Annotated in this window: 53 protein-coding genes, 2 tRNA genes and 1 pseudogene (1 of these 56 running past the window's edge); 23 read left to right on the forward strand and 33 right to left on the reverse strand. The window is 66.8% G+C overall.

The genetic code is table 11. From position 1 onward, the window contains the following. The first annotated feature begins 429 nt into the window (after positions 1-429). The gene (locus G0Q01_RS11130) at positions 430-939 is read left to right on the forward strand and encodes a hypothetical protein (RefSeq protein WP_164196990.1); all 510 of its coding nucleotides are present in this window, start codon (positions 430-432) and stop codon (positions 937-939) included. Between the two features lie 311 nt (positions 940-1,250). Here the strand turns inward: G0Q01_RS11130 and G0Q01_RS11135 are convergent. Further along, positions 1,251-1,340 (reverse strand) — tRNA-Ser (locus tag G0Q01_RS11135). A 185-nt stretch (positions 1,341-1,525) separates the two neighbouring features. Here G0Q01_RS11135 and G0Q01_RS11140 point away from each other — a divergent pair. The 9 genes and pseudogenes from G0Q01_RS11140 to G0Q01_RS11175 all read left to right on the forward strand — a co-directional run bounded on the left by G0Q01_RS11140 (position 1,526) and on the right by G0Q01_RS11175 (position 7,940). Next, complete coding sequence (locus G0Q01_RS11140; RefSeq protein ID WP_164196991.1) at positions 1,526-2,335, forward strand: DUF2059 domain-containing protein; 810 nt, start codon at positions 1,526-1,528, stop codon at positions 2,333-2,335. Between the two features lie 271 nt (positions 2,336-2,606). Then, on the forward strand, positions 2,607-3,170 hold the full coding sequence (gene rplU / locus G0Q01_RS11145; protein WP_095883877.1) for a 50S ribosomal protein L21: 564 nt from the start codon (positions 2,607-2,609) through the stop codon (positions 3,168-3,170). A 23-nt stretch (positions 3,171-3,193) separates the two neighbouring features. Then, the gene (rpmA, locus tag G0Q01_RS11150; RefSeq protein ID WP_108965665.1) at positions 3,194-3,463 is read left to right on the forward strand and encodes a 50S ribosomal protein L27; all 270 of its coding nucleotides are present in this window, start codon (positions 3,194-3,196) and stop codon (positions 3,461-3,463) included. 111 nt (positions 3,464-3,574) lie between these two features. After that, the gene (locus G0Q01_RS11155) at positions 3,575-4,126 is read left to right on the forward strand and encodes a GNAT family N-acetyltransferase (protein WP_164196992.1); all 552 of its coding nucleotides are present in this window, start codon (positions 3,575-3,577) and stop codon (positions 4,124-4,126) included. Between the two features lie 97 nt (positions 4,127-4,223). Then, positions 4,224-6,191: a heme lyase CcmF/NrfE family subunit gene (locus G0Q01_RS11160; protein ID WP_164196993.1), complete on the forward strand. Its 1,968-nt coding sequence runs from the start codon at positions 4,224-4,226 to the stop codon at positions 6,189-6,191. Beyond that, positions 6,188-6,685, forward strand: coding sequence for a cytochrome c-type biogenesis protein (locus G0Q01_RS11165; protein ID WP_164196994.1), 498 nt, complete (start codon positions 6,188-6,190; stop codon positions 6,683-6,685). The genes G0Q01_RS11160 and G0Q01_RS11165 overlap by 4 nt, the downstream gene beginning before the upstream one ends. 34 nt (positions 6,686-6,719) lie before the next feature. Then, a complete protein-coding gene (locus G0Q01_RS11170) occupies positions 6,720-6,914 on the forward strand; it encodes a hypothetical protein (RefSeq protein WP_164196995.1) in 195 nt (64 codons plus the stop codon). A gap of 36 nt (positions 6,915-6,950) precedes the next feature. After that, positions 6,951-7,079, forward strand: a pseudogene (locus G0Q01_RS27320) (hypothetical protein); the annotation flags it as partial. Positions 7,080-7,163: 84 nt separating this feature from the next. Next, the gene (locus G0Q01_RS11175) at positions 7,164-7,940 is read left to right on the forward strand and encodes an enoyl-CoA hydratase-related protein (RefSeq protein WP_164196996.1); all 777 of its coding nucleotides are present in this window, start codon (positions 7,164-7,166) and stop codon (positions 7,938-7,940) included. Between the two features lie 4 nt (positions 7,941-7,944). Here G0Q01_RS11175 and G0Q01_RS11180 read toward each other — a convergent pair whose 3' ends face one another. After that, complete coding sequence (locus G0Q01_RS11180) at positions 7,945-9,282, reverse strand: CoA transferase (protein ID WP_164196997.1); 1,338 nt, start codon at positions 9,280-9,282, stop codon at positions 7,945-7,947. An 85-nt stretch (positions 9,283-9,367) separates the two neighbouring features. On the opposite strand from G0Q01_RS11180, the gene G0Q01_RS11185 reads away from it, so the two are divergent. Then, complete coding sequence (locus tag G0Q01_RS11185; protein ID WP_164196998.1) at positions 9,368-10,495, forward strand: citrate synthase family protein; 1,128 nt, start codon at positions 9,368-9,370, stop codon at positions 10,493-10,495. Positions 10,496-10,557: 62 nt separating this feature from the next. On the opposite strand, the gene gltA is transcribed toward G0Q01_RS11185, so the two are convergent. Together gltA and gltX are read right to left on the reverse strand one after the other, a co-directional pair. Continuing rightward, on the reverse strand, positions 10,558-11,853 hold the full coding sequence (gltA, locus tag G0Q01_RS11190; RefSeq protein WP_164196999.1) for a citrate synthase: 1,296 nt from the start codon (positions 11,851-11,853) through the stop codon (positions 10,558-10,560). A gap of 107 nt (positions 11,854-11,960) precedes the next feature. Then, positions 11,961-13,391 (reverse strand): glutamate--tRNA ligase, encoded by a 1,431-nt coding sequence (gltX, locus tag G0Q01_RS11195; RefSeq protein ID WP_164197000.1) that lies wholly within the window; start codon positions 13,389-13,391, stop codon positions 11,961-11,963. 78 nt (positions 13,392-13,469) lie between these two features. On the opposite strand from gltX, the gene G0Q01_RS11200 reads away from it, so the two are divergent. Then, a complete protein-coding gene (locus G0Q01_RS11200; RefSeq protein ID WP_164213377.1) occupies positions 13,470-15,548 on the forward strand; it encodes a ComEC/Rec2 family competence protein in 2,079 nt (692 codons plus the stop codon). Here the strand turns inward: G0Q01_RS11200 and lexA are convergent. The 7 genes from lexA to G0Q01_RS11235 form a co-directional block, all read right to left on the reverse strand. Then, positions 15,545-16,243, reverse strand: coding sequence for a transcriptional repressor LexA (gene lexA / locus G0Q01_RS11205; protein ID WP_164197002.1), 699 nt, complete (start codon positions 16,241-16,243; stop codon positions 15,545-15,547). The genes G0Q01_RS11200 and lexA overlap by 4 nt on opposite strands. Before the next feature lie 174 nt (positions 16,244-16,417). After that, on the reverse strand, positions 16,418-17,584 hold the full coding sequence (gene glp / locus G0Q01_RS11210; RefSeq protein ID WP_164197003.1) for a gephyrin-like molybdotransferase Glp: 1,167 nt from the start codon (positions 17,582-17,584) through the stop codon (positions 16,418-16,420). Beyond that, positions 17,581-18,057: a cyclic pyranopterin monophosphate synthase MoaC gene (gene moaC, locus G0Q01_RS11215; protein WP_108965639.1), complete on the reverse strand. Its 477-nt coding sequence runs from the start codon at positions 18,055-18,057 to the stop codon at positions 17,581-17,583. The genes glp and moaC overlap by 4 nt, the downstream gene beginning before the upstream one ends. Further along, the gene (gene trpC, locus G0Q01_RS11220) at positions 18,054-18,857 is read right to left on the reverse strand and encodes an indole-3-glycerol phosphate synthase TrpC (RefSeq protein ID WP_164197004.1); all 804 of its coding nucleotides are present in this window, start codon (positions 18,855-18,857) and stop codon (positions 18,054-18,056) included. Before trpC ends, moaC begins: the two co-directional genes overlap by 4 nt. A 32-nt stretch (positions 18,858-18,889) precedes the next feature. Then, the gene (locus G0Q01_RS11225) at positions 18,890-19,543 is read right to left on the reverse strand and encodes a uracil-DNA glycosylase (RefSeq protein WP_164197005.1); all 654 of its coding nucleotides are present in this window, start codon (positions 19,541-19,543) and stop codon (positions 18,890-18,892) included. Further along, positions 19,540-20,562: an anthranilate phosphoribosyltransferase gene (gene trpD / locus G0Q01_RS11230; protein ID WP_164197006.1), complete on the reverse strand. Its 1,023-nt coding sequence runs from the start codon at positions 20,560-20,562 to the stop codon at positions 19,540-19,542. Before trpD ends, G0Q01_RS11225 begins: the two co-directional genes overlap by 4 nt. Then, complete coding sequence (locus G0Q01_RS11235; protein ID WP_164197007.1) at positions 20,559-21,140, reverse strand: aminodeoxychorismate/anthranilate synthase component II; 582 nt, start codon at positions 21,138-21,140, stop codon at positions 20,559-20,561. Before G0Q01_RS11235 ends, trpD begins: the two co-directional genes overlap by 4 nt. Before the next feature lie 174 nt (positions 21,141-21,314). Here G0Q01_RS11235 and G0Q01_RS11240 point away from each other — a divergent pair, with 174 nt between their 5' ends. After that, positions 21,315-23,054 carry a divergent polysaccharide deacetylase family protein gene (locus G0Q01_RS11240; RefSeq protein WP_164197008.1) on the forward strand — a complete coding sequence of 580 codons (1,740 nt, stop codon included), beginning with the start codon at positions 21,315-21,317 and terminating at the stop codon, positions 23,052-23,054. 70 nt (positions 23,055-23,124) lie between these two features. On the opposite strand, the gene G0Q01_RS11245 is transcribed toward G0Q01_RS11240, so the two are convergent. From G0Q01_RS11245 to G0Q01_RS11250, 3 genes are all read right to left on the reverse strand, one after another. Then, the gene (locus G0Q01_RS11245) at positions 23,125-23,832 is read right to left on the reverse strand and encodes a DUF1638 domain-containing protein (RefSeq protein WP_164197009.1); all 708 of its coding nucleotides are present in this window, start codon (positions 23,830-23,832) and stop codon (positions 23,125-23,127) included. Next, a complete protein-coding gene (locus G0Q01_RS26585) occupies positions 23,816-23,989 on the reverse strand; it encodes a hypothetical protein (RefSeq protein ID WP_193989020.1) in 174 nt (57 codons plus the stop codon). The genes G0Q01_RS11245 and G0Q01_RS26585 overlap by 17 nt, the downstream gene beginning before the upstream one ends. Before the next feature lie 144 nt (positions 23,990-24,133). Beyond that, positions 24,134-24,844 carry a B12-binding domain-containing protein gene (locus G0Q01_RS11250; RefSeq protein WP_164197010.1) on the reverse strand — a complete coding sequence of 237 codons (711 nt, stop codon included), beginning with the start codon at positions 24,842-24,844 and terminating at the stop codon, positions 24,134-24,136. 138 nt (positions 24,845-24,982) lie between these two features. On the opposite strand from G0Q01_RS11250, the gene G0Q01_RS11255 reads away from it, so the two are divergent. Continuing rightward, positions 24,983-26,068, forward strand: a complete 1,086-nt coding sequence (locus G0Q01_RS11255) for a PA0069 family radical SAM protein (protein WP_164197011.1) — start codon at positions 24,983-24,985, stop codon at positions 26,066-26,068. Positions 26,069-26,234: 166 nt separating this feature from the next. Here the strand turns inward: G0Q01_RS11255 and bmt are convergent, their stop codons facing one another. Both bmt and G0Q01_RS11265 read right to left on the reverse strand, forming a co-directional pair. After that, a complete protein-coding gene (gene bmt / locus G0Q01_RS11260) occupies positions 26,235-27,248 on the reverse strand; it encodes a betaine--homocysteine S-methyltransferase (protein WP_164213378.1) in 1,014 nt (337 codons plus the stop codon). 106 nt (positions 27,249-27,354) lie between these two features. Further along, the gene (locus tag G0Q01_RS11265; protein ID WP_164197013.1) at positions 27,355-28,428 is read right to left on the reverse strand and encodes a site-2 protease family protein; all 1,074 of its coding nucleotides are present in this window, start codon (positions 28,426-28,428) and stop codon (positions 27,355-27,357) included. Positions 28,429-28,645: 217 nt separating this feature from the next. Here G0Q01_RS11265 and G0Q01_RS11270 point away from each other — a divergent pair, with 217 nt between their 5' ends. Next, positions 28,646-29,146, forward strand: a complete 501-nt coding sequence (locus tag G0Q01_RS11270; RefSeq protein WP_164197014.1) for a superoxide dismutase family protein — start codon at positions 28,646-28,648, stop codon at positions 29,144-29,146. Between the two features lie 39 nt (positions 29,147-29,185). Here G0Q01_RS11270 and G0Q01_RS11275 read toward each other — a convergent pair whose 3' ends face one another. From G0Q01_RS11275 to G0Q01_RS11295, 5 genes are all read right to left on the reverse strand, one after another. Then, positions 29,186-29,668, reverse strand: coding sequence for a GNAT family N-acetyltransferase (locus G0Q01_RS11275; protein ID WP_164197015.1), 483 nt, complete (start codon positions 29,666-29,668; stop codon positions 29,186-29,188). Beyond that, the gene (gene trpE, locus G0Q01_RS11280; RefSeq protein ID WP_164197016.1) at positions 29,661-31,175 is read right to left on the reverse strand and encodes an anthranilate synthase component I; all 1,515 of its coding nucleotides are present in this window, start codon (positions 31,173-31,175) and stop codon (positions 29,661-29,663) included. Before trpE ends, G0Q01_RS11275 begins: the two co-directional genes overlap by 8 nt. 4 nt (positions 31,176-31,179) lie before the next feature. Next, on the reverse strand, positions 31,180-33,027 hold the full coding sequence (locus tag G0Q01_RS11285; RefSeq protein ID WP_164197017.1) for a SurA N-terminal domain-containing protein: 1,848 nt from the start codon (positions 33,025-33,027) through the stop codon (positions 31,180-31,182). Between the two features lie 37 nt (positions 33,028-33,064). Further along, positions 33,065-34,291, reverse strand: coding sequence for an aminotransferase (locus G0Q01_RS11290; protein WP_164197018.1), 1,227 nt, complete (start codon positions 34,289-34,291; stop codon positions 33,065-33,067). A 63-nt stretch (positions 34,292-34,354) separates the two neighbouring features. Beyond that, complete coding sequence (locus tag G0Q01_RS11295; protein WP_164197019.1) at positions 34,355-34,798, reverse strand: helix-turn-helix domain-containing protein; 444 nt, start codon at positions 34,796-34,798, stop codon at positions 34,355-34,357. A gap of 103 nt (positions 34,799-34,901) precedes the next feature. Here G0Q01_RS11295 and G0Q01_RS11300 point away from each other — a divergent pair, with 103 nt between their 5' ends. Next, positions 34,902-35,783, forward strand: coding sequence for an SDR family oxidoreductase (locus G0Q01_RS11300; RefSeq protein ID WP_164197020.1), 882 nt, complete (start codon positions 34,902-34,904; stop codon positions 35,781-35,783). A gap of 94 nt (positions 35,784-35,877) precedes the next feature. On the opposite strand, the gene gpt is transcribed toward G0Q01_RS11300, so the two are convergent. Further along, entirely contained in the window at positions 35,878-36,387 is a 510-nt protein-coding gene (gene gpt / locus G0Q01_RS11305) for a xanthine phosphoribosyltransferase (protein ID WP_108967619.1), read from the reverse strand. 72 nt (positions 36,388-36,459) lie between these two features. Beyond that, complete coding sequence (gene fabI / locus G0Q01_RS11310) at positions 36,460-37,266, reverse strand: enoyl-ACP reductase FabI (RefSeq protein ID WP_108965614.1); 807 nt, start codon at positions 37,264-37,266, stop codon at positions 36,460-36,462. 115 nt (positions 37,267-37,381) lie between these two features. On the opposite strand from fabI, the gene pdxH reads away from it, so the two are divergent. The 5 genes from pdxH to G0Q01_RS11335 all read left to right on the forward strand — a co-directional run bounded on the left by pdxH (position 37,382) and on the right by G0Q01_RS11335 (position 43,391). Next, positions 37,382-37,987 (forward strand): pyridoxamine 5'-phosphate oxidase, encoded by a 606-nt coding sequence (pdxH, locus tag G0Q01_RS11315; protein WP_108965612.1) that lies wholly within the window; start codon positions 37,382-37,384, stop codon positions 37,985-37,987. A gap of 106 nt (positions 37,988-38,093) precedes the next feature. Next, entirely contained in the window at positions 38,094-38,633 is a 540-nt protein-coding gene (locus tag G0Q01_RS11320) for a cold-shock protein (RefSeq protein ID WP_095880456.1), read from the forward strand. Next, positions 38,609-39,079, forward strand: coding sequence for a DUF192 domain-containing protein (locus tag G0Q01_RS11325; protein ID WP_164197021.1), 471 nt, complete (start codon positions 38,609-38,611; stop codon positions 39,077-39,079). The genes G0Q01_RS11320 and G0Q01_RS11325 overlap by 25 nt, the downstream gene beginning before the upstream one ends. Positions 39,080-39,127: 48 nt before the next feature. After that, positions 39,128-39,204: transfer RNA gene (locus G0Q01_RS11330), tRNA-Pro, on the forward strand. Between the two features lie 584 nt (positions 39,205-39,788). Next, positions 39,789-43,391 (forward strand): vitamin B12-dependent ribonucleotide reductase, encoded by a 3,603-nt coding sequence (locus G0Q01_RS11335; RefSeq protein WP_164197022.1) that lies wholly within the window; start codon positions 39,789-39,791, stop codon positions 43,389-43,391. 37 nt (positions 43,392-43,428) lie between these two features. Here G0Q01_RS11335 and G0Q01_RS11340 read toward each other — a convergent pair whose 3' ends face one another. After that, a complete protein-coding gene (locus tag G0Q01_RS11340; protein WP_164197023.1) occupies positions 43,429-44,940 on the reverse strand; it encodes a class I adenylate-forming enzyme family protein in 1,512 nt (503 codons plus the stop codon). 88 nt (positions 44,941-45,028) lie between these two features. Here G0Q01_RS11340 and G0Q01_RS11345 point away from each other — a divergent pair, with 88 nt between their 5' ends. After that, positions 45,029-45,649, forward strand: coding sequence for a helix-turn-helix domain-containing protein (locus G0Q01_RS11345; protein WP_164213379.1), 621 nt, complete (start codon positions 45,029-45,031; stop codon positions 45,647-45,649). Between the two features lie 52 nt (positions 45,650-45,701). Here the strand turns inward: G0Q01_RS11345 and G0Q01_RS11350 are convergent, their stop codons facing one another. The 8 genes from G0Q01_RS11350 to G0Q01_RS11385 all read right to left on the reverse strand — a co-directional run bounded on the left by G0Q01_RS11350 (position 45,702) and on the right by G0Q01_RS11385 (position 52,991). After that, positions 45,702-45,932 carry a hypothetical protein gene (locus tag G0Q01_RS11350; protein WP_108965602.1) on the reverse strand — a complete coding sequence of 77 codons (231 nt, stop codon included), beginning with the start codon at positions 45,930-45,932 and terminating at the stop codon, positions 45,702-45,704. Positions 45,933-46,158: 226 nt separating this feature from the next. Next, entirely contained in the window at positions 46,159-47,451 is a 1,293-nt protein-coding gene (locus G0Q01_RS11355; protein WP_164197024.1) for a branched-chain amino acid ABC transporter permease, read from the reverse strand. Next, positions 47,448-48,458, reverse strand: a complete 1,011-nt coding sequence (locus G0Q01_RS11360; protein ID WP_108965598.1) for a branched-chain amino acid ABC transporter permease — start codon at positions 48,456-48,458, stop codon at positions 47,448-47,450. The genes G0Q01_RS11355 and G0Q01_RS11360 overlap by 4 nt, the downstream gene beginning before the upstream one ends. Next, positions 48,458-48,880 carry a hypothetical protein gene (locus G0Q01_RS11365; protein ID WP_164197025.1) on the reverse strand — a complete coding sequence of 141 codons (423 nt, stop codon included), beginning with the start codon at positions 48,878-48,880 and terminating at the stop codon, positions 48,458-48,460. The genes G0Q01_RS11360 and G0Q01_RS11365 overlap by 1 nt, the downstream gene beginning before the upstream one ends. Beyond that, positions 48,873-49,697 carry an ABC transporter ATP-binding protein gene (locus G0Q01_RS11370; RefSeq protein WP_164197026.1) on the reverse strand — a complete coding sequence of 275 codons (825 nt, stop codon included), beginning with the start codon at positions 49,695-49,697 and terminating at the stop codon, positions 48,873-48,875. Before G0Q01_RS11370 ends, G0Q01_RS11365 begins: the two co-directional genes overlap by 8 nt. Further along, complete coding sequence (locus G0Q01_RS11375; RefSeq protein ID WP_108965591.1) at positions 49,694-50,476, reverse strand: ABC transporter ATP-binding protein; 783 nt, start codon at positions 50,474-50,476, stop codon at positions 49,694-49,696. Before G0Q01_RS11375 ends, G0Q01_RS11370 begins: the two co-directional genes overlap by 4 nt. Positions 50,477-50,603: 127 nt before the next feature. Then, a complete protein-coding gene (locus G0Q01_RS11380) occupies positions 50,604-51,788 on the reverse strand; it encodes an ABC transporter substrate-binding protein (protein WP_164197027.1) in 1,185 nt (394 codons plus the stop codon). A gap of 201 nt (positions 51,789-51,989) precedes the next feature. Beyond that, positions 51,990-52,991 (reverse strand): GlxA family transcriptional regulator, encoded by a 1,002-nt coding sequence (locus G0Q01_RS11385; protein WP_164197028.1) that lies wholly within the window; start codon positions 52,989-52,991, stop codon positions 51,990-51,992. Positions 52,992-53,251: 260 nt separating this feature from the next. On the opposite strand from G0Q01_RS11385, the gene G0Q01_RS11390 reads away from it, so the two are divergent. Next, a complete protein-coding gene (locus G0Q01_RS11390; RefSeq protein ID WP_164197029.1) occupies positions 53,252-54,622 on the forward strand; it encodes a class II 3-deoxy-7-phosphoheptulonate synthase in 1,371 nt (456 codons plus the stop codon). Positions 54,623-54,808: 186 nt separating this feature from the next. On the opposite strand, the gene ggpS is transcribed toward G0Q01_RS11390, so the two are convergent. Then, positions 54,809-55,052 carry the end of a glucosylglycerol-phosphate synthase gene (gene ggpS / locus G0Q01_RS11395; protein ID WP_164197030.1) on the reverse strand. The gene runs 1,274 nt beyond the window's last position, so the window shows 244 of its 1,518 coding nt (coding positions 1,275-1,518); its start codon lies off the right edge, out of view; its stop codon occupies positions 54,809-54,811.

The following is a 55,052-nucleotide window of genomic DNA, read 5'->3' on the forward strand; positions in this document are numbered from 1 at the left end:
TGATACCGTCACCGATGTCGCGACATAGAATCTCATCTTGATTGTCGCTGCCGTCTCTCCCTGATTGTCGCGCTATAGTTTCCATGCTTAAAGCAATACGTCTGCGCGGATGACGGTTCACACATCGCGATTCGTTCACTAAATGTCTGTGTGGATGAAATATCCTCAAGGATTTGATATCTCGGCGAGTTGACCAAATTCAAAATCCCCCGGCCGTGAGGTCATGTCGGTTCGAGTCCGACCTTGGGTACCACATCCCGCATCCCGTCGTGTCGAAGATCCGATGCGCAGCCGTAAGGGCCTGCGCGTAACGGAATGGTTCGGCGCCAGAACTTCCTCGTCACGCCGCGGAGACACCGCGCTGCTGCCGTATTTGTTCCTCATTTCGAAATCAGACCGTCCCGGCACTGACTAGAAAGGTCTATCTGAATGTTAGGTTTGATTTCGGGCTCCGGGTCTGGGAGCTACGCCGGTCTCTTCGGCGGGATCGCCAATGCGATCAACGCGGGGCGGCAGGCCGGCGCGGTCTCCAAGGAGGACGGGGCGCAGGCTGTAGAGGCGTCGCGCGAAGCGGAGACAGGGGAAACCGTCGTCGCGGCCGAGGCAAGCGCGGTCAAAGATGCCAGTTCCAAGCCGACGGCGACCGAGAGCGGACAGGCTGCGGCAGCCAATGCCAAAGCTCCCGAGGTCGCTGCACAGACCGACTCGCGCGCGGTGGATGACGAGCCAGAAACCATGGAGTCGCTCGAAAAGGCGCGCGCGCAGGCGCTCGCCACTCAGGAGAGTTTCATGAAGTCCCTGGTGATCGCCCAGATGGGCGCCGGCGCCGACGAGGACGGACTTGCCCAACGGCTGCGCCGCGGTGCCGAAGGCTACGCGACCACCCGCGCTTCGGAAGGCGGGGAGCGCGCGCCGCAACGCGCCAGCGTCGAGGCCTGAACCGGACCGCCCCAGGGCGGGCACCCAGACAAGCGGCGTGCGGAAGACCCCGTGCGCCGCGTTGTCATTCTGGTCGGCCTGTCCCGCGTCGTTCGTCTCGCGAGCGGGCGGGTTTCCGGGCGGAACGCAGCACCCGTTCGCCGATGCTGTAGGGGCAACGGAGGCAGCAGGTGCGCGGGCCACGGAGCGGCACTCTTGGGGATGTATCCGAAGGTGGATTCAGAGTGCCATGGTGACCAGCGGCGCTGTTGAAACGCGGCTGGACAACCATGGCACTATCCGAAGTAAGTGCCGACTTTCCCAAAGGAAAGTGGCGGAGAGACAGGGATTCGAACCCTGGGACCCCGTGAAGGGTCAACGGTTTTCGAGACCGCCCCGTTCGACCACTCCGGCACCTCTCCGCGGGGGTCGTGGGGGGCCGTTTAACGACAAGCTCGGGGGGGTGCAACAGGGAATTTTGAAGTTTTTTCATCCGGGCGGATTTCTTTTCCGGCGAAGCTCCGCCAGTGGGCTTTTTGCTCACCTTGGAAATGCCGCGGCCGGGCCCTAGGCTTGTCGTCAGCCATATCCGGAGTTGTCCTGTCCCATGTTCTCGCGTCTCGCCGCCTGCGGTTTTGCCGTCATCCTAGCCATGCCCGTTCGCGCGGAACCCGCAGGGGACCTGCTGGACGCGCTCAAGATCGACGAGATCGTCGAACTCATGCGAATTGAGGGGCAGGGCTATGCCGAGGAGATGGCGACGGACCTGCTTCCGGCGGGCGAATCCGAGACATGGCGGCAGTCGGTCGACCGGCTCTATACACCCAACGCCATGGAGGAAGTGGTGCGCGCGGGATTCCTCGAAAGCTTCGGTGACACCGATCCCGCGCCGCTTCTGGCGTATTTCGCCAGCGAAGCCGGTCAGAAGGTCGTGACGCTGGAGATCGAGGCCCGGCGCGCGATGGTCGATCCTGACGTCGAGTCGGCGGCGCGCGAAGCCTGGCGTGAACGGGCAGGGAGCGGCGATACGCGGCTGGACCAGCTCGATGAATTCGTCGAGGCCAACGACCTATTAGAGACCAATGTGGTCGGCGCGCTCAACGCCAGCTTCCAGTTTTATCTCGGCCTTGTCGACGGCGGCGGACTCGAAATGACCGAGCCCGAGATCCTCGAGGAGGTCTGGATGCAGGAAGAGGTCACCCGCGCCGACACGCTCGAATGGCTTTATGGCTATCTCCTGCTGGCCTACCGGCCGCTGAGCGACGCGGAGCTTGACGCTTATATCGATATTTCCGCGACGCCCGAGGGAAAGGCGATGAACCGGGCGTTGTTTGCCGGGTTCAACGCGATGTACAACGAGATCTCCTATGGCCTCGGCCTCGCGGCCGCACAGGAGATGCTGGCGCAGGACCTCTGAGGCGGGGCGGGCCGGGCGGCTCGGGGCAGAAAGCCGGGGTGGACCACCTGCAGAATATGGCGGGAAAACCGCTGTGCGCGGGTTGACACATGGGCAAATTGCCCCGATAAGCCGGGCCTCGTGACGGGGCCATTGCGCGCCCCGCTTTCGATTCTTACATCCATACAGCCCGCAAGGGCGCGCTGTTCGACGGCGGAGCGGGCCAACCCGCACCACGAAGTCCCCAAGAAACCGGGGCGCCACAGGACGCGGTAGACAAAGGAAGACGCAGATGTTCGCGGTGATGAAAACCGGCGGCAAGCAATACAAGGTCCAGGCGGGCGACGTGCTCCGCGTGGAGAAGCTGGCTGCAGACGCGGGTGAAACCGTTCAGTTCAACGAAGTCCTGATCCTCGGCGGCGACAGCGTCACCGTGGGTGCTCCGCTCGTGTCCGGTGCTGCCGTTCAGGCGACCGTGATCGACCAGATCAAGGGCGAGAAGGTCATCAAGTTCGTCAAGCGTCGCCGTAAGCACGGCTCGCAGCGTACCCGTGGCCACCGTCAGCAGCTCACCCTGCTGCGCGTGACCGAGATCCTCGCATCCGGCGCCGAAGGCACCGGCGTGAAGGCCGCCGCTGGCGCCGCCTCCGCACCGAAAGCCGCTGCTCCGAAGGCGGCTGCTGCCGCCGCAGGCGACGACCTGACCAAGATCACCGGTGTCGGCCCCGCCGCCGCCAAGAAGCTGAACGAAGCCGGCATCGCCACCTTCGCACAGCTCGCAGCCGTTGACCCCGAGAGCTTCGATGCCGTCAAGGTGAAGCCCGAGTGGGTTGAACAGGCCAAGACCCTGGCCTGATAGACAGTTAAGGAGACCAACCCATGGCACATAAAAAAGCAGGCGGTAGCTCCCGTAACGGCCGCGACTCAGCTGGCCGCCGTCTCGGCGTGAAACTCTACGGTGGCCAAGCGGCCAACCCGGGCAACATCATCATCCGTCAGCGCGGCACCAAGTTCTGGCCGGGCGAAGGCGTGGATATGGGCAAGGATCACACGATCTTCGCCGTGGCCGAAGGCTCGGTCAAATTCCACAAAGGCCTCAAGGGCCGCACCTTCGTATCCGTCCTGCCGGTGGCGGAGGCTGCTGAGTAAGCTGATCCCGGATCGAAAAATTGGAGGGGATCGGCACGGGCCGGTCCCCTTCTCCGTTTCGGGGGGAGACGAAGCGGCCCGCGAGATTTCTCGCACAAGAGGAGTAAGACGATGAGCCTGGCCGAAGACGACCAGCTGACCGCGCAACCGGTCATCGAGACACCCCGTTTCCTGCTGCGGCCGCTGCGCCGCTCGGATGCCGGGCTGATTGCGCATTACACGTCCGAGCTGCGCCTCGCGCGCATGACCACCTCGATTCCGCACCCGCTGCCGCCGGGCGCGACCGAGGCCTTCATCACCCGTGCCACGGAGTCCAGCCGTGTCGAGGACGTCTGGGCGATGGATGCCTCCGAGCAGGGCGGCGCCGAGGTGATGGGGCTGATTTCGCTCGAGCGCCTGACGGATGGCAACCAGGCCGAGATCGGCTACTGGGTCGCGCCGCCGTTCTGGAACACCGGCCACGCGTCCGAGGCGGTGCGCGCCATGGTGCAGGCCAATCCCTTCGGCAGCGCGACGATGTTCGCCTCGGTCTTCCAGGACAACGCCGCCTCGGCCCGGGTGCTGACCAACTGCGGTTTCGAATACATCGGTGATGCCGAGGCCTTCTCGGTGGCGCGCAATTCGGCCGTGCCCACCTGGACCTATCTGCGCCGGATGGACTGAACGTAGGCCTCGGCCCGCGCAGCCCCGCGACAAAGTGATCCCGCCCGGCCGACGAATTCCGTTGGCCGGGCGTAGTCTTGCCGCCTATAAGCAAGGCATGATCACCGAATTCGGACATTTCGCGCTCATCCTCGCCTTCCTCGTCGCCTGCGTGCAGGCGGTGGTGCCGATGATCGGGGCGCAGAAGCGCTGGCCCGGCTGGATGGCCGTCGCCGAACCCGCCGCAACCGCCCAGTTCCTGCTTGTCGCGCTGTCGTTCGGCGCGCTGATGCACGCCTTCATCGTTTCCGACTTCTCGTTGCGGCTGGTGGTGCTGAACTCGCATTCCGCCAAGCCCTTGCTCTACAAGATCAGCGGCGTCTGGGGGAACCACGAGGGCTCGATGCTGCTCTGGGTGCTGATCCTGGCGCTCTTCGGGGCTATGGCGGCTTGGTTCGGCGGCAACCTGCCGCCGACGCTGCGGGCGCGCGTGCTGGCGGTGCAGGCCTCGGTCGCGGTGGCCTTCTTCGCCTTCATCCTATTTACCTCGAACCCCTTCCTACGCCTCGCGGTGCCGCCCTTCGACGGGCAAGACCTCAACCCGCTGTTGCAGGACCCGGGGCTCGCCTTCCACCCACCGTTCCTTTATCTGGGCTATGTGGGCCTCTCGATCTGCTTCAGCTTCGCCGTCGCGGCGCTGATCGAGGGACGGGTCGACGCCGCCTGGGGTCGCTGGGTCCGCCCCTGGACGCTGCTGAGCTGGGTGTTCCTGACCATCGGCATCGCGCTCGGCTCCTGGTGGGCCTATTACGAGCTTGGCTGGGGCGGTTTCTGGTTCTGGGATCCGGTCGAGAACGCCTCGTTCATGCCCTGGCTGCTGGCGGCCGCGCTGCTGCATTCTGCCATCGTCGTGGAAAAGCGCGAGGCGCTGAAGAGCTGGACGATCCTGCTCGCGATCCTCGCCTTCGGCTTCTCGCTCATCGGCACCTTCATCGTGCGCTCGGGCGTGCTGACCTCGGTGCATGCCTTCGCCTCGGATCCGCAGCGCGGGGTCTTCATCCTCGGCATCCTCGTCTTCTTCACCGGCGGCGCGCTGACGCTTTACGCGGCCCGCGCGGGCGTGATGCAGGCCAAGGGGGTCTTTGGCCTCGTCAGCCGCGAGTCGGCACTCGTGGTGAACAATATCCTGCTTGCCGTGGCGTGTTTCGTGGTCTTTACCGGCACGCTCTGGCCGCTGGTCGCCGAGATGCTCTTTGGGCGCAAGCTCTCGGTCGGGGCGCCCTTTTTCAACATGGCCTTCACCCCCTTCATGGTGCTGCTGGGGCTGGTGCTGCCGATCGGCGGCCTGCTGAGCTGGAAGCGCGGCAAGCTGGGCCGCGCGGTGCAGCAGCTGGTGCCGGCGCTGGTGCTGGCGGTGGCGCTCGCCGGGCTGGTCTGGGCGATGCAGAGCGGGCGCAGCCTGATGGGGCCGGTGGGGGTCTTCCTCGGCACCTGGCTGGTGGCGGGGTCGATCACCGATCTTCTCAGCCGCATCGGCCAGAGCCGCGACTGGCGCCGCCTTGCGCGGCTGCCGCGCGCCGACTGGGGCAAGGCCGTCGCCCATGCGGGCCTCGGCGTGACCATGCTGGGCATTGCCGGGCTGATGGCCTGGCAAGAGGAAGACATCCGGGTTGCGCAGGTGGGGGAGCCCTACGCTGTGGGCGCCTACGAGTTGGACCTTCTTGGTGTCAGCCGCGTGCAAGGGCCGAACTATGTCTCGGACATGGGCGAGGTCTCGCTGCGCAGGAACGGTGCCGAGATCGCGCATCTCTACCCCGAGAAGCGCAGCTACCCGGTTGCTGGCATGCCGACCACAGAGGCGGCGATCGACAACGGCTTCCTGCGTGACGTCTACGTGGTGCTCGGCGATGCGCAGGCGGGCGGCGGCTGGACCATGCGGGTCTACGTCAAACCGCTCGCCAACTGGATCTGGGGCGGGGCGCTGCTCATGGCGCTCGGCGGGGCGCTCAGCCTTTCGGACCGACGTTTCCGCGTCGCCGCCGGAGCGCGCAAGTCCGCTTCGGCGCAGGGGGTTCCGGCTGAATGACCGTGCTGAAACCCTTCCGCGCGCTGCTTCTGTTGGCGCTTCTGGCGCTGCCGCTGGTGCAGGCGGCGGTGGTGCATGCCGTGCAGCCCGACGAGATGCTCTCGGACCCCGCGCTCGAGGCGCGGGCGCGCGAGCTGTCCAAGCACCTGCGCTGCCTTGTCTGTCAGAACGAGAACATCGACGATTCCAACGCCGCGCTCGCCCGCGACCTGCGCCTGCTGGTGCGCGAGCGGCTGGTGGCCGGCGACACCGACGACGAGGCGGTCGCCTACCTGGTCGACCGCTATGGCGAGTTCGTCCTGCTGCAGCCTACGACGCGCGGTTGGAACTGGCTGCTCTGGGCCGCCGGGCCGATCCTCTTCGTGATCGCGCTGATCCTTGCGGGAGCCTACCTGCGCGGCCGCTCGCGTGCCGAGGCCAGCACCGAGGCCGGGCTCAGCCCCGAGGAAGAGGCCCGGCTGAAGCGCATTCTGGATGAACACCCCTCCTCCTGACAGGACTGCCGGCAGGGTCGGGAGGATCCGAGGAGTGACGCTCAGAAACGCAACAGCATCCCCGCTTTCCATAGACGACCTTTCGGGATTCCCCCGACGGCTGCGCGCCGGGCTCGAGACCCTGCCGTCGTATCAACAGATGCTCGGGTTGATTGCCCGGGCGGCGGGGTACCGCAACTACCCGCACCTGCGCGCGCAGACCACGACGGCGCCGCGTGCTGACGCGTAGGCGTCTTATGGGTTCCGGTCCTTCCGCGACGCGGCTCGGATCCGCCGGACAATGATCGAGAACCGCATGCTTGAGCGTACGCCCCACAGGGCTGTCTACACCCGCATCGAGGCCCACCCGAGCGCGGACGCGCTGGCGCTGATCGCGGCGCTCTGGCAGGTCTGAGGCGGGTACGGCCAAGGGGTCTTGCACCCCAGGCGCGCGCGGGGGAAAGTTTCCCCGCGCGGCCGCGCCAATCCGGAGGATCCCATGCACTACGACACCATCCGTTACGAAATCGCCGACGACGTGGCGCTGATCACCCTGGCCCGGCCCGAGGTGATGAACGCGCTCTCGGCGCCGATGCGGGCCGAGCTGACCCATGCCATCCAAGCGGGTGGCAAGGACGCGCGGGTGGTGGTGCTGACCGGCGACGGCCGGTCCTTTTGCTCGGGGCAGGATCTGGGGGACCGCGAGAGCGCGGCGAACATCGATCTCGAGCGGGTGCTGCGCGACGAATACATGCCGATGCTGAGCGCGCTGGTGGACTGCCCGCGCCCGACCATCGCCGCGGTGAACGGCGCGGCAGCGGGCGCCGGGGCCAACCTCGCGCTGGCTGCCGACGTGGTCATCGCCGCCGAAAGTGCCTTCTTCATGCAGGCCTTCACCCGCATCGGACTGATGCCCGACGCGGGAGGCACGTGGATGCTGCCGCGGCAGATGGGCATCGCCAAGGCCATGGGCGCAGCGCTCTTTGCCGACCGCATCAGCGCCGCGCAGGCCGAACGCTGGGGGATGATCTGGGAGGCGGTGCCGGACGCCGAATTCGAGGCGATCTGGAAGGCCCGCGCCGCGCATCTGGCGCAGGGCCCCTCCGAGGCCTATGCCCGCATCAAGCGCGCGATCCGCGGTGCCTTCGAGAAGGATTTCGACGGCCAGCTGCTGCTTGAAGCGCAGTTGCAGGGGGAATGCGGCATGACGCGGGACTTCAAGGAGGGCGTGGTCGCCTTCCACGAGAAGCGCCCCGCGAAGTTCGAGGGGCGCTGAGCGCCTAGCCTGCGGTCAGCGTCGACCGCCAGCGCGGCGCATCCACCCGCAGCGGTCCCGCAGGAACATCCCAACGCGGGGGGTGGCCATCCAGTGTCGCCGGGAACCGCAGCCGCCGCGCCGGGCCCCAGCCGGTTGCCTCGACCTGCGGGGATTGATCGCCCTCGGTGACCTCGATGGGCGCGCCGGTGACGTCACGGACCCCGCCCGAGACCAGCAGGGCGCCCGTGCGGGCCAGCGACAGCCGGGCCGAGAATATCTGTCCGCTCGCCTGCCGGCGGCGCAGCGCGCGCAGCACCGCCGCGGCCATGAGATAGCCGGTGGCATGGTCGAGCGCCTGAACCGGTAGCGGCACCGGGCGCGCGGCCGGCCTGCGGCGCATCCCCTCGTCGGCGATGCCGCAGCTCATCTGCACGAGGCTGTCGAAGCCCCGCCGCCCGGCCCAGGGTCCGGTCCAGCCATAGGCGCAAAGGCTCACCTCGATCTGCCCGGGAGCCAGCTTGCGCCCGCCGTAGCCCAGCCTCTCCAGCGCGCCCGGGCGGTAGCCGTGGACGAGCACGTCGGCCTGTCTCAGCAGGTCCTCGAAGGTCGCGCGGTCGGCGCTCTGGGTCAGGTCGAGCCCGGCCCGGCGCTTGCCCAAGGTGACTTCCGGCTCGACGCCTGGCTCGTTCCACCAGGGCGGGTCGATGCGCAGCACTTCGGCGCCGTGGCCGGCAAGGAAGCGCGTCGCCACCGGCCCTGCGAGCACGCGGGTCAGGTCGAGCACCCGCAGACCCTGCATCGAGACGGGGGCCGCGCAGCTTCCGGTCTCGCGCCAGTCGATCAGCGGCTCGGCGGCCACCGCCTCGCCCTGCGGATGTGCGGCCCACTCGTCCAGAGAATGCATCGCCGCCGCGGCGCCCCCGGCCGCCACAACGGCGGCTTCGAGCGCTGCTTTCTCCCATCTCGAGACGGTTTCGGTGACCTGTGCGCGGTCGGCGGTGCAGCCGAGCACCGAGAGCGCTGCGTCACGATGGTGCGGCGCGTTGGTGTGCAGCCGGATCCAGCCATTCTGCGCCGCGTAATCTCCGGCGATCGGGTCCCAGGCCGCGGGCAGCTCCCATCCGACGGGGCACAACGTCCGATCGAACCACATCGAGGCGAGGCGCCGGTCGAGTGTCGCCCTTGGAGCGCCGGTCAGCGCAGCCATCTCCCGCGTCGCCGCTTTCAGCGACGCGGTGGCCAGTTCCGAGACCTGAAAGCAGGAGGGCAGCTCGGCGTCTCCATGCTCGTCTACCTCGAGGCCGGGCGGGAGATCGGTGCCGAGCGCCAGGGAAATCTGCGGATCGAAAGGGGATGTCATCACGGCCTCCTAGTCTTGTCTGCCCCCATCAAGCGCGCGGATTGACCGGCTGTAAATCTTGATCAATATAATCAATATGAACGTCATGGATTGGATCGATGCCGGCGCCGCCTGCGCCCTGCTCGGGGTGAAGCCCCAGACACTTTACGCCTATGTCAGCCGCGGCCAGCTGCGGGCCGAGGCAGATCCGCAGGATGCGCGGCGCAGCCTTTACTTCCGTCCCGACGTCGAGGCTCTGCTGCGCCAGAACCGCCGCCCGCGCGCGCGCTCCGAAGTTGCAGAACAGGCGATCCGCTGGGGCGATCCGGTGTTGGTGACCGCTATCTCCGAGGTTCGGGACGGCATGCTGTGGCTGCGTGGACGTTCGGTCGAGGCCTGCGCCGAGACCATGACCCCCGAGCAAATGGCCGCCCATCTTTGCGGTTTCGATAGGCTGGATTTGCCCGACGTGCCATGGTCCGGCGAAGGCGGCAAGCCAGTCGGACGGGCCATGCAGACGCTCGCGGGCGCGGTCGGCGGGGCGGTTCCGATCGCTGACCTCGGCGCAAGCGAGCGAGCGGCAGAGGCAGGTCGGCTGATCTCGCTGGTGGTCAACGCGCTGCTGGGGCAGGCTGGAGGCGGCGCGTTGCAAGCGCGTTTCGCTGGAGCCTGGGGGCTGGATCGAGGCGGCGAGGACGAGATACGCCGGGCGCTGGTGCTGCTGAGCGATCACGAGCTGAACCCCTCGACCTTCGCGGTGCGGATCGCGGCCTCGACCGGGGCGAGCCTGCCGGCGGCCTTGCTTTGCGGACTGGCGACGCTGAGCGGACCACGCCATGGCGGTGCCTCGGCGCTTGCGCGTGCCGCATTGGAGGCCGCGCTGCAGGGCGACTTAGAGGCATTTCTGTCAGCGCGGACGGGCCAGTCTCCCTATGGCTTCGGCCATGGCCACCCGCTCTATCCCGACGGCGATCCCCGGGCGCGGCTGTTGCTCGAGCGACTGCCCCATGACCACCCGGTGCGCCAGGCGCAGCGCCGGCTCGCCCGGACGCTCGGGCTGGCACCGAACGTCGACACCGGGCTGGCGGCGCTGGAGCTGGCTTGGGGCTTGCCGCGAGACGCGGGCTTCACGATCTTTGCGGCGGGGCGGCTTGCGGGCTGGATCGCTCATGCGCTCGAGCAGGCCAGCAGCGGCGCGCCGATCCGGCCCAGGGCGCGTTGCGCGGCAGAATAATTCCCTGCCGAGAAGCAAAAGGCCCCGCGAGAGCGGGGCCTTTGGTCTCAATGAAATCCGGATCAGCGGTTTTCGATATCCGTGTAGTCGCGCTGCGCGGAGCCGAGGTAGAGCTGGCGCGGACGGCCGATCTTGTGCTGCGGATCGGCGAGCTGCTCTTTCCACTGCGAAACCCAGCCGACGGTGCGCGACAGCGCGAAGATCGGGGTGAACATCGAGGTCGGGAAGCCCATCGCCTCGAGGATGATGCCCGAGTAGAAGTCGACGTTCGGGAACAGCTTCTTGTCGATGAAATACGGATCTTCCAGCGCCTGTTTCTCGAGCTCTTTGGCGACCTGCAGGACCGGGTTGTTCTCGACGCCGAGCAGGTCGAGCACCTCGTCTGCGGATTGCTTCATCACCGTCGCGCGCGGGTCGCGGTTCTTGTAGACGCGGTGACCGAAGCCCATCAGGCGGAAGGGATCGTTCTTGTCCTTGGCGCGGGCGATGAACTCGGGGATGCGGTCGACCGAGCCGATCTCTTTCAGCATCTCGAGGCACGCCTGGTTGGCGCCGCCGTGGGCCGGGCCCCAAAGGCAGGCGATGCCGGCCGCGATGCAGGCAAACGGGTTCGCGCCCGAGGAAGAGGCGAGACGCACGGTCGAGGTCGAGGCGTTCTGCTCGTGGTCGGCGTGCAGGGTGAAGATCCGGTCCATGGCGCGGGCGAGGATCGGGTTCACCTCGTATTTCTCGGCCGGAACCGAGAAGCACATGTGCAGGAAGTTTGCCGCGTAATCGAGATCGTTGCGCGGGTACACGAAGGGCTGGCCGATCGAGTACTTGTAGGCCATCGCCGCGATGGTCGGCATCTTGGCGATCAGGCGGTGCGAGGCGATCTCGCGCTGGCGCGGGTCCGAAATGTCGGTGCTGTCGTGATAGAAGGCCGACATGGCGCCGACCACACCCACCATGGTTGCCATGGGATGCGCGTCGCGGCGGAAACCGCGGAAGAAGTTGTGCATCTGCTCATGGATCATCGTGTGACGGGTGATCGTGTTCTCGAAGTCCTCGAGCTCAGCCGCGGTCGGCAGTTCGCCGTACATCAGCAGGTAGCACACTTCGAGGTAGTGCGACTTCGACGCGAGCTGGTCGATCGGATACCCGCGGTGCAGCAGCACGCCTTCGTCGCCGTCGATGAAGGTGATGGTGCTGTCGCAGCTGGCGGTGGAGGTGAAGCCCGGGTCGTAGGTGAACACCCCGGCTTGGCCATAGAGCTTGCGGATGTCGACCACGTCCGGGCCCACGGTGGGCGAATAGATCGGCAGGTCGTAGCTTTGCTCGCCGATGGTCAGTTTCGCGCTTTTCGCTGTGTCAGCCATGCTTGCTTGTCCCTTCATCTGGATAAGGCCAGGCGCGTCGGGCGCGCCCGGTCGGTATTGTCACACATGGCCCGTGGCGGGGTCGGAGAGGCCGGTTTGCCAGACCGTCACGCCGCCTCGGAAGCCGCTGCCTGTTCGAGCCGGAGGAGCGTTTCCTCGCGGCCGAGCACCAGCATCATGTCGAACACGCTCGGGGTGACGGAGCGGCCTGCAAGCGCCGCGCGAAGCGGCCCGGCCAGCTTTCCGAATTTCGTGTTCTGTTCCTCGGCGAAGCGCGCCGTTACCCCCTCGAGCTCTTCTCGCGACCAGCTAGCACTTTGCAACTGCGGCGTCAACGAGACCAGTATACCACGGGATACTGCATCGAGGTTCTTGGCCGCTTTCTCATCCGGGACGATCGGGGTTTCCGTCAGGATGAAGTGAGCCTTTTCAAGAAGTTCCGGGAAAGTCTTGGCGCGGTCCTTGAGGCAGTACATACCCCGCGTCATCCCGGATTTTTGTGCCTCGGTGAAGGCGGGCAGACCTGCCGCATCCAGATATGCCTCGATTTCATGCAGCAGCGCGGCATCGTCCCCGACCGCGATGTGCTGGCCGCAGATGTTTTCCAGTTTCTTGAAATCAAGCCGCGCGGGTGATTTCCCGATTCCCGACAGGTCGAACCATTCTTGTGCCTGAGTATCGGTGAAGAATTCGTCATCGCCGTGACTCCAGCCGAGCCGCGCGAGATAGTTGCGCATGCCGGCGGCCGGGTAGCCGAGCTTCTGGTACTCGTCGACGCCGAGCGCGCCGTGGCGTTTCGAGAGCTTCTTGCCGTCCGGCCCGTGGATCAGCGGGATGTGTGCATAGACCGGCAGCGGCCAGCCCATGGCGGTGTAGATGCCCATCTGCCGCGCCGCGTTGTTGAGGTGGTCGTCGCCGCGGATGACATGTGTGACGCCCATGTCGTGGTCATCGACCACCACCGCGAGCATGTAGACCGGCGTGCCGTCCGAGCGCAGCAGGATCATGTCGTCGAGCTGGTCGTTGCGGATCCGCACGGTGCCCTGCACCTGGTCCTCGATCACCGTCTCTCCCTCTTCGGGAGTGCGCAGGCGGATCACGTAGGGCGCATCGGGGTGGCTCGCCGGGTCGGCGTCGCGCCAAGGGCTGCGGAACAGAGTCGAGCTCCCGGCCTCGCGGGCGGCCTCGCGGAAGATCTCGATTTCTTCCTGGGTCGAGAAGCACTTATAGGCCGCGCCCTTGGCGAGCAATTCGTGCGCCACCTCGGCGTGGCGCGGCGCGCGTTCGAACTGGCTGATCACCTCGCCGTCATGGTCGAGCCCGAGCCAGTCGAGCCCCTTGAGGATCGCGGCGGTGGCCTCCGGGGTCGAGCGCGCGCGGTCGGTATCCTCGATGCGCAGCAGGAACTTTCCGCCGCGGCCACGGGCGTAGAGCCAGTTGAACAGCGCCGTGCGGGCGCCGCCGATGTGGAGGTAGCCGGTCGGAGAAGGGGCGAAACGGGTAACGACTGCCTGGGGGCTCGGAGAGGGGCTCGTCATGGGAATTAACCTCGCGGTAACCGTGGTGGGCCTAGGGTTTTGCAGGTTCCTTAAACAGCGCGGGGGGCGGGGGCAAGCATGGGCCGGCTGCTGACCTTGCTGGCGGTCTTCCGGGCTCTGCGCCTGCCGCGCCGGGCCGGGGCGGCGCTGGCGGCGCAGCGGGGGCACCTCTTCGCCTGGGTGCCGGTCTTCCTCGGTGCCGGTATCGGGGTCTATTTTGCCCTGCCGTTCGAGCTGGCGGCGCATTGGCTCCTTTCCTGCGCCTGCGTCGGGGCCGTGCTCCTGCTGTGGTCGCGCCGACTGCCGGCCGAAGTTGCGCCGGTCGCGATCGGCGCGGGGGTGCTGCTTCTCGGCATGGCGCATGCCGGGGCGCGGGCGCATCTGGTCGCCGCCCCGCAGCTTGGATTTCGATACTACGGCCCGATCGAAGGGCGGGTGATCGCGCTGGACCGCTCCGCCTCGGACGTGCCGCGGCTGACGCTCGATCAGGTAACGCTGCTGCGGGTCGCCCCTGCGAGCACTCCGGCGAAGGTCCGCGTCTCGCTACACGGGCCGCCCGAGCTGCAGGGGCGTGCGCTCGACCTGGTGCCGGGGCAGAGGGTGGCGCTGACCGGCCACCTCGTCCCGCCCGGAGGGCCGGTGGAGCCTGGCGGCTTCGATTTCCGCCGTCACGCCTGGTTCGAGCGGATCGGGGCGGTGGGCTACAGCCGAACCCCGGTGGTTCTGAGGGAGGCCGCGGGCAGCCAGCGGCTGCTGCGCCTGCGTCTGGCGTTGTCACGGCACGTACAGACGCAGCTGCCGGGCGAACTCGGCGGCTTTGCCGCGGCGCTCATGACCGGCGATCGCAGTGGCATCGGGAAAGAGACGCTCGAGGCCCTGCGCCGCTCGAACCTCGCGCATCTTCTGGCCATTTCTGGCCTGCACATGGGACTGCTGACCGGCTTCGTCTTCGCTGCCCTGCGCGTGGCGCTGCTGCTGGTCCCGCTCAGCCGCCATCATTGGCCCGGCAAGAAGATCGCGGCGGTGGGCGCGCTGGCGGCGGCCTCGGGCTACCTCGCCCTTTCGGGGGGCAATGTCGCGACCCAGCGCGCTTTCATCATGGTGGCGGTGATGCTGGGGGCGGTGCTCGCGGACCTGCGGGCGCTCTCCCTGCGGGCGGTGGCCTTGGCAGCTCTGCTGGTGCTTCTGCTGCGCCCGGAGGCGCTGCTCGGCCCAGGCTTCCAGATGTCCTTCGCTGCCACAACCGCGCTGGTCTGCGTCTTTGGCAGGGTCGAGACACGGCTTGCCGGACCGCGATGGGCGCGGCCGCTGCTGGCGCTGCTGCTTTCGTCGACCGTCGCCTCTGCCGCGACGGCGCCATTCTCGATGGCGCATTTCAATCTCGTTTCGCGCTACGGGTTGCTGGCCAACCTGCTGGCGGTGCCGGCCATGGGACTTGTCGCCGTGCCGATGGCGGTGCTGGCGGCGGTGCTGATGCCGCTCGGGCTGGACGGGGTGGCGTTGCGGGGCATGGCGCTGGCGCTGCACTGGATCCTGAGCGTGGCGCAGGCCGCCTCCGGCTGGGAGGGCGCCGTCGGTCAGGTGGTGGCACCGGGTCCCGCGGTGCTGCCGCTGATCACGGCTGGCGGGCTCTTGCTATTGCTTTGGCAGGGACGCGGGCGCTGGGGCGGGCTGCTGCCGCTGGCGCTGGCGCTCGGGGTCTGGGTGCAGTCCGAGCGCCCGGCGCTGCTGATCTCGGAAAGCGGCGGGCTGGTCGGCGTGATGACCGAAAAAGGCCGCGCGCTCTCGCGCGATGTCGGAGAGGGGTTCGTCGCCAAGCTCTGGCTCGAGAACGATGGACAGCCCGCGGATCAGGCCGCTGCCGCGGCACTCTGGCCCGATGCGGCAGGGCGGCTGCGCCGTGCGCTTGTCGAGGGTGTCGAGGTGCTGCATGTCTCCGGACGCCGGGCCGCGGGCAGCATCTCGGGCTGTGGAGGCGCCGGTATCCTCGTGGCAAATGTGCCGATCCCGGAGGGGCTGGGCTGCGAGGTCTTCGATGTCGAGAGGCTCAGGACCACCGGTGCCGTCGCCTTTCGGCGCGGCGCCGGTGGTTTGAAGATGCACCCCTCGCGCGGCCATCCACCGCGCCTGTGGGAGGGCGGCGGAGCGGGCGATTAGTAAGAGCGGATCAGCCCGACGAGGCGGCCCTGCACCGAAACCGACCCCGATGGCAGCACGCGAGGCTCGTAGGCAGGGTTGGCGGCTTCCAGCACGATGCTGCTGCCATTGCGGCGGAAGCGCTTGAGGGTGGATTCGTAGCCTTCGACCTGGGCGACGACGATCTGCCCGTTCTCGGCCGAGCTGGTCTCGCGGATGATCACCACGTCGCCATCGTTGATCCCGGCCTCGATCATCGAGTCGCCTTTGACCTCGAGCGCGTAGTGGCGGCCGCTGCTGGACAGCATGGCCGAGGGCACGGCGACATTCGGCGGGATATCGGAGATCGACTCGATGGGCACACCCGCGGCAATCCGGCCCATCAGCGGCAGCTCCATCGCTCCGACGGCTTCCAAGGTGTCATTGGCCGGCGGTTTCGGAGCGGCACCGCGGTCGCCCTGGATCACCTGTGGCACGAAGCCGGTGGGGCGCCCCGCAAGGCTGTCGGGCAGTTTCACGATCTCGATCGCGCGGGCGCGGTGGGCGAGGCGGCGGATGAAGCCGCGCTCTTCGAGCGCGGTGATCAACCGGTGGATGCCGGACTTGGAGCGCAGGTCCAGCGCATCCTTCATCTCGTCAAAGCTGGGCGGAACGCCGTCGCGCGCCATGCGCCTGTTGATGAAATCCAGCAAATCGAGCTGTTTCTTGGTCAGCATGCGCGTTGTCCCGAGTCTTTGCCTGAAGAGATGTTCGACTTTGTTCTAGCCCTGTTCCCGTTTTGTGTCAATCCCCGCGATCATTAATGCAAGGTTAAAGCGAGATTAATTCTTGAGGCTATCCAAACGCTTCGACCGGGAAACCTTGCGTTTCGGATGAAGGTGAAAGGTGCCTCAGAGGCGGATCACCTCGATCTGGTCCCCGGCGGCGCGGGCGGGATCGCGCGGAGGGCGCACGGCCAGCGCATCGGCGGCGCCGAGAACGCTCAGCAAGGCGCTGTCCTGACGATCAAAAATCGAGACCCCCTCGGGCGTGATCCGGGCTCGCATGTAGTGCTCGCGCGGGCCGTTTTCGCTGACCGGGGCCGCGAGGCGCAGCGTCTCGCGCCGTGCCGGCGCAGCGCCGAGGCCGAGCATGGCGCGGACCACCGGGGCAAGAAAGATATGTCCGCAGACCATGGCCGACACCGGGTTGCCGGGCAGGCCGACCATCATCGCCTCGCCGAAACGGCCGGACATCAGGGGCTTGCCGGGGCGCATGGCGACCTTGTGAAAGGCCCGTTCGAGCCCCATGCCCTCGGCCACGCGGGCCACGAGGTCATGATCTCCGACCGAGGCGCCACCGATGGTCACCACGAGGTCTGCGTCATCGGCCATGCCGAAGACCGTGCGCAGCGAGGCCTCGTTGTCGCGGGCGATGGGAAGCAGGCGCGGCTCGGCGCCGAGCTGCTGCATCAGCACGTAAAGGCCGAAGGTGTTCGACGCGATGATCTGGTCGGGGCCAGGGTCTTCGCCGGGCATGACCAGCTCGTCCCCGGTGGAGATCAGGGCGACCTTCGGGCGGCGCGTCACGGGCACGCGGGCGATGTTCATCGCGGCCAAAAGGGCAATATCCTGGGGGCCGAGAAGACGGGGGGCATCGAGTGTGAGGCCGGCGCGGAAGTCATTGCCGTAGGGGCGGATGTTGTCGCCTGCACCAAGCTGGTCGGTGATCGTGATCACATCCCCGTCGCGGGTGACATCCTCTTGGATGACAACGGTTTTCACCCCGTCCGGCACCGGCGCGCCGGTGAAGATGCGCACCGCTTCGCCGGCGCCGACCTTTCCCTGGAAGCCGCGTCCCGCGGCCGCTTCGCCGATCACGGTGAAGCGCAGACCCGGCGCCGCTTCGGTCACGCCGTAGCCATCCATCGCCGACGCCGCAAAAGGCGGCTGGTCGCGGCGGGCCGCGACCGACCGCGCGAGCACGCGGCCTCCGGCCTCGCGCAGGGGCACCTCCTCCACATCCAATGGGCGGGCAAGGGCGAAGAGATGGTCGAGCGCTTCCGTGACGGGGATCATTTGGCTTCGTAGCGCCCCGACTTGCCGCCGTCCTTCAGGAGCACGCGCAACCCACCGATTTCCATGCCGCGGTCCACCGCCTTGACCATGTCGTAGACGGTCAGCGCAGCGGTCGAGGCGGCAGTCAGCGCCTCCATCTCGACGCCGGTCTGCCCGGTGGTCTTGACGGTGGCTTCGATCTGCAGGCCCGGCAGCGCGGCATCCGCGGTGATCTCGACGGTGACCTTCGTCACCGGAAGCGGGTGGCAGAGCGGGATCAGTTCGGACGTCTTTTTGGCGCCCATGATCCCGGCGAGACGCGCCACGCCGAGGACGTCGCCCTTCTTGGCCTTGCCCTCGGAGATCAGCTCGAAAGTCGCCTGCTCCATACGGATCCACGCGGCAGCGGTGGCGATGCGGGACGTTACGGGTTTGTCCGAAACGTCGACCATATGCGCATCGCCCTTGGCGTCGAAATGTGTGAGGCCGCTCATGCGGGCACCGGGTCGGCGAGCAGCGTGCGGGTCGCGGATTCGACGTCCTGCTGCCGCATCAGGCTCTCGCCGATGAGGAAGGCGCGGGCGCCGTAGTGCGCCATGTCCGCCAGATCGGCCGGGGTGTTGAGCCCTGACTCGGAGATCAGGAAGCGGCCCTCGGGCACCCCCTGCGACAGCACGCGTGTGGTGTCGAGCGTGGTTTCGAAGGTTTTGAGGTTGCGGTTGTTGACCCCGATCAGCGGCGATTTGAGCTTGAGCGCGCGCTCCAACTCCTCGGCATCATGCACCTCGATCAGCGCGTCCATGCCCCAGTGGAAAGCGGCATCCTCGAGTTCGGCGGCCAGCATGTCGGAGACCGAGGCCATGATGATCAGGATGCAGTCACCACCAAGCGCGCGGGCTTCGGCGACCTGGTAGGGGTCGTAAATGAAATCCTTGCGCAGCGCGGGCATATTGGTGGCCGAGCGCGCCTCGGTCAGGAAGGCCTTGGCCCCCTGGAACGACGGCGTATCGGTGAGCACCGACAGGCAGGTCGCACCGCCGCGTTCATAGGCCCGGGCCAGCGTCGCGGGGTCGAAGTCCTCGCGGATCAGCCCCTTGGAGGGTGAGGCTTTTTTTACTTCCGAGATGAGGCCATAGCCGGTCTTGGCGGCCTCGATGAGCGCTTGCGCGAAGGGGCGCACGGGGTCTGCGGCACGGGCCTCCGCCTCGACCTCGCTCAGCGGTTTCGCGGCCTTGTCGGCGGCGACCTCTTCGAGCTTGTAGGCCTTGATCTTGTCGAGGATCGTCTGGGTCATGGCGGGCTCCGTATCGTTCTCGGGCCGGTCGGTCAGGCCGCGCCGGGCGTGGTCCAGTTGATCGGCGTCTCCCCTCTGGCTTTAAGCCAGTCGTTGACGCGGGAAAAGGGGCGAGAGCCGAAAAAGCCGCGTCGCGCCGAGAGCGGCGAGGGGTGGGCGGAGGTGAGGATCAGGTGGTCCTCGCCGCGGATGTACGGCGCGAATTTCTGTGCGTGGCCACCCCAAAGGACGAAGGCGCGCGGCTGGTCCGAGAGCGCCTCGAGCACCTGCGCGGTCAGGGTCGACCAGCCGAGCTTGGCGTGTGCGCCCGCGTTGCCGGCGGGCACCGAGAGCGCGGTGTTGAGCAGGAGCACGCCCTGACGGGCCCAGAAGCGCAGGTCGCCGTTCGGCGGGACCGCGCCGAATTCTTCCTGCAATTCCTTGTAGATATTTGTAAGCGACCGCGGCAGGGGCCGTATTTCGGGTTCCACCGAAAAGGCGAGCCCATGGGCGTGGCCGGGCGTCGGGTAGGGATCCTGTCCGAGGATCACCACGCGCACCTCTTCGGGCGCGCAGGCGTCGAGCGCCGCGAAGCGCTGTGGCTCGGGCGGCAGGATCTCCCGCGTCTCCTCTGCCAGCGCGGCGGCGATACGCGGGAACTCCTTGGTGAAAAAGGGCAGGTGGCCCCAGCGTTCAGGCAGGCTCATGCGGCGGCTTGGCTCGCCTTGGCAAGTGCCTCGACCTTGGCCTTGGCCGCGCCGCTGTCGATGCTTTCGCGGGCCATGGCGACGCCCTCGCGCAGGTCGGCCGCCTTGCCCGCGACCACCAGTGCCGCGGCCGAGTTCAGCAGCACCGCATCGCGGTAGGCATTCTCTGCCCCGTCCAGAAGCGCCCGCATTGCCGCAGCGTTCTCGGCCGGGTCGCCACCGATGATCTGCTCGAACGGGTGTTCGGGAAGCCCCGCGTCCTCGGGGTGCAGCTCGACCTCGCGGATGGAGCCGTCCTCTTCCAGCGCCGCAACCCAGCTCACGCCGCAGATCGCGAGCTCGTCGGTGCCGTCCGAGCCGTGCACCAGCCAGGCGCGCTCCGACCCGAGCTGGCCCAGAACCTCGGCCATGGGCCGGATGAGATCGCGCGAGAAGGCGCCGGTCAGCTGGCGCTTCACGCCCGCCGGATTGGTCATCGGCCCGAGAATGTTGAAGATCGTGCGCGTGCCCAGCTCCATGCGCGGCGGGCCCACGTGCTTCATCGCCGGGTGGTGCATGGTGGCCATCATGAAGCAGATTCCGACCTCGTTGAGGATGGGCGCGATGGCCGAGGCGGGCAGCATCACGTTGATGCCCATCTGTCCCAGCGCATCCGCCGAGCCCGACTTCGACGAGAGATTCCGGTTGCCGTGCTTGGCCACGGTGACGCCCGCGCCCGCCACGACAAAGGCGGTGGCGGTCGAGATGTTCAGCGTGCCCTTGCCGTCGCCGCCGGTGCCGACGATGTCGATTGCGCCCGCGGGCGCGACAACCTTGTTGCACTTGGCGCGCATCACCGCGGCGGCGGCGGCGTATTCCTCGACCGTCTCGCCGCGGGTGCGCAGGCTCATCAGCAGCCCGCCGATCTGCGCCGGGGTGGCCTCTCCCGCAAAGAGGATCTCGAAGGCCGCCTCGGCCTCCTGCCGGCTCAGCGGACGGGTACAGGCGGCGCCGATCAGCGGCTTCAGTCGATCGCTCATGCAGGGACTTTCATGGTCTTCAGGAAATTCTCGATCAGCGCATGGCCGTGCTGGGAGGCGATGCTCTCGGGGTGAAACTGCACGCCGTGGATGGGCAGCTCGCGGTGCCGCAGACCCATGATCGTGCCATCCTCGAGCCAGGCGTTGGCGATAAGCTCCTCGGGCAGGTCGTCGCGGGCGACGACCAGAGAATGATAGCGCGTCGCCTCGAAAGGCGAGGGCAGCCCGGCGAACACCCCGGTGTCGTCGTGATGCATCAGCCCCACCTTGCCGTGCACGATCTCGTCGTGGCGCTTCACGGTGCCGCCGAAGGCCTGGCCGATGGTCTGGTGGCCGAGGCAGACGCCGAAGAGCGGCGTGCGGGTCTCGGCGGCGGCCTCGGTGAGCGCGAGACAGATGCCTGCCTCGGTCGGCGTGCAGGGCCCCGGCGAGAGCAGGATGCCTGCGGGTTTCAGCGCCATGGCCGACTGAACGTCGATCTGGTCGTTGCGCACGACTTTGGCCTCCACGCCCAGCTCGCCCACGTAATGCACGAGGTTCCAGGTGAAACTGTCGTAATTGTCGATGAGAAGCAGCATGGTAGACTCTTCAGACTGGCGGGCGCACCCGCGGTGGGGGTATACATGCGCCCGCAGGTGGTGCAGCGTCAAGGCCATGTCCCGAACTCTGATCGGGACCGGCACGCGCGCCGTAGCACGGCGACAAAGGGTCCGGCAACGGGACCCGCGGCAGAGAAGAGGACGGGCAGGGACATGGCACGCGGTTTCTTGGCAGGGGCGATCTGGGGTCTGGTGGTCTCGGGCGTGGGCGCTGGAGTGCTGTCGGTGGCCATGGGGCCGCCCGCCAACCGTCCGACCCGCCCCGAGATGCCCATCGCCACCGATCCCGTTGCCGAGGCGGTCGACAGCCTGGGCGAGCGCGCCGCGCCGGTCACCCGAGCGCCCCAGAGCAATGCGCCGGACATCGCAGAGGAGACGGCCGAACGGCCGGACCCTGCGCCAGCGACCAAGGGGGCGGACGGCGCGTCGGAAGCTGGAAGCTCGGAAGATACGGCGGCGGCTCCGGAGACACGCGCCGAAGAGCCTCCGGTCGAAACGGCGCCGGACGCCATTTCGGAAAAAGCCGAAACGCCGCCGCCGGCGCACCGCCCTGCCGAGGAGCAGGGGGTGGCTCCCTCCGCCGCGGGACCGACGCTCGCGGCGCCCTCGCTCGTCGAGGGCAGCGCTCCCGACACCAATCCGCTGCAGCGTCCCGACCCGATCCCGATGCCCGATGCCCCGGACGCGCCCGGCACCTCCGAGGCTGCACGGCTCGCGGTCGGCGGCGACGCCCCGGTGCAGCCCGGTCTGCCCGCGCTGCCACCGGAAGCCCCCCTGGCCGAGGCGCAGCCATCGCTCTCGACCGATCCCGCGCAGCCGCCCACTCCAACCCAGGACAGCGGCCTCGCGCCCGAGCCAGAGCCGCAGGCCGTGCCACAGCCCGAGCCCACGCCTGAGGCTGCCGTGGAAGCGCCCACCGGGGAGGCTGTTTCGGACAAGCCCGAAATGCCTGTCATCTCACCGGAGGAGGCACCGCCTGCAGGGGCCGCGCTCCCCCGGGTCACCACTCTTGTGCCAGGCCGCCCGGCGGAGCCGCTTCCCTCCGACGGACCGAGCGTCGGCACGCCGGCGTCATCCTTGGTCACCCGTGCGCCCGAAGACACCCCGCAACACGCGGCAGAGCCTGCCTCGCCGGGCATCGGCTCCGCGCCGGATAGCCGCCTGCCGGTGATCACCGAAGACGCTCCCGCGGCCACGCCTGACACCGGGGCCTCACCGCTGCAGCTCTATGCCGCCGCCTCCGACCTTGCTCCCGGCGACGCGGCCATGTCCATCTTGCTCATCGACGACGGCACCGGGCCGCTTGGTCCGGAAACGGTCGAGGCCTTTCCCTTCCCGGTGAGCTTCGCGATCGCGCCCTCGCATCCCGATCCCGCCAGCGCCGCCGAGGCCTATCGCGCGCGTGGCTTCGAGGTTCTTGCCTTGGCCGCGCTGCCCGAGAACGCGACCCCCTCCGACACGGAGATCGCGCTCGAAGGCGCGCTCAGCACCGTCCCCGGCGCGGTCGCGGTGCTGGAGAGCGCGGATCTGGCGCTGCAACACAACCGGGCGATCTCGGAGCAGGCGGCGGAGTTTCTTGCAGACTCCGGCCACGGGCTGGTGATGATGCCGAACGGGCTGAACACTGCCGAGGCGCTGGCCCGCCGCGCCGGCGTGCCGAGCCTGACGGTTTTCCGGGACTTCGACGGCAAGGGGCAGGAGCCGCGGGTCATGCGGCGCTTCCTCGACCAGGCGGCCTTCCGGGCGCGGCAGGACGAGAACGTGGTGATGCTGGGCCGTCTGCGCGCCGACACGGTCTCGGCGCTGCTGCTCTGGGGGCTGCAGGACCGCGCGAACAGCGTCGCCCTGGTCCCGGTCTCGGCGCTGCTGCTCCGGCAGGCGCGCCAAGACTGACCGGCGCTGTCTTAGGGGCGCAAGTGCCCGCGTGCCAGGGACCGCAGTGCCGCGCGGGGTGGAGCCCTCTTTAAACGCGCGGCGTCGCCCAGGCTTCCAGCGAAGCGCCCAGATCGCCGTAGCCGGTGATCCGCCGCTCGAAGGCGAGCCCGAGACGGGCGGCGTGCTGCGCGGCCAGTTCGGCTGTCCCTGGGTCCTCCACCTGCGCGAGATGCACCAAGGTTCGGTAATTCCCGAAATAGGCGTCCCTCAGCTGCGGGTGCCGGTCGAGGCCAAGCGGGCGCCAGACGAAAGCGTCGAACTGGTGCACCAAGAAATCCGTGAGGTAGAAGCTGGTCATCTCACCGCGCGCGGCAAAGCGCGCAACACCGTCGAAGACGGCATAGCAATGCGCGCCGGGAAGCATTTCGATCCCCAGCTCGTCGCAAAGCGCGGACAGCTGCCCGCCGGTGCCGCAATCGGCGTAGAGCAGCTTGATCTCGGCATGTGACGCGCGGTGACGGGCGACGGCCGCGCGCACGGCGCCGGGGATGCGCTCGGGGGTATTGTGCAATTGCGCGGGCAGACAGACGAGGTCGAGATGGTCGAGCCCACTCTGACGGGTCACCGCGAGCACCTCGCGGGCGAGCGCGCCGCAGGCAATGAGCAGGATGCGTCCCGTGCCAGGATGCGCCGCGGACAACGCAAAGCCACGCTCGGCGAGCGCCTTGTCTGATGGCGCGAATTCGGGATTCGGGTGGGCTTCGGCAGCTGGGGCGCCGTCAGGCGCGGGTGTCATCCGCGGGCACCGAGGCCATGCCCCAGCGGATCAGCAGGGCGATGCCGAGCAACAGCGGGATGACCTTGCTCGCCCCCCAGGCAAACAGGGCCCAGACGGTGAAGCCTGCGGAGGCAATCACCGCGATCAGAAGCGTTACGAGAGTGGTCACCGGCATCGGGGTCTCCTTTCCCTGCCATTGAAGATAGGTGCCGGACTCCCCGAAAGCAAAGAGAAATCCACTTTTCCGTCACGTTGTCCCCGCAATGCCCTGCAAATTTTCGCTGATCGGCATGGGCTTCGGGGCCAGAGTGGCGCGGGCTCATCCCGCTGCAGCGCGGTTGTGGCGGCGCGCGATGAGCGCCTTTGCAGTCTCCACCGCGACCGCCGCATCGCGGCAATAGGCGTCGGCGCCGATGGCCCGGCCGAAGTCCTCGTTGAGAGGCGCGCCGCCGACCAGCACGATGTAATCGTCGCGCAGGCCCTTTGCGACCATCGTGTCGATCACCACCTTCATGTAGGGCATCGTGGTGGTGAGCAGGGCGGACATGCCAAGGATATCGGGCTTCTCCGCCTCCATCGCCTCGAGGTAGGACTCGACGGCGTTGTTGATGCCGAGGTCGATCACTTCGAAGCCCGCGCCCTCCATCATCATCGACACGAGGTTCTTGCCGATGTCGTGGATGTCGCCCTTGACCGTGCCGATCACCATTTTGCCGATGGTCGGCGCCCCGGTCTCGGCCAGCAGCGGCTTGAGGATCGCCATGCCGCCTTTCATCGCGCCCGCCGCCAGCAGCACCTCGGGAACGAAGAGGATGCCATCGCGGAAATCCTCACCGACGATCTTCATGCCGCCGACAAGCGCCTCGGTGAGGACCTTGTAGGGCGGCCAGCCCCGATCCAGCAGGATCCGCACGCCCTCTTCGATCTCTTCGCGCATGCCGTCGTAGAGATCGTCGAACATCTGCTCGACCAGCTCCGCATCGTCGAGATCGGCCAGGATGATCTCTTCGCCGGGTTCGTCTTCGGACATGGGCACCTCCCTTGCGCTCCCTCCAGCCTGCGCCCCGGGCGCTTGCGCCACATGGCCGATTGCGACATGGCCGGGGACGGAGGCGACGCCGCGGCGGTGGGGCTTGCGCATGTTCTCTATCTGTTCCATATCTGACTTATGAGCGCCGCCAGCCGATCCATCGAAAAGGAGCGCCGCAAGGGGCGCGGCGCCGGCTCCCGTGACAGCGGGCGCTTCGAGCGGCTTGCCTATGAGGACGCCCATGACGGCTGGGAGATCCCCGAGGAGCTGCCACCGCTGCGCACCGAGGTCAGCGAAGAGCGCCCGCGCAGCCTGATCAACTACGTGCGCTCGCCGGACCTGCCCTTTGACCGGACGATCAATCCCTATCGCGGCTGCGAGCACGGCTGCATCTACTGCTTCGCCCGGCCCAGCCACGCCTATCTGGGGCTCTCGCCGGGGCTGGATTTCGAGACCAAGCTCATCGCCCGGCCCGATGCGCCCGAGGTGCTGGCGCGTGAACTGGGGGCCAAGCGTTACGCGCCCGCGCCGCTGGCCATCGGCACCAATACCGATCCCTACCAGCCGATCGAGCGGGACCGGGGCATCATGCGCGCCTGCCTCGAGGTGCTGCGCGACTTCCGCCACCCGGTCGCCATCGTCACCAAGGGCACGCTGATCGAGCGCGACATCGACATCCTTTCGGAGATGGCGGCGCAGGGGCTGGCGCGCGTGGGCCTTTCGGTCACCACGCTCGACGCCGATCTCGCGCGCCGGATGGAGCCGCGCGTGCCCTCGCCGGTCCGGCGGCTTGCGACGATCCGGCGGCTGAGCGAGGCGGGGATCCCGGTGCGGGTCATGGCATCGCCCGTCGTGCCCGCGCTGACCGATCCCGAGCTCGAGCACATCCTGCAAGCCGGGGCCGAGGCGGGGGCCGTTTCGGCCAGTTGGATCATGCTCCGACTGCCGCTCGAGGTCGCGCCGCTCTGGCGCGCATGGCTCGAGGAGCACTATCCGGGCCGCGCTGCGCGGGTCATGGCGCGGCTGCGCGAGATGCACGGCGGACAGGATTACTCGGCGCAGTGGCACCGGCGGATGCGCGGGGAGGGCATCTATGCGCAGCTCATCGCGCAGCGCTTCGACAAGGCGGTGCGGCGGCTGGGACTGGATGCGGAACAGCCGGCGCTACGCAGCGATCTCTTTCGCCCGCCGCCACGGGCGGGGGACCAGCTGTCGCTTTTCTGAGTTGGGCTCACCTCAACGCTGGAGGGCGCCAAGCGTAGCCTTCGCCTTGCGCCGCAGCGCGGCTGAGGACGACGGTGCGCGGCCACGCGTCGGTTTGAAACGCACGCCGCAGGGCCGTCATGCAGGCACCCTGCCACGTCCTTGGGGGGATGCGCGGCGAACCGGCTCAGCTGCGGCGGCGCCCGCCACGCCGGACGCGCTGGGGAGCGTCTTCGCCGAGCCCGTCGCTTTCCGAGCTGAAGGCGCCCAGCTTGCTGGCGATCCGCTCCAGCGTCGGGCGCGGCCCGAGCGGGCCGCTTTCGAGCGCCGCACGCATGGCGCGCAGGTGCTCGGGCGTGGTGCCGCAGCAGCCGCCGATGATCCGTGCCCCGGCGTCGCGGGCCATGACCGCGTAGTCCGCCATCACCTCGGGTGTGCCGTCGTAATGCAGTTCCCCGTTCTCGTAGCGCGGGATGCCGGCGTTGCCCTTGGCGATGATCGGTCGTTCGGTGCCGATTGCCGCGAAGCCAAGCACGCTGCGCAGCAGGTCCGACGGTCCGGTGCCGCAGTTCGCGCCAAAGGCGATGGGCGGTGTCGGCAGCGTCTCGACGAGCCGCGCGAAGTCGGCAGCGGTGAGCCCCATCATCGTACGCCCGGCGGTGTCGAAGCTCATGGTGCAGCACCAGGGCAGGCCGACGGTCGCGAAGGCTTCTGCGGCGGCGCGGACCTCTTCGGGTGCCGAGATGGTCTCGAGCCAGAGCACATCGGCGCCGCCCTCCTTGAGGCCCGCCGCGGTCTCTTCGAACATCTCTACTGCCAGCGCGTGTGGCAACGGGCCGATGGGCGCGAGGATCTCGCCGGTGGGGCCGACCGAACCCGCCACAACGACCGGACGCCCGGCGGACTCGGGCACCTCGCGCGCCAGCTCGGCGGCACTCCGCGACAGCGCGCGGGCACGGGGCGCAGCCCCGTGCAGCTTGAGCCGCGCGGCATTGGCGCCGAAGGAATTGGTGAGGAAAATGTCGGAGCCCGCGTCGACCGGGCCTTGGTACAGCGCGCGGATGCGGTCCGGATGGGTCTCGTTCCAGAATTCCGGGGCGTCGCCCGGTGTCAGACCCATGCTGAACAAGCTGGTGCCGATGCCGCCGTCGGCGAGCAGCCAGTCCCGCTTCGCAAGCAGCTTGGAAAGCGCGTCGGTCATGAAATGCCTCTTGAAAATCCTCTTCGGGTCGGGAAATTCCACATCCCGCTGTGGGCCGCAATCGTTCGTGCGGGGCAAGCGGCGGGGCGCTCATGCCCGGCGTGTCTCAGCCGGCCATGCCGGGGCCGCGCAGCACCATGAGCTCGCCGACGTTTTCGCGGGTGACGTAGCCCAGCACGTGGCTGCCCGCGTCAATCACCGCCACCGCCGGTGCCTGCGCCAGCGCGTCGAGCACCGATTGCAGCGGCGCGGCGAGCGGCAGCTGGGGCACCTCGGTCATGAATTCAGAGACGCGCCGCGTTGCGTGGTCCTCGGCGATGCCGCGAAAGAGCGCGTCGCGGGTCAGGAAACCGGCGAGCTGTCCATCCGGCGTGAGCACGGGGAACTCGTGCTGAGTGGTCCTGATCAAGGTCTGCCCGGCGGTGGCCAGCGTATCCTCGGGCCGCAAGGTCTCGAAGCTGGTGATCATCGCGTCGCGCGCCAAGAGGTCATGCGCAACCGCGCGGCTGGCAACGTCCTGGCTCTCGGCCTGACCGGCGAAGAAGACGAAGATGGCGATGAGGATCAGGATGAAATTGCCCGAACTCAGCCCCCAGAAGGCAAGACCGAAGGCAAGGATCTGGCCGGTGATCGCCGCCGCGCGGGTCGCGCTCACCCGGTCGGTGCGCAGTGCGAGCACCGCGCGCAGCACCCGCCCGCCATCCATCGGAAAGGCCGGGAGCATGTTGAAGAGCGCCAGCGCGAGGTTGATCGAGGCGAGTTGGCTGAGAAAGGCCCCGGTCCCCTCGCCAAGGCGCGACAGAGCGCCCATGTCGGAGTTCGCGCCGAGCAACAGCAGAACCAGCCAGATCGCCACGTTGACCAGCGGGCCGGCAATGGCGACGGCGATCTCCTGCGCGGGTTTCTCGGGCATGCGCTCGAGCCGGGCGAGCCCGCCGATGGGCAGCAGGGTGATGTCCGGGGTCTTGATGCCGAAGCGCCGGGCGGTCAGCGCGTGACCGAACTCATGCGCCACGACGCATGCGAAGAGCGCGAGGATGAACAGCACATTCTGCACCGCCGCCGCCATACCGCCCGCCGACCATGCGGCGACGCCGATCCAGAGCAACAGCAGGAAGAACGTCGCATGGACACGCAGCTCCGATCCGAAAAGGCGGCCGATTGGAAAGGACCAGTGCATGGGGCGTCTCCTTGGGGCTGTGGCGAAACTCGTCCGGGCCTCTTTGCAAAAGATAAAATCGTCGCGGCGTCAGGTTAAGAGGCCCACGCACCGACACGTCCTGCCGCCGCGGTCTTTTCTGCCAGCCCGCGCAACCGAGGCTCTTGCCCCGCGTTGAGGCTGCAGGGCAGGAGGCGGGCTTATCGCGTCGCCGCGCCCTTTGCCAACGGAGGATGTCATGAAAACCATTGCTATTGCCACCGCTCTTTTCGGGCTTGCCGGTGCCCCGGCCATCGCCGCCACCGCCACCGCGCAGCTCGCGGGGACCGATGGCAGCAACATCGGAACCGTCACCGTGACCGACACACCTTCGGGCATGGGCCATGTCGTTGCCGAGTTGCAGGGACTGCCAGAGGGGGCGCATGGCATTCACATCCACGAAACCGGCGACTGTTCGGCGAGCGACTTTACCTCTGCGGGGGGACATCTTTCCGGGGACGCGGATCACGGCGTGATGGCGGAAAACGGCCCGCACCCGGGGGATCTGCCCAATGCGCACATCGCGCCGGACGGATCGCTGACCGTCGAAGCCTTCCTGCCCGATTTCGACGTTACCGAAATGCTTCTGGATGACGACGGCTCGGCCTTCATCGTGCACGCGGGTCCAGACGACTACGAAAGTCAGCCCTCGGGCGATGCGGGCAGCCGGCTCGCCTGCGGGGTCTTCGAGAGCGAGTGACGCAACATCGGCGGGGCGCCTAGGCGCCTCGTCGGCGCATCAAGGGGCCAGGTCGTAGCGCTTGCAGACCGCGCCCTCGGGCTTGCGCCAGGTGCGAAAGCCCATCGCCTCGTAATAGGCCTGACCGCCCGTATTGCCGGCGCCGATATAGGCCTCGATGGCAGGTACCCCCGCAGTCTGCGCCGCCTCTCGGGTGGCGCGGAAGAGGCCCGCGCCGACGCCGCGTCGCGCCGCTCTCGGCGAGACATGGGTGCCGATGAAGCCCCAGCCGCCGGGGGTACCATACTCACTGCCCTCGGAGGTGCGCTTCATGGATTGCAGCCCGAGCAATGCACCGTCGGCGTCCTCGGCCACAAAGCAGCAGATGCCATCGGGGTTCTGCACGTAATGCGACAGCACAAAATCCGCGTCCGCCCGTGCGCTGCGCTTGCCGGCGGACACCAAGTCCTGCAGCAAGCGCGAGAGCGCGGGCGCATCCGCCGGGACCGCCCGGCGGATGCGCCCGCGGAATGGGTCAGCCATTGCCCGAGCCGGTAAAGCGCGCCGCGTCTGCCGCCGCCCGCCGGATGGCGTTCGACTTGTGGACGGTCTCCATGTACTCGGCCTCGGGGTCGCTGTCATAGACCACGCCGCCGCCCGCCTGGATATAGAGCTTTTCGTCCTTCACGATGGCGGTGCGCAGGGCAATGCACATGTCCATGTCGCCGCCCGCGCTGAAATAGCCGACGCCGCCGGCGTAGACGCCGCGCTTCTCGGGCTCGAGCTCGTCGATGATCTCCATCGCGCGGACCTTGGGCGCGCCCGAGACGGTGCCCGCGGGCATGCCGGCAAAGAAGGCCGACAGCGCATCCTGATCCTCGGCCAATTCACCGACAACGTTGGACACGATGTGCATCACGTGGCTGTAGCGCTCGATGGTGAACTGTTCGGTCGGGCGCACGGTGCCGATCTTCGAGACCTTGCCGGTGTCGTTGCGGCCCAGATCGAGCAACATGAGGTGCTCGGCCAGTTCCTTCTTGTCCGCCAGCAGGTCGGCCTCGAGCGCCCGATCTTCCTCGGGGGTCGCGCCGCGCGGGCGGGTGCCGGCGATCGGGCGGATGGTGACCTCGCGACCGAAGACCCGCACGAGGATCTCGGGGCTCGCGCCGATGACCTGGAAGCCACCGAAGTTGAAATAGAACATGAAGGGCGACGGGTTGGTGCGCCGCAGCGAGCGGTAGAGCGAGAAGGGCGGCAGCGGGAAATCCTGCGTCCAGCGCTGCGCCGGCACCACCTGAAAGATGTCGCCCGCGCGGATGTAGTCCTTGGCCTTTTCAACCGCAGCCTTGTAGCTCTCGCGGGTGAAGTTCGACACCGGCTCCCCGACCTCGCGTGCCTCGCCCAGCTCGCGGCCCGCCTGCGGCAGGGCCCGCTCCAGGTCGCGCACGGCGTCCATCACCCGCTCGGCGGCCTGCGCATAGGCGGCGCGGGCGGAAAGCCCCGACTGCACCCAGGCCGGGGCAACCACGGTCACCTCGCCCTTCACCCCGTCAAGCACCGCGACCACCGAGGGGCGCAGCATCACCGCGTCGGGCAGGCCGAGAGGGTCGGGGTTCACGTTGGGCAGACGCTCGACCAGCCGGATCATGTCATAGCCGAGGTAGCCGAAAAGACCCGCCGCGGCCTGCGGCAGGTCTTCGGGCAGGTCGATCTTGCTCTCGGCGATCAGCGCGCGCAGCGAGGCGAGCGGATCGAGGGGCTCGTCGTCGAAGGCCTCGGGGTCGAAGCGCGCTTGGCGGTTCAGCCGCGCCTCCTTGCCGTGGCACTTCCACACGAGGTCGGGCTTCATGCCGATGATCGAGTAGCGCCCGCGGACTTCGCCGCCGGTGACCGACTCGAGCATGAAGGCGTCCTTGGCTGCCCCCGTGAGCTTGAGCATCAGCGACACAGGCGTGTCGAGATCGGCGGCGAGCCTTGTGTAGACGACCTGGTTCTCGCCCGCCTCGTAAGCCCGGGCGAAGTCGTCATAAGAGGGGGTCAGAGATGCCATGGTCTTACCGGAAGTTGGTGTGGACGGCATTCACCGCCTGCTGGTCGATGTTGACCCCGGCGCGTTCCTGAATGTCGGTGACGAAGGCGCGGAAGAGATCCTGCGCCACGCTGCTCGCGGCGCGATCCTTCAGCAGCCCCTCGAGCTGCTTGGAGGCGTCGCTTTCGCGGTCGACAGGGGTCACGGCGTCGAGCTGCATGATCAGCGCCGCACCGTCGCCCGGAAGCGCGCGTGCCTCGCCCGGCTGCATCTCGAAGGCAGCCTCGAGCAGGCCACCCGGCATGTCGGGGATCTGCGCGTCGCGGGTCAGGGTCTGCTCCCGCATCGGCTCGAGACCAAGGTCGGCAAAGCTTGCACCGCCGGCGATTTGCTGCGCCAGGTCTTCGGCCTGCGCGACAAGCATCTCGGTTGTCTTGTCCTTGTCCCAGCCCGCGGCAACTTCGTCGCGCACTTCCTCGAAGGGGCGCGGTGCGGGCGGGCGGATCTCGTCGAGACGAAGCGCGAAGACGCCGCCGTCGCCGAGATCGGAGATCGAGGGGTAGTCGTCCGCGGTCACCGCCTGCGCGGCCTCGCGGAAGGCGTCATATCCGGCGATGGTCTCATCGCTCTGCTGGGTCCAGGCGATCGTGCCAAGCTCCATCTCGGTGTCGCTTGCCAGCTCTTCCAGCGTCGCGCCACCGGCCAGCTCGTCGTCGAGGCTCTGCGCCATGCCTTCGATCACCCGTCGGGCGCGGTCGAGCGCCAGCTCATCGCGCAGCGACGGCACGGCTTCCTCGAACGGGGTCTCCTGCGCATGCAGGATGGCGTTGACGCGGTAGAGCGCCGGGCCGAGGTTCGAGGGCAGCGGGCCGGCGACTTCACCGGTGTCGAGCGCATAGACGCCGTCACCGGCTTCGCCGAGCTCGCCCTTGGTCACGTCGCCGAGATCGGTGTCTGCCAGCTGCAGGCCGCGCTCCTCGACCAGCCCCTCGAAGCCAATCTCGCCCGAGGTGATGCGGTCCATCGCCTGCTGCGCCTCGGCCTCGTTGCCGAAGACGAGGCGCTCGACCAGGCGGCGCTCGGGCAGGTTGAACTCGGCACTGCGCTCGTCATAGGCGGCGCGCAGGGTCGCCTCGTCCAGCTCGACGTTGTCGACGATCATGTCCGGGGTGATCCAGGCATAGGTGATGACCTTGGTTTCGGGCAGGGTGAACTGCGCGACATGGGCGTCGTACCAGGTCTGAAGCTCCTCGTCGGTGGCCACCGGCAGGCCGGTTTCCAGCGCGTCGGCGCCAAGGCGAGCCCAGGTGAAGTCGCGGGTCTCGCCGGCCCAGCCGAGCAGCGTGTCGACATAGGTGTCGGGCAGGGTGGTGCCGGAGTAAACCGCCGAGTTCAGGAGGTTCCGGGCGCTTTCGCTGCGCAGGTCGTCTTCGAATTCGGCTTCGGTGAGGCCGGTGTTGCGCAGCGCGAAGGCATAGCTCTCGCGGTTGAACTTACCGTCGGGACCCTGGAAGGCGCCGACCTGGCTCAGCGCTTCGGCCACCTGGTCGTCGCCGACCGAAAGACCGATGCGGGCGGCCTCGTCGTCGAGCGCGGCATTGGTCACCACCTGCGCCAGAACCTGGCGGTCGAGACCGAACTGCTGTGCCTGATCAAGGGTCATCGGCTGGCCGGTCTGCGCCTCGAATGCGCGCATCTCGTTCTGCAGCGCGCGCGAATAGTCGTTCACCGAGATCTCGGTGTCGCCGACCGAACCGATCCCACGCAGGCCGCCGCTGAAATTCACCGTGCCGAAGGCGCCGAAGCCCATCACCACGAGGATCAGAAGACCCCATACCAGAGTCTTGCCGATGCTGCTCTTGCCGCGTGCCATGCGCTGCCTCTTGATCATGTGTTTCTGGCGTCGGGGTTTACTGGGCCAAGTCCTTGCTCGCAAGGGCTGTCGCGCCCTGCGGCCGGACGGGCCAGTCCAGCGCTTCGAGCCGTCCGAAAAGATCGCCGATCTCTGCGCGGTTCACATTGGCAAAGGCAAAGCGGAATTGCCGGGCGCCGCGCGGGTCGGTCTCCGGCATGAACATGGTGCCCGGAAGAGAAAGGACGCCGGCCTCTCTCACCAGCTTTGGTGCGAGCTGCGCCGAGCTTTCCGCGAAGGGGTGCTCGAGATAGGCGAAATAGGCGCCGAGGCCGAGCAGCTTCCACCCTTTGGCGTCGAGCCGCGGCATGTTGTCGGCGATGGCGGCGCGGCGGTCGAGGATCTCGTCGCGCTCGCCAGCGACCCATTGGGCAAGGTTCCGTAGCCCCCAGAGCGCCGCGCGCTGCCCGAGCTGCGTCGCGCAAATGGCGACAGTATCTAGGAACTTCTCAACCTCGGGCAGGAGGTCTTCGCTGGCGATGATCGCGCCGACCCGGTGGCCGGTGAGGCGGTATGCCTTGGAGAAGCTGTATAGCTGGACCAGCGTGTCACGGCCCTCGGGCGCGGTCAGCAGGTCGTGCGGCGCGCCGCTGCGGCTGTCGAAATCCTTGTAGGTCTCATCGACGATCAGCTTGATCCCGTGCGCGCGTGCGAGGTCGAAGAAGGCCCTCAGGGTCTCTGCCGGATACTCCTTGCCGCCGGGATTATTCGGGGAAACCAGAACAATGGCGCGCGTTCTTGATGTGATGAGGGAAGCGGCCGTCGTCACCTGCGGCAAGAGTTCGGCATCGGTGGGCAACGGCACGGTCGTGACCCCGGACATGTCGAGCCACATCTTGTGGTTGAAATACCAGGGCGTCGGCAGCAGAACCTCATCCCCCTCGCCGCAGAGCGCGCTAATGCAGGCCGCGAAGGCCTGGTTGCAACCAGATGTAATCGCGACGTTTTCCGCTGACACATTTGCGCCATAATGGGCGGACCAATGGCGCGCCAGTTCCTCGCGCAGCTCGGGCATGCCGAGCACCGGTCCGTAGAGGTGGGTGGCCGGATCGGCCAGCGCCTGGCCCATAGCGGCAACAAGCGGCGCGGGCGGCGGGTCGATGGGGGCGGCTTGGCTGACGTTGATCAGGGGCCGGTCTGCAGAAAACGTGACGCTGTCGAGCCAGCGCCGCGCCTCCATCACCGGTGGGGCGAAGGTGGTTTGGGTGCGGCTCTTGCTGGTCATGTGCGGTCTCTCCCTAAGTGTTGCGCGGACGCTATCAGCGGCTCAAGTCAGGGGGAAGAGGGCTCAGGAGACTTCTTCTGCGTCAAAGGCGGCGCGCGCGGCACGGATCGTCTGGTGGTTGCTGTCGGCCCAGACCAGCAGTGCGCCAATGGGCGCCAGCGCCGAGCGGCCAAGCTCGGTGAGCGCGTATTCCACCGAGGGGGGCTTGGTCGGGAAGACCTGCCGGGATACCAGCCCATCGCGCTCGAGCTGCCTCAGGGTTTGCGTCAGCATACGTTTGGAAATGTCGCCAACCTGCCGCTGCAATTGCGAAAATCGTTTTGGGGAGGGCTCCAGAGCGACGAGGATCAGCAGCGTCCACTTCTGGCCGACCCGGTCGAGCACGTCGCGCACGGGGCATTGCGCCTCGTCCTCGGGCGCGCCCGTCCAGGCGGCCATGCTGTCGAGCATTGTGCGGACAGGATCGGAGATCTCTGGGAGGTGGTTCCCTGCGTGTACCCTTGTCATGTGAAAGTGCCTCCTTACGAGGTCATGTTAGAAGGTCTATTTATGAGACCATATCTCGAATCGGAACTCTGCGCCAGTGCAGGGACCTTGGAAAGGAAAGACCATGTCCGACACAGTCGACTACCTCATCACCGGTGCGAGCGGCCAACTCGGCGCGCTGGTTCTGCAGCAGCTCAAGGCGGCTGCGCCGGATGCAACCATCGGCGCGCTTGTGCGCCGCCCCGAAGCGGTTGCCGCTCTCGAAGCACAGGGTTTCACAGTGCGCGTTGCTGCCTATGACGATCCGGCGGCGCTTGAAACGGCTCTCGCTGGGGTCGAGAAATTGCTGCTCATCTCCTCGAGCGAAGTCGGCAAGCGTGCGGATCAGCATGCGAAGGTGATTGATGCGGCGAAGAAAGTCGGCGTGAAGTTCATAGCTTACACCTCGATCCTCAATGCTGACAGCTCGCCGCTGACCGTGCTTCCGGGCGAGCACGTGGCGACTGAACGGGCGCTCGCCGCCTCTGGGCTCGACTACGCGCTGCTGCGCAACGGCTGGTACACAGAGAATTACGTCATGGGCGCGGGTGCGGCACTGGAGCATGGGGCGCTGATCGGGGCCGCCGGAGAGGGCCGCATTTCCTCTGCGGCGCGGGCCGACTATGCGGCGGCCGCCGTTGCGGTCCTCACCGGGGCGACCCCAGCCCGCGGCACGATCTATGAGCTGGCGGGGAGCGAGAGCTACACCCTGGCAGATTTCGCGGCGGCGCTGTCGGAGATCGCGGGCAGGGAGATTCCCTATGTGAACATGAGCGAGGCGGACTACGCTGCGGCGCTTGAAGGCGCCGGCCTGCCGGTGCCGGTGGCGCAGATGCTCGCCGACAGTGACAGCGGCGCGGCGCAGGGAGGACTTTTCAGCGAGAACACGACGCTCTCGACGCTGATCGGGCGCCCGACGACGCCGTGGAAGGACACTCTGACCGCCGGCGTCAAGGTCGAGTCCTGAGGCAGTCGAGCGCAGCTCTCGCGGCGCGGTTTCTGCAAACGGAGAGGGGCGCGGCCAGCACGGCCGCGCCCCTCGGCAGATTTCAGACCGAAGATCAGTCGTTGGTGCCGTGGAACGGCTTGACGTATTGCAGGGCCATGTCCCAAGGGAAGAAGATCCAGGTGTCCTGGCTCACCTCGGTGATGAAACTGTCGACCTGCGGGCGGCCCATCGGCTTGGCATAAACGGTGGCCACATGCGCCTTGGGCAGGTGCTTGCGCACAACTTCCAGGGTGCGGCCGGTGTCGACCAGATCGTCGATGATCAGCACGCCCTCGCCGTCGCCCATCACCTCCATGTCCGGGAACTTGATGACCTTGGGCTCGGACTGCGCCTGGTGGTTGTAGCTCTTGACCGAGATCGTGTCGACGATGCGGACGTTGAGTTCGCGTGCCACGATCATCGCCGGGGCCATGCCGCCGCGGGTGATCGCGACAACGGCGCGCCAATCGCCGCCGCCCTCGGGCTTGTGGCTCTGCAGGCGCCAGGCCAGTGCACGGCTGTCGCGGTGCAGCTGGTCCCAGCTGACGTGGAAGCCCTTTTCATGGGGCAGGCGGTCGGTCATCTCGGGCATGGGGCTCTCCCTGTCGGATGTCTGTCGGTCGGAAGGGCTGGGCCCTTGGTCAGGTGAACGGGCTCAGCCCTTGGAAATGTCGGGCGCGTCGACGGCCTTCATGCCGACGACATGGTAGCCCGCGTCGACGTGGTGCGTCTCGCCGGTCACACCTGCGCCGAGTTCGGACAGCAGGTAGAGCGCCGATCCGCCGACGTCGTCAATGGTCACGTTGCGGCGCAGGGGCGAGTTGTACTCGTTCCACTTCATGATGTAGCGGAAGTCGCCGATGCCCGAGGCGGCCAGCGTCTTGATCGGGCCGGCCGAGATGGCGTTGACCCGGATGCCGTCCTTGCCGAGGTCCTCGGCGAGATAACGGACCGACGCCTCAAGCGCCGCCTTGGCCACGCCCATCACGTTGTAATGGGGCATGATCCGCTCGGCGCCATAGTAGGTGAGCGTTAGCGCGGCGCCACCGTTGTTCATCATTTTCTCGGCGCGCTGCATCACCGCGGTGAAGCTGTAGACCGAGATGTCCATGGTCAGGTTGAAGTTCGACCGGCTGGTGTCGACGTAACGCCCGCGCAGTTCGTTCTTGTCCGAGAAGCCGATGGCGTGGACCACGAAATCGAGATTGTCCCAGCGCTCCTTCAGCCCGTCGAACAGCGCGTCGATCGAAGCCTCGTCGGAGACGTCGCAGGGCAGCACGATGTCCGAGCCCAGTTGCGCGGCCAGCGGATCGACGCGCTTCTTCAGCGCCTCGCCCTGGTAGGAGAAGGCAAGCTCCGCCCCCGCTTCGTGCAGTTTCTTCGCGATGCCCCAGGCAATCGACTTGTCGTTGGCGAGACCCATGATCAGGCCGCGCTTCCCGGCCATCAGAGTGTTTGACATACCTGACCTCTACCCGGCATTGATTTTATTTGTGTCCTTTAGGCGATTGGCCCGGAGGCATCAAGAGTTTGGACGTCCGTTCCGGGCAACGCCCGGCGGGAAAAGGAGACGGAAGATGAGCGATCGGGGCGGAATTTTTGCAGGAGACGACCCTTTCGTCATCGCGCAACGCTGGCTCACCGAGGCCGAGGCGACCGAGCCCAACGATCCCAATGCGATCGCGCTGGCGACGGTGGACGCCGAAGGAATGCCCAACGTGCGCATGGTTCTGCTGAAGGAAATCGAGGCAAATGCCTTCGTTTTCTACACTAATTACGAAAGTGCGAAGGCAGAGGAAATTTTGGGCAGCAGCAAGGCAGCCTTTGTGTTACACTCCAAAACACTGCGGCGTCAGGTCCGGGTTCGTGGACATGTTATTAAGGAGAATGGCCCGCAGGCAGACGCATATTACGCGTCGCGCTCGCTGAAATCTCGTTTAGGGGCATGGGCGTCCAAGCAGTCCAGGCCTCTAGCGTCACGGGCATCGCTAATGGCGGAAGTTGCCAAGATTACGGCGACGAAGGGGCCGAACCCGCCGCGGCCCGATTTTTGGGGGGGATTTCGTATCACTCCCGTAGAAATTGAATTTTGGGCCGATGGCGCGTTCCGGTTGCATGACCGGTTCGTCTGGAGGCGCACAAGTGTTTCGGATCAGTGGACAGTGACCAGGCTAAATCCGTAAAATTCATCATACGCGAAAAGCAATTTGGTAGAAAATATAGGTTTCAATGACTTGCAATTTTACGTCACCCTAACGCAATTGGGGGCGGGGATACGCAAGACGACCAGTGGAAACGCATTTGACACAAGAAGAGAGTGAAACGCGGCGCGTTCTTGGCCGGGTGAAGTGGTTCGACCCCGTGAAGGGGTTCGGCTTCGTCATCTCGGACGAGGGAGGACCGGACATATTGCTGCATGCGAACGTGCTGCGCAATTTCGGCCAGAGTTCCGTGGCTGACGCCGCCCGCATTGAAGTGAGTGTCCAGAGCACCGAACGTGGCATCCAGGCCACCGAGGTCTTTAGGATTGAACCGCCCGAGGCGCCCGCAGGTGTTCCCCTGGCTGATTTCGAGGAGATCGATCCCGAGATCATCCGGTCGGCGCCGCTCGAGCCGGCCCGGGTGAAATGGTTCGACAAGGCCAAGGGTTTCGGCTTTGCCAATGTCTTCGGTCGCGACCAGGACGTCTTCATCCACATCGAGGTGCTGCGGCGCTCGGGGCTCGCGGATCTGCAGCCGGGAGAGGCGCTGGCCATCCGGGTGATCCAGGGCAAGCGAGGCCAGATGGCCACGGAGGTCTGTGCATGGGAAACCGCGGTGGAGCACTGAGCCTCGCGGCGGCGCTGCTGCTCGGCGGGCAGGCGGCCTATGCCGCCTGCGACGTCAATGAGGTGCAACTCCGCGGCGACTGGGGCAGCGCCCGTTTCGCCGTCGCCGTGGCCGACAGCGTAGAGGAACGCGCGCGCGGGCTGATGTTCGTCGAGCAGATGCCGTCCGCAGCCGGGATGCTCTTCGTCTATGACGAGGCGCATCCGGTGTCCTTCTGGATGAAGAACACGCTGATCCCGCTTGATATGGTCTTTGCCGACGCGCGTGGCGTCGTGGTCTCGGTGCATGAGAACGCGATTCCGGGCGATCTCACGAGCATCGACAGCGGTGCGCCGACCCAATACGTGCTCGAGATCAACGGCGGCATGGCGGCCCGTCTCGGCATCGCCGAAGGCAGCCAGATGCAACACCCGGCAATCACCGAAGCGGCTTGGCCCTGCGACTAGGATTTTCGGCTTTTCAATCCCGGAAGAGCCTTGTATTGGCTCTCTTGTCGGGGCGTAGCGCAGCCTGGTAGCGCGACGGTTTTGGGTACCGTAGGTCGGAGGTTCGAATCCTCTCGCCCCGACCACAGCGCAAGGCGCTCACCCTTCCTCACATCGACATCCTCCTCTCCTAACATCGACGTCCCTTGCATCGCAATCGTCAGGAGGATGGCGCTGTCGCGCGTTTTGGGCTCGGATTGTGACGTGGCGTCTTGCTTAAATGCTGGGCAGAAACGCGTGTCTTTCGTGCATCACACCCGGTCCGGCGGCGCTAATGCCACTGTGGCGCGGTAAGAGACAATAAACCACATCTTGTGCTTATCTGACACAGACTGTGTCAGATGGGCTCTGAAACTTCGAAGGTAGCCGGAGCTGCTGCAGGCACCGGAATTTCGCCACTCCTCTTGAGGGCCCATAGCCCTAGTGCCTTATTTCTGGCGCATCACCAAATATATGGCTGTGGCCGGAATTTTCCGTTGACCGATGACGGGGATGTGAGCCAACTTGTTATCAACGGACCAAGAGCCACAATATGTAGTGGCCTTCCGCAGGGACAGACCATATGGAAACGCCAGAACACGGCGGCGCGTGCGAGAGTGCGTCCGTCGTCGGGCCTCCCGTGCCTTGCAGTCCGAATTTTGATTAGGGTCAGCAGGCAGGGGCAGAGACCATGAAGATCGAGAGACGGTATACCACGGCGGGGCAGGACGCCTATGCGGGCATCGACTTCGTCACCACCACCTCCGAAATACGTAACCCAGACGGCAGTTCGGTCTTCAAGCTGGAGGGCATGGAGGTGCCCGCCGGCTGGAGCCAGGTTGCTTCGGACGTGATCGCGCAGAAGTACTTTCGCAAGGCGGGCGTGCCCTCGGCGCTGAAGAAGGTGAGGGAAGCCGGTGTTCCCGAGTTCCTCTGGCGCGCGATTCCCGCCGAGACCGATACACCGCGCGGCGGCGAGACCTCGGCCAAGCAGGTCTTCGATCGTCTGGCGGGTGCCTGGACCTACTGGGGCTGGAAGGGGGGCTATTTCACCACCGAGGCCGACGCGAGGGCCTACTTCGACGAGATGCGCCACATGTTGGCGAGCCAGACCGCCGCGCCGAACTCGCCGCAATGGTTCAACACCGGGCTGCACTGGGCCTACGGCATTGACGGCCCCGGCCAGGGACATTTCTACGTCGACCACAAGACCGGCAAGCTCACCAAGTCCAAGTCCGCCTACGAGCACCCGCAGCCGCACGCCTGTTTCATCCAGTCGGTCAGCGATGACCTGGTGAACGAGGGCGGCATCATGGACCTCTGGGTGCGCGAGGCGCGGCTGTTCAAATACGGCTCGGGCACCGGCACCAACTTCTCGTCGCTGCGCGCCGAGAACGAGCGGCTTTCGGGTGGCGGCAAATCCTCCGGCCTCATGGGGTTCCTCAAGATTGGCGACCGCGCTGCCGGGGCGATCAAGTCCGGCGGCACCACCCGCCGCGCCGCGAAGATGGTGATCGTCGACGCCGATCACCCGGACATCGAGGACTTCATCAACTGGAAGGTTCGCGAAGAGCAGAAGGTCGCCAGCATCGTTGCGGGCTCGAAGATGCACGAAAAGATGCTCAACGCGATCTTCGACGCGATCCGGCAATGGGATGGGGCCGAGGCGGATGGCTATGACCCCACGGTCAACACGGCGCTGAAGACGGCGGTGCGCGAGGCGAAAAAGCTCGCCATTCCAGAGACCTACATCAAGCGGGTTCTGGATTACGCCAAGCAGGGCTACGCCAGCATCGAGTTCCCGACCTACGACACCGACTGGGACAGCGAGGCCTATGCCAGCGTCTCGGGACAGAACTCCAACAACTCGATTCGCGTCACCGATGCCTTCCTGCAGGCCGTGAGGGACGATGCCGATTGGGAGCTCATCCGACGCACCGACGGAACCATCGCCAAAACCCTGAAAGCGCGCGATCTTTGGGAGCAGGTCGGGCATGCTGCCTGGGCCTGCGCCGATCCGGGGATCCAGTTCCACGACACTGTCAACGCCTGGCACACCTGTCCCGAGGACGGCGCCATCCGTGGCTCGAACCCGTGCTCGGAGTATATGTTCCTCGACGACACCGCCTGCAACCTCGCCTCGATGAACCTGCTGACCTTCCTCAAGGGCGGCAAGTTCGATGCGGACAGCTATGTGCATGCCACGCGGCTCTGGACGCTGACGCTGGAAATCTCGGTGCTGATGGCGCAGTTCCCGAGCAAGGAAATTGCCCAACGTTCCTATGATTTCCGGACCCTTGGGCTTGGATATGCCAACATCGGCGGGCTGCTGATGACCATGGGGTTGAGCTATGACAGCGCCGCGGGCCGGGCGCTCTGCGGCGCGCTGACCGCCGTGATGACCGGCACGGCCTATGCCACCTCGGCCGAGATCGCCGCAGAACTGGGCACCTTTGCAGGCTTCGACCGCAACCGGGAACACATGCTGCGGGTGATCCGCAACCACCGCGCCGCCGCCCACGGCAAGTCGGATGGCTTCGAGGCGCTGGCGGTCACACCCGTACCGCTGGATAACGCGAACTGTCCCGACCAAACCCTTGTCGAGCTTGCGAAATCCGCATGGGACGAGGCACTGGAGTTGGGCGAGAAACACGGTTACCGCAATGCCCAGACCACGGTGATCGCACCGACCGGAACGATCGGCCTCGTGATGGACTGCGACACCACCGGCATCGAGCCCGACTTTGCTCTGGTGAAGTTCAAGAAGCTCGCAGGCGGCGGGTATTTCAAGATCATCAACCGCTCGGTGCCTGCAGCGCTGGCGGGTCTTGGCTACACACCCAGCCAGATCGAGGAGATCACCGCCTATGCAGTCGGCCACGGCTCGCTCGGCAATGCGCCGGGCGTGAACCACACGGCGTTGATTGGCCATGGCTTCGGCAAGGCGCAACTCGAGAAGATCGAGGCCGCCCTGGCCACCGCCTTCGACATTCGCTTTGTCTTCAACCAGTTCACGCTGGGCGAGGAGTTCTGCCGCGGCACGCTGGGCATTCCGGCCAAGAAGCTCTCTGACCCCAGCTTCGATCTGCTGCGCCACCTCGGCTTCAGCAAGGCCGAGATCGAGGCGGCGAACGACCATGTCTGCGGGACCATGACGCTCGAGGGCGCGCCCTTCCTCAAGGACGAGCATCTCGGCGTCTTCGACTGCGCCAACCCCTGCGGCAAGAAGGGCAAGCGCTACCTCAGTGTCGACAGCCACATCCAGATGATGGCCGCGGCGCAGAGCTTCATCTCGGGGGCGATCTCCAAGACCATCAACATGCCCAACTCGGCCACCATCGAGGATTGCCAGAAGGCCTACGAGCTGTCGTGGTCGCTGGGGGTCAAGGCCAATGCGCTCTACCGCGACGGCTCCAAGCTCAGCCAGCCGCTCGCCGCGGCGCTGGTGGAGGATGACGAGGAGGCGCAGGAGGTGCTGGAGACCGGCACCCCCGCCGCCAAGGCGCAGGTGCTGGCCGAGAAGGTCATCGAGAAGGTGGTGATCAAGGAGCTGGTGCGCTCGCACCGCGAGAAGATGCCCGACCGCCGCAAGGGGTACACCCAGAAGGCGGTTGTCGGCGGGCACAAGGTGTATTTGCGCACCGGCGAATACGGCGACGGCTCGCTTGGCGAGATCTTCATCGACATGCACAAGGAAGGCGCGGGCTTCCGGGCGATGATGAACAACTTCGCCATCGCGGTGTCGGTGGGCCTGCAATACGGCGTGCCGCTGGAGGAATTCGTCGACGCCTTCACCTTCACCAAGTTCGAGCCGGCGGGCATGGTGCAGGGCAACGACAGCATCAAGAACGCGACCTCGATCCTCGATTACGTGTTCCGCGAGCTGGCGGTGTCCTATCTCGACCGCACGGATCTCGCCCATGTGAAACCCTCGGGCGCGTCCTTCGACGATCTCGGACGCGGCGAGGAAGACGGGCTCGGCAATGTCGAAGAACTGAGCGAAAGCGCCGCAACCCGCTCGCTCGAGGTGCTCAAGCATATCTCTTCGTCGGGGTATCTGCGCAAGCGGCTGCCGCAGGAGCTTTCGGCGCTCGGCACGCTGATCTCCGAGGAGCGCCCGGCGGTGAGCTCCGCGGCAATGAGCACCTCGTCGCTCGCCATGGACGCGCGCACAAAGGCACGCATGCAGGGCTACGAGGGCGAGGCCTGCGGCGAATGCGGCAACTATACGCTGGTGCGCAACGGCACCTGCATGAAGTGCAACACGTGCGGCGGCACGTCGGGCTGCAGCTGAGCCATCGGCGGCCGGGCACCGCGCCCGGCCCCTGTCGTCACTCCGGTGCGACCTGCTGAAGCGCCTTGCGCCGCAGCTTGCCGTTGGCACTGCGGGGCAGGGTCTCGACCCTCACCCAGGCGCGGGGCTGCTTGTAGCGCGCGAGTTTCTCGGCCGCGTCAGCCTTGAGCATGTCCGGATCAAGCTCGGTTTCGGCGACGTAGAAGGCGGCAATGACCCGGACGCCCTCTTTTACCGCAAGATCGGTGACCGCCAGTTCGAGGATTCCCGGCAGACCCGCCAGCGCCGCCTCGACTTCCAGCGGCGAGACCCTGTAGCCGCCGGCGTTCATCATGTCGTCGCCGCGGCCGAGGTAGCTGATCGAGGCATCCTCGGCCATGGCGGCCTGATCGCCGGTGAGGAACCAGTCGCCGGCAAGCCGCGCCCGGGTTTCCTCGGGCGCCCCGAGGTAGCCGAGCATGAGGCCCGGGTCGGTGCGATGCACCGCGAGCGTACCGGGTTCTCCGAGGGGGACCGGCGCGTGGTCCGGGCCGAGAACGGCCACGCGCCGCCCGTTCTGCGGACGGCCGAGCGTGCCGGCGGCGGCGGGCCTTTCGGGGGATCCCGAAATGAAGGTCGAGCATTCGGACATGCCAAAGGCCTCGTAGATCTCGCTGCCCGTCGCCGCGCGCCAGCGCTCGCGGATCGGGTCAGAGAGTTTCTCGCCGGCTGAGAGCGCGTGGCGCAGATCGGGCAGCGGCGGGAGGGGGAATTTCAGCACCTGCCGAAACACGCCCGGCGCGGCGGCGAAGATGCTGGCATCGTTGCGCTTCATCAGCACTGCAAGCTGCGCAGGATCGGTGCGGGCCTTGGGGATGAGCGCCGTGGCGCCGCGGGTCCAGGGGTCCATGAGGCCGGTGCCCAGCGTGTAGGTCCAGTTGAAGGCCCCGGCGTGCAACAGCCGGTCGTCGGCGCGCAGACCGTACCAGTCCTCCATCATCATCTGTCGCGCCCAGATCGCGCGATGCGCATGGGCGACGGCGCGGGGTACGCCGGAGGTGCCCGAGGTGTAGATGATGTAGGCAAGCCGCTCCGGATCACCCATGGCGAAGTCTGCGGGCGGCAGGTCGTGCCAGGGGGTGAAGCGCTCGGCTGTGTGGGTCGGGATATCCGTGGCGGGACAGGCGATCCTGTCGCCGAGCAAGATCGCTGCGGGGGAAAGCTGCGCAATGATACGGGCCACCTCGGGCTCGGTCAGCTGCGAGGAGGTCGGCACTGGTACGATACCTGCGGCGATAGCGCCAAGGTAGCTGATCGGAAAATCCACCGTGTTTCCCAGCCGCAGCAGCAGGATCTGCCCTGGCTCGAGCCCGGCCTGCAGGAGCCCGGTTGCGGTGCCCCGCACCGCAGCAATGAGCCGCGCGTAGGACCAGTGCTCGGTCGCGCTGGGGCGCAGGATCGACAAAGCGATCTTGTCGGGCGTGGCCGCGCCCGCCGCAAGCACATGGGCGGCGAGATTGAAGCGGGCGGGACAGGGGGCAAAAGCGCCTTCATCGAAAACGGACAGCATGGCGAAAGGCTTAGGCAGGCCGCGGGAGTCGCGCAAGCCCGCCGCAAGCGGCATTGCAAGCGTGGCGGCGGAAGGCTATGGCAGTTTCATGTCGCGTGATCCCCGTACCCTCATCCGCATTGCCCGCGAGTCCGGGCAGGAACACTCCGCCGAGCCGCTCGATCTGGGCGCGCGCGTGCGCGAGCTGCGCAAGGAACGGGACTGGACGCTGGAACAGGCTGCCAAGCAGGCCGGGCTGGCGCGCTCGACGCTCTCGAAGATCGAGAACGGGCAGATGTCTCCGACCTACGAGGCGCTCAAGAAGCTGGCGGTAGGGCTGGGAATATCGGTGCCCCAGCTTTTCACCCCGCCGAAGCGCGAGCAGGTCTCGGGCCGGATGGTGCACGTCAAGGACGGCGAGGGGCTGCGGCAGGTCACCACGACCTACGAGCATGAACTGCTGGCAGAATCGCTGACCCGCAAGAAGATGCTGCCCTACCGCGCGCGGGTGCGCGCCCGGTCCATGGAAGAATTCGACGGATGGGTTCGGCACGACGGAGAAGAGTTCCTCTACGTGCTCACGGGCGTCGTAACGCTTTACACCGAGTTCTATGAGCCCATCGAGATGCGCCGCGGCGACTCCGCGTATTACGACGCCTCGATGGGGCACAACGTGGTGTCGGTCAGTGCCGAGGATGCGAGCATCCTCTGGGTGACCTCGCTGGGCTGAAACGGCACGCGGGCGGCGTCACGCGGCCCGGCCATACAGTCCTCGGGAAAGCCTACCCGGCAAGCCGGTCGAGCTTCTGGGCCGCGCCGAGCGCGAAGGCCCAATCGTCCAGCTCGCGTTCCGCTTCTTGCAGGGTCAGGTCGTGGCGCCGGGCGATCTCGGCGGTGAGTTCCTCGCGGCTCCGGGGGCGTGCGCGCAGCTCGTCGCTGTCGAGATGCGGGAAACGTTGCGGAAGGCGTTCGGCGGTGAGGCCCCAGTTGCGGGTGATGCTTTGCCAATTCATGTGTCTCATGACTCCTGAACGAATGCGCCGGGACGATGTTCCCGGCCTCTTGCGCACCGGCGGAGGGCAGGTTCGTCGGCGGTGACGTCCACCTAAGATGAGACGGGCAGATTACCATAGTCTTAGGCTGCGACACGCTGTCCGTTCGGCCAAAGCCCGCGCAGCCCCGGGGTGGCTCTCGGCCAAAGGTTGCTGACCCCGCCGGGGGCGGGGTCAGCGGCGCGTTTCACTTCTCGGGCAGCAGTCCGCGCGGTGCGAAGCGCAGCACCAGCAGCAGGATCACCCCCATGGTCAGCAGCCGCATGTGCTGGACGCTGTCCTGCAGATGGGCCTTGATCGCTGAGCCGTCGGCCATGCCCGAGGTGATCAGGTTCATCGCGAATTGGCCCATCGGCTCGACCTGCACCCAGAGGAACCAGATCAGGAAGCCGCCGAGCACCGCGCCAAGGTTGTTGCCCGAGCCGCCGACGATCACCATCACCCAGATGAGGAAGGTGTAGCGCAGCGGCTGGTAGGTGCCCGGGGTGAGCTGGCCATCGAGCGTGGTCATCATCGCGCCGGCCATGCCGCAGAGCGCGCAGCCGAGCACGAAGATCTGCAGGTGGCGACGGGTGACGTCCTTGCCCATCGCCTCGGCGGCGGTCTCGTTGTCGCGGATCGCGCGCATCATCCGGCCCCAAGGCGATTTCAGCGCCAGCTGGGCGAGGATCAGCAGCACCACCAGCACCACGGTGAACAGCAGCGAGTAGCCAAGCTTCACCGCCAGCGTCGAGGCCGTGGTGGCATCAAGGCCCAGCGAGCCTGCGGTTTCGACGAAACCCGGATCGGCCTGCAGGTCGATCTCGTAGGGCACGGGGCGGGGCAGGCCGATGACGTTCTTCACGCCGCGCGCCAGCCAGTCCTCGTTCTTCAGCACCGCGATGATGATCTCGGCAATGCCCAGGGTCGCGATGGCGAGATAGTCCGAACGCAGCCCGAGCGCTGTCTTGCCGATCGCCCAGGCCACGCCCGCCGCCATCACGCCGCCCACCGGCCAGGCCAGCAGCACCGGCAGGCCGAGCCCGCCGAGATAGCCGGTGGCTGCGGGGTTCACCGCCTCGATGGCATCCACCGCCGGGTCGAGCAGCGCGCGGTAGGCGAAGAAGCCCGCCACGGTGATTGCCGCCACGGCCCAGCCGCGCACGCCGGTAGCGAGCTTCTTCCAGGCCAGCACGGCCGCGACGACCACGGCGATGCCGAAGAGGATCGCGCCGATGACGCGGGGGCCGCCAGCATCCCAAGCCTCGGGGACCGGCGCCATCGAGACCAGCACCACGGCCAGCCCGCCGACGGCGACAAAGCCCATGACGCCGACGTTGAAGAGCCCGGCAAGGCCCCACTGCAGGTTCACCCCGAGCGCCATGATCGCGCTCACGAGGCCCATGTTGAGGATGATCAGCGCCGAGTTCCAGCTCTGCAGGAAGCCGGTGCCGAGGATCAGCGCTGCGACCAGCGCGAAAAGACCAATGGTGCGGGTCATATGGTCTGCCCCTTGAACAGTCCGGTCGGGCGGAACAGCAGCACGATCACCAGGATCACGAAGCTGACCGCGAATTTGTAGTCGGTGGAAAGCAGCTGCACGAGCCCGTCGGGCGCCATGCTCTCCGGCAGGAAGTAGGTGAGGAATTTCTTCCAGGCGTAGGTGATGCCCACCTCGGAGAAGGCGATGACGAAGCCGCCGGCAATGGCACCAAGCGGGTTGCCGATGCCGCCAACGATGGCCGCCGCAAAGATCGGCAGCAGCAGCTGGAAGTAGGTGAAGGGTTTGAAGCTCTTGTCGAGCCCGTAGAGCACCCCGGCGATGGTCGCCAGCGCCGCCACGATCAGCCAGGTCACGGTGACCACACGCTCGGGGTTGATGCCCGAGAGCAGCGCCAGGTCCTCGTTGTCGGAATAGGCGCGCATCGACTTTCCGGTGCGCGTGCGATTGAGGAACCAGAACAGCAGCGAGACGGTGATCAGCGCCACCACAACGGTGAGCGCCTGGGTGGTCTTTATCGCGAGGCCCTCATCGAGGCCGGTCATTGCCTTGAAGTCGCGCGCAGAAATCAGGAAGCGCTCGCCGTCGGCGAAGTTCTGGTCATCGGGGCCGATCACGAAGCGGGTGAGCCCGTTGTAGACGAACATGATGCCCATCGAGACGATCACCAGGATCACCGGCTTGGCCTTTTGCGCGCGGTAAAAGCGGTAGACCACGCGGTCGGTCGCCAGCACCAGCACCGCGGCCCCGGCGATGCCGGCGGGGATGGCGAGCAGGGCGGTCGGAAGTGGTCCGAGACTAATCCCCGCGGCCTGCAGGCCCCAGGTGGCCAGCACGGCGCACATGGTGCCCCAGGCCATGGTGTCGCCATGGGCAAAGTTGGAGAAACGCAGGATTGCGTAGATCAGCGTCACGCCGAGCGCGCCGAGCGCCAGCTGGCTGCCGTAGGCGAGCGCCGGCACGATGACGAAATTGGCCAAGGCCACGAATGCGTTGAGGAAGTCCATCAGGGTAGGATCCTGCATGTCAGAAAGTCGATCTCCGCCGAGGGCGGCGCGGTGGTGCCGGTCTCGATGGTCTGGCGGAGCCAGAGCGCGGAGGTTTCACTGGTGAAGGTCAGCGTCTCTCGGTGGCCGAGTGCCGGGGCCCAGAGATAGGGACCGGCAAAGCTCATCGCCTGCGCCGCCAGGGAAGCGCCGCCGTCGATGGTGAGCTCGTAGGCGCCCGCGCCGGTGGCATCGGTGTCGACCGGCGCCAGCACGAAGCTGACTTGGCCCTCCGCATCGGTGCAGGTGCCCGCCTCGGAGCAGACGGTGACGCGATCGCACGCGAGCGAGACGCGCGCGCCTTCCGCGAAGGCGGGCAGCGCCGCGAGGGAGAGTGCCCCGCAGATCGCTGCGCCGGTCAGTCGGCGATGCAGATCAACCACCGAGGAAGCTCCGCCGCACGTCGGGATCGGCCAGAAGCTCCTTGCCGGTGCCGGTGAAGGCATTGCCGCCCTGTACCAGCACGTAGCCCTTGTCGGCGATCTCCAGCGCCTGCCGGGCATTCTGCTCGACCATGAGGATCGGGATGCCGGTGCGCGCCACCTCGAGGATACGGTCGAAGAGCTCGTCCATGACGATGGGCGAAACGCCCGCGGTCGGCTCGTCGAGCATCAGCACCTTGGGCCGGGTCATCAGCGCGCGGCCCACGGCCACCTGCTGACGCTGGCCGCCCGAGAGCTCGCCCGCCGCCTGCCGGCGCTTGTCGCGCAGGATCGGGAACAGCGTGTAGACCTGCTCCATGGTCTGGCGGAAATCGTCCTTGCGGATGAAGGCGCCCATCTCGAGGTTCTCTTCCACCGTCATCGAGGGGAAGATGTTGCGCACCTGCGGCACGAAGCCCATGCCGCGCCGCACGCGGTCCTGCGGCGAGAGCGCGGTGATGTCCTCGCCATCGAGCCGCACCGAGCCCGACCGCAGATCGAGCATGCCGAAGACCGCCTTCATGGCGGTGGACTTGCCGGCACCGTTCGGTCCGACGATGACGGCGATCTCGCCGCGTTCGACGGCGATGGTGCAGCCATGCAGGATGTCCGCGCCCTTGCCGTAGCCGCCGGTCATCGCATCGCCGATGAGGAAGGGCCCCCCGGGGGCCGCATGGGCCGCGCCGCCGGGTTTCACCGGCCAGGCGTCGCCCATGCCCTTGGGATTGGTGATCGAGCGGTCCTTGTTGCCGCGATCGCCGTAGATCTCGCCGCTCATCCGCCGATCATCTCCTTGTTCTTCAGCCCGGTGCCGAGATAGGCCTCGATCACCGCCTCATTTGCCTTGATCTCGTCCACCGTGCCCTCGGCCAGCACCTTGCCTTCGGCCATGACGATGACCGGGTCGCAAAGCCGCCCGATGAAATCCATGTCATGTTCGATCATGCAGAAGGTGTAGCCGCGCTCCTGGTTGAGCCGCAGGATGGCGTCGCCGATGGTGTTGAGCAGCGTGCGGTTGACCCCCGCGCCGACCTCGTCGAGGAAGACGATCTTGGCGTCGACCATCATCGTGCGGCCGAGCTCGAGCAGCTTCTTCTGACCGCCCGAAAGGTTGCCCGCCTTCTCGTCCTTGAGGTGCGAGATGGTCAGGAAGTCGAGCACCTCGTCGGCCTTCTTCAGCAGCATGGCCTCTTCCTGGGCAATGCGGCCGCGGCCGAAAATGGCGTTCCACAGGCTTTCGCCCGATTGGCTGCCCGGCACCATCATCAGGTTCTCGCGGCAGCTCATCGAGCTGAATTCATGCGCGATCTGGAAGGTGCGCAGCAGCCCCTTGTGGAAGAGCTCGTGCGGCGGCAGCCCGCTCACGTCTTCGCCATCCATGAGCACCCGGCCCGAGGTGGGCGCGAGCGCCCCGGCGACGACGTTGAACAGCGTGGTCTTGCCGGCGCCGTTTGGCCCGACGAGCCCGGTGATCGAGCCCTTGGCGATCTCCAGGCTGGCCCCGTCAACGGCACGAAAACCGCCGAAATGGCGGTGAAGGTTTTCGACGCGGATCAAATCTTGTTTCCCCAGCGGGCCCGTTTTTTGCCCGTGTTTTTGTTTGGTTCTTCGCGGCGCGTGTTCTTCCGCGCCCTTGTGTTGAGAAGCGCCCGGAGCTCTGGCCCCGGGCGCTGTGGTCTTTCGCTTACTTGAACGAGACGGTCTCGAAGGCGCCGTCCTTGATCTCGTAATAGCGGTAGGTGCCGGCGGCTTCGCCCGGTCCGATCAGCTCGACGTTGGTGGCGCCGACGTAGTCGATGTCGCCGCCCGCCTTGAGGATCTCGAGGGCCTTGCCCAGCTCGCCCGGCAGGATCGGCTCGCCCGGTGCGTTGGCGACGTCGAGGATGTTCGCGGCGACCGCGGCCGAGGAGGGCTCGCCACCCTTGGCCATCGCCAGCGCGATCAGCGCCGCGGCGTCGTAGCTTTCGCGGGTGTAGGAGCTTTCGGAGTTCACGCCGGCGGCTTCCGCAACGGCCTTGAACTTCTCGGCGCCTTCACCTTCCGCCCACGGCACCGAGCCGAAGGATCCGTCGATGTCGCTGCCGAGGTCTGCGAGGAGCGCGTCGGAATACATCCCGTCTCCCAGCGCGAAGGTGTCGAAGGCACCGGTGTCGAGCGAGGCCTGGATCATGCCCTTGCCGCCCTGGTCCGAATAGCCCAGCACCACCAGCGCGTCGCCGCCGGCCGAGGCCAGCGCGCCGACTTCGGCCGAGTAGTCGGCCTTGCCGTCTTCGTGCGGGGAGGCGAGGGTGATCTCGCCGCCGGCGTCCTTGAAGGCCGCCTCGAAGGCATCGGCAAAGCCCTTGCCGTAGTCGTTGTTGGTGTAGGTCACCGCCACCGACGAAATGCCGCGCTCACCGAGGATGCCGGCGAGCACTTCGCCCTGACGGGCGTCCGAGGGGGACGTGCGGAAGAACAGGCCGTTGTCTTCTGCTGCCGACAGCGCCGGCGAGGTCGCCGAGGGCGAGATCATCGGCACGCCGTTCGGCAGGGCGACGTTCGACAGAACCGCGCCTGTCACGCCCGAGCAGTCCGCGCCCATGATGGCGACGACGCCATCGGTGGTCACCAGGCGTTCGGCCGCGGCGGTGGCGGCGGCGCTGTCGATGCAGGTGGAGTCGGCGCGGACCGGAACCAGCGTCACGTCCTCGAGGAAGTTGCCGCTCTCGTTGATTTCCGCCAGCGCCAGCTCGGCGCTCCCCGCCATCGAGGGCGTCAGGGATTCGATCGGACCGGTGAAGCCGAGGATGACGCCAATCTTGGCCTCATCCGCATAGGCGGCACCGGCGGTGACGAGCGGAAGCGCAGAGGCCAGAAGCCACTTCTTCATGTAGTATCTCCCGAATTGGTTACTTGTTATTAAGTCGGGAGCCTATGCGGGCAAATTGCAAAAGAAAAGAGCGTTCAGCGCAGCAAAAATACGCTCCAGTAACGTCACTATGGAGACCACTGCGCAAAGCATGGGGGCGGGCTGAGCAAGGGGAGTATGCTGCGGCGCCTCAGCGTCGCGGGCGCCGGAGGGGGCGCGGCGTCAGTCCTCGGCGCGGGTGCCAGAGGTGCCGCGCTCGCGATAGGGCGTTGTCTGGTAATGCGCCCGGTAGCACTTCGAGAAATGCGAGGGGCTGGCGAAGCCGCAGGCCAGTGCGACGTTGATCACGCTCATGTCGGTCTGCATCAGCAGGTTGCGCGCCTTCTGCAGGCGCAGCTCCATATAGTAGCGCTTGGGCGAGCGGTTGAGGTAGCGGCGGAACAGCCGCTCGAGCTGGCGGGTGGACATGCCCACTTCCTTGGCCAGCACAGCGGGGCTGACCGGCTCTTCGATATTGGCCTCCATGCGGTGGATGACCTGGCTCAGCTTGGGGTGGCGCACGCCGATGCGGGTGGGCACCGACAGGCGTTGGGTGTCCTGATCGGTGCGGATCGAGCTGTAGACCAGCTGGTCCGCCACCGCGTTCGCCAGATCGGAGCCGTGGTCGTCGGCGATGATCTTCAGCATGAGGTCGATTGAGGCGGTTCCGCCTGCGGCGGTCATCCGGTTGCCGTCGATCACGAAGATTCGCTTTGAAAGCTCGACCTCCTCGAACTCCTCGGAGAAGCCGTCGTGGTTCTCCCAGTGGATGGTCGCGCGCTTGCCGTCGAGCAGCCCGGCCTTGGCCAGCGTCCAGCTCGCGGTGCAGAGCCCGCCCACTGCCTGGCAACGCCGGGCCTCGCGGCGCAGCCAGCCCAGCAGCTTGCGGGTGGTGGCGAGATGCACGTCGATGCCGCCGCAGACCATGATGGTGTCGTCGCGGCTGAGCTCGGGCAGCGCGCAATCGAGCCGGAACTCGACCCCCGCCGAGCAGCGCACGCTGTCGCCCTCGGCGCCGGTGAGGCGCCAGTCGTAGAGCGTTTGCCCCGCCATGCGGTTGGCGATCCGCAGTGTCTCGATGGCGGCCGAGAAGCTCAGAAGGGTAAATTCCTGAAGCAGGACAAAGACGAAGCGGCGCGGCTTCGGGACGCTGGCTGGTGCGGCGGGCACTCGCGGGTCGGACATCGCGCGGATCCTTGATGGGCACCCGCCGCGCGGGGGCGGGCGAGGGTCACATGGGCAGGAAAGCCACGCAGCGTCAAGGGATGTCGTTTTCGTGACAAAAGATGCAGAGTGAAGTGCTTTTTTTCTGCGCGTCCGGGGGCGCCTTCCGCCGAGGCAGATCGGGCGCTTTTTCCTATGGCTTTAGGACCGCCTCTTCGGTATAGCCACAGGACGTTTTTACCAAGACGTTTACGCTAACGGAGTGTCGCTGGGAGAGAGCCATGACCGAGTGGAGCAAATCGAGCTGGAGAGCAAAACCGCGGATTCAGATGCCGGACTATCAGGACCAGGCAGAGCTGAACGCAGTCGAGGCACAGCTTGCGAAGTATCCGCCGCTGGTCTTTGCCGGCGAAGCCAGGCGGCTGCGCGAAGAGCTTGGCAAGGCGTCGCGCGGCGAGGCCTTCCTGCTGCAGGGCGGAGATTGCGCCGAGGCGTTTGACCAGTTCTCGGCAAACTCAATCCGCGACACCTTCAAGGTGATGCTGCAAATGGCGATGGTGCTGACCTATGGCGCCAAGGTGCCGGTGGTGAAGGTGGGCCGTATGGCCGGCCAGTTCGCCAAGCCGCGGTCTGCCCCCACCGAAACGGTGAACGGTGTCGAGCTGCCGAGCTTCCGCGGCGATATCATCAACGAACTGGCCTTCACCCCCGAAGCGCGGCAGCCCAACCCGCAGAAGATGCTGCAGGCCTACACCCAGGCCGCCGCCACGCTGAACCTGCTGCGCGCGTTTTCGACCGGCGGTTACGCCGACGTGCACCAGGTGCATTCCTGGACACTCGGCTTCGTCGAGGGCGAGAAAGCCACGCGCTACCGCGAGATGGCCAACCGCCTGTCGGACACGCTCGACTTCATCAAGGCCGCGGGCATCGACAGCTCGCGCTCGGCGGCGCTGCACCAGGTGAACTTCTACACCAGCCACGAGGCGCTGCTGCTGGAATACGAAGAGGCGCTGACACGGGTCGACTCGACCTCGGGCAAGTGGCTCGCGGGCTCGGGCCACATGGTCTGGATCGGGGACCGCACCCGTCAGCCCGACGGCGCGCACGTCGAGTTCGCCAGCGGTGTGCTGAACCCGATCGGCCTGAAGTGCGGCCCCTCGATGACCACCGAGGATCTCAAGGTCCTGATCGAGAAGCTGAACCCCGAGAACGAGGCGGGCCGCCTGACCCTGATCGCGCGTTTCGGCGCGGGCAAGGTGGGCGATCATCTGCCGCGCCTGATCAAGACGGTCAAGGAAATGGGCGCCAAGGTGCTCTGGACCTGCGATCCGATGCACGGCAACACCGTCAAGTCGGCCTCGGGGTATAAAACGCGGCCCTTCGAGTCGGTGCTGAGTGAAGTGCGCGAGTTCTTCGCAGTGCACCGCGATGAGGGCACCGTGCCCGGCGGCGTGCATTTCGAGATGACCGGTCAGGACGTGACTGAATGCACCGGCGGGCTTTATGCCGTCTCCGACGAGAGCCTCTCGGACCGCTACCACACCGCCTGCGATCCGCGCCTCAACGCCTCGCAGTCGCTGGAGCTCGCCTTCCTCGTCGCGCAGGAGCTGACGGCGATGCGCGAAACCCAAGGGGATGTGGCCTCCGCCTGAGGCGGGCTGCGGCCTTCTTCCCGGTCGGGCAGGTGTCAGACGAATGCGATCAGGCGGGCTTTCGGGCCCGCCTTTTCCGTTTGTTGATTGCTTGTTTGGTGAATGCTCGCCGTGTCCGGCATGGGCAATCGCCAATCACCCCGCGCGCTAGTCGCGGCGGGGTGATCAAGCGATGTCCCAAGGGGATCAGGCGGCTGCGGTCTCGCCCTTTCCGGCTTTCTTGCCGAAGTTCTCCGGCGACAGCAGCGACAACTGGTCCGACGCCCAATGCCGCGTGTCGCGCTTCTCGACCGCCGCACGCAGGAGGGCCATGCGGGCGCGGCGCTCTTCCTCGGGCATGTCGAGCGCGAGATCGATGGCGAAATCCATGGCGCGGGTCGACCAGGGGTTGGTGAGCACGGCCGCCCCCATCTCCACTGCCGCACCTGCG

It is taken from the genome of Salipiger sp. PrR007, assembly GCF_010499845.1.
Classification (GTDB): Bacteria; Pseudomonadota; Alphaproteobacteria; order Rhodobacterales; family Rhodobacteraceae; genus Salipiger; species Salipiger pacificus_A.

Coding starts and splice junctions, on each gene's coding strand:
- G0Q01_RS11130 (WP_164196990.1), top strand. CDS start 430: ATGTTAGGTTTGATTTCGGGCTCCGGGTCTGGGAGCTACGCCGGTCTC.
- G0Q01_RS11140 (WP_164196991.1), top strand. CDS start 1,526: ATGTTCTCGCGTCTCGCCGCCTGCGGTTTTGCCGTCATCCTAGCCATG.
- rplU (WP_095883877.1), top strand. CDS start 2,607: ATGTTCGCGGTGATGAAAACCGGCGGCAAGCAATACAAGGTCCAGGCG.
- rpmA (WP_108965665.1), top strand. CDS start 3,194: ATGGCACATAAAAAAGCAGGCGGTAGCTCCCGTAACGGCCGCGACTCA.
- G0Q01_RS11155 (WP_164196992.1), top strand. CDS start 3,575: ATGAGCCTGGCCGAAGACGACCAGCTGACCGCGCAACCGGTCATCGAG.
- G0Q01_RS11160 (WP_164196993.1), top strand. CDS start 4,224: ATGATCACCGAATTCGGACATTTCGCGCTCATCCTCGCCTTCCTCGTC.
- G0Q01_RS11165 (WP_164196994.1), top strand. CDS start 6,188: ATGACCGTGCTGAAACCCTTCCGCGCGCTGCTTCTGTTGGCGCTTCTG.
- G0Q01_RS11175 (WP_164196996.1), top strand. CDS start 7,164: ATGCACTACGACACCATCCGTTACGAAATCGCCGACGACGTGGCGCTG.
- G0Q01_RS11180 (WP_164196997.1), bottom strand. CDS start 9,282: ATGACATCCCCTTTCGATCCGCAGATTTCCCTGGCGCTCGGCACCGAT.
- G0Q01_RS11185 (WP_164196998.1), top strand. CDS start 9,368: ATGGATTGGATCGATGCCGGCGCCGCCTGCGCCCTGCTCGGGGTGAAG.
- gltA (WP_164196999.1), bottom strand. CDS start 11,853: ATGGCTGACACAGCGAAAAGCGCGAAACTGACCATCGGCGAGCAAAGC.
- gltX (WP_164197000.1), bottom strand. CDS start 13,391: ATGACGAGCCCCTCTCCGAGCCCCCAGGCAGTCGTTACCCGTTTCGCC.
- G0Q01_RS11200 (WP_164213377.1), top strand. CDS start 13,470: ATGGGCCGGCTGCTGACCTTGCTGGCGGTCTTCCGGGCTCTGCGCCTG.
- lexA (WP_164197002.1), bottom strand. CDS start 16,243: ATGCTGACCAAGAAACAGCTCGATTTGCTGGATTTCATCAACAGGCGC.
- glp (WP_164197003.1), bottom strand. CDS start 17,584: ATGATCCCCGTCACGGAAGCGCTCGACCATCTCTTCGCCCTTGCCCGC.
- moaC (WP_108965639.1), bottom strand. CDS start 18,057: ATGAGCGGCCTCACACATTTCGACGCCAAGGGCGATGCGCATATGGTC.
- trpC (WP_164197004.1), bottom strand. CDS start 18,857: ATGACCCAGACGATCCTCGACAAGATCAAGGCCTACAAGCTCGAAGAG.
- G0Q01_RS11225 (WP_164197005.1), bottom strand. CDS start 19,543: ATGAGCCTGCCTGAACGCTGGGGCCACCTGCCCTTTTTCACCAAGGAG.
- trpD (WP_164197006.1), bottom strand. CDS start 20,562: ATGAGCGATCGACTGAAGCCGCTGATCGGCGCCGCCTGTACCCGTCCG.
- G0Q01_RS11235 (WP_164197007.1), bottom strand. CDS start 21,140: ATGCTGCTTCTCATCGACAATTACGACAGTTTCACCTGGAACCTCGTG.
- G0Q01_RS11240 (WP_164197008.1), top strand. CDS start 21,315: ATGGCACGCGGTTTCTTGGCAGGGGCGATCTGGGGTCTGGTGGTCTCG.
- G0Q01_RS11245 (WP_164197009.1), bottom strand. CDS start 23,832: ATGACACCCGCGCCTGACGGCGCCCCAGCTGCCGAAGCCCACCCGAAT.
- G0Q01_RS26585 (WP_193989020.1), bottom strand. CDS start 23,989: ATGCCGGTGACCACTCTCGTAACGCTTCTGATCGCGGTGATTGCCTCC.
- G0Q01_RS11250 (WP_164197010.1), bottom strand. CDS start 24,844: ATGTCCGAAGACGAACCCGGCGAAGAGATCATCCTGGCCGATCTCGAC.
- G0Q01_RS11255 (WP_164197011.1), top strand. CDS start 24,983: ATGAGCGCCGCCAGCCGATCCATCGAAAAGGAGCGCCGCAAGGGGCGC.
- bmt (WP_164213378.1), bottom strand. CDS start 27,248: ATGACCGACGCGCTTTCCAAGCTGCTTGCGAAGCGGGACTGGCTGCTC.
- G0Q01_RS11265 (WP_164197013.1), bottom strand. CDS start 28,428: ATGCACTGGTCCTTTCCAATCGGCCGCCTTTTCGGATCGGAGCTGCGT.
- G0Q01_RS11270 (WP_164197014.1), top strand. CDS start 28,646: ATGAAAACCATTGCTATTGCCACCGCTCTTTTCGGGCTTGCCGGTGCC.
- G0Q01_RS11275 (WP_164197015.1), bottom strand. CDS start 29,668: ATGGCTGACCCATTCCGCGGGCGCATCCGCCGGGCGGTCCCGGCGGAT.
- trpE (WP_164197016.1), bottom strand. CDS start 31,175: ATGGCATCTCTGACCCCCTCTTATGACGACTTCGCCCGGGCTTACGAG.
- G0Q01_RS11285 (WP_164197017.1), bottom strand. CDS start 33,027: ATGGCACGCGGCAAGAGCAGCATCGGCAAGACTCTGGTATGGGGTCTT.
- G0Q01_RS11290 (WP_164197018.1), bottom strand. CDS start 34,291: ATGACCAGCAAGAGCCGCACCCAAACCACCTTCGCCCCACCGGTGATG.
- G0Q01_RS11295 (WP_164197019.1), bottom strand. CDS start 34,798: ATGACAAGGGTACACGCAGGGAACCACCTCCCAGAGATCTCCGATCCT.
- G0Q01_RS11300 (WP_164197020.1), top strand. CDS start 34,902: ATGTCCGACACAGTCGACTACCTCATCACCGGTGCGAGCGGCCAACTC.
- gpt (WP_108967619.1), bottom strand. CDS start 36,387: ATGACCGACCGCCTGCCCCATGAAAAGGGCTTCCACGTCAGCTGGGAC.
- fabI (WP_108965614.1), bottom strand. CDS start 37,266: ATGTCAAACACTCTGATGGCCGGGAAGCGCGGCCTGATCATGGGTCTC.
- pdxH (WP_108965612.1), top strand. CDS start 37,382: ATGAGCGATCGGGGCGGAATTTTTGCAGGAGACGACCCTTTCGTCATC.
- G0Q01_RS11325 (WP_164197021.1), top strand. CDS start 38,609: ATGGGAAACCGCGGTGGAGCACTGAGCCTCGCGGCGGCGCTGCTGCTC.
- G0Q01_RS11335 (WP_164197022.1), top strand. CDS start 39,789: ATGAAGATCGAGAGACGGTATACCACGGCGGGGCAGGACGCCTATGCG.
- G0Q01_RS11340 (WP_164197023.1), bottom strand. CDS start 44,940: ATGCTGTCCGTTTTCGATGAAGGCGCTTTTGCCCCCTGTCCCGCCCGC.
- G0Q01_RS11345 (WP_164213379.1), top strand. CDS start 45,029: ATGTCGCGTGATCCCCGTACCCTCATCCGCATTGCCCGCGAGTCCGGG.
- G0Q01_RS11350 (WP_108965602.1), bottom strand. CDS start 45,932: ATGAATTGGCAAAGCATCACCCGCAACTGGGGCCTCACCGCCGAACGC.
- G0Q01_RS11355 (WP_164197024.1), bottom strand. CDS start 47,451: ATGACCCGCACCATTGGTCTTTTCGCGCTGGTCGCAGCGCTGATCCTC.
- G0Q01_RS11360 (WP_108965598.1), bottom strand. CDS start 48,458: ATGGACTTCCTCAACGCATTCGTGGCCTTGGCCAATTTCGTCATCGTG.
- G0Q01_RS11370 (WP_164197026.1), bottom strand. CDS start 49,697: ATGAGCGGCGAGATCTACGGCGATCGCGGCAACAAGGACCGCTCGATC.
- G0Q01_RS11380 (WP_164197027.1), bottom strand. CDS start 51,788: ATGAAGAAGTGGCTTCTGGCCTCTGCGCTTCCGCTCGTCACCGCCGGT.
- G0Q01_RS11385 (WP_164197028.1), bottom strand. CDS start 52,991: ATGTCCGACCCGCGAGTGCCCGCCGCACCAGCCAGCGTCCCGAAGCCG.
- G0Q01_RS11390 (WP_164197029.1), top strand. CDS start 53,252: ATGACCGAGTGGAGCAAATCGAGCTGGAGAGCAAAACCGCGGATTCAG.